This window comes from Amycolatopsis sp. NPDC104775 (genome assembly GCF_055583325.1).
In genome coordinates, this window is the sequence record NZ_JBVJOE010000018.1 from 1 (window position 1) to 49,727 (window position 49,727).

48 protein-coding genes are annotated in these 49,727 nt (G+C 70.2%); 23 read left to right on the forward strand and 25 right to left on the reverse strand.

Annotated features, from left to right (window positions below):
• Nucleotides 1-202: 202 nt before the first annotated feature.
• A complete protein-coding gene (locus ACZ63D_RS41030; protein WP_465359732.1) occupies nt 203-1,180 on the reverse strand; it encodes a LacI family DNA-binding transcriptional regulator in 978 nt (325 codons plus the stop codon).
• A gap of 92 nt (nt 1,181-1,272) precedes the next feature.
• On the opposite strand from ACZ63D_RS41030, the gene ACZ63D_RS41035 reads away from it, so the two are divergent.
• On the forward strand, nt 1,273-2,751 hold the full coding sequence (locus ACZ63D_RS41035; protein ID WP_465359733.1) for an FGGY-family carbohydrate kinase: 1,479 nt from the start codon (nt 1,273-1,275) through the stop codon (nt 2,749-2,751).
• Between the two features lies 1 nt (nt 2,752).
• Here ACZ63D_RS41035 and ACZ63D_RS41040 read toward each other — a convergent pair whose 3' ends face one another.
• Nucleotides 2,753-3,532, reverse strand: a complete 780-nt coding sequence (locus ACZ63D_RS41040; RefSeq protein ID WP_465359734.1) for a DUF6597 domain-containing transcriptional factor — start codon at nt 3,530-3,532, stop codon at nt 2,753-2,755.
• A 39-nt stretch (nt 3,533-3,571) separates the two neighbouring features.
• On the opposite strand from ACZ63D_RS41040, the gene ACZ63D_RS41045 reads away from it, so the two are divergent.
• From ACZ63D_RS41045 to ACZ63D_RS41055, 3 genes are all read left to right on the forward strand, one after another.
• Nucleotides 3,572-3,970: an NUDIX hydrolase gene (locus ACZ63D_RS41045; RefSeq protein ID WP_465359735.1), complete on the forward strand. Its 399-nt coding sequence runs from the start codon at nt 3,572-3,574 to the stop codon at nt 3,968-3,970.
• A gap of 198 nt (nt 3,971-4,168) precedes the next feature.
• Nucleotides 4,169-4,666 carry an MmpS family transport accessory protein gene (locus ACZ63D_RS41050; protein WP_465359736.1) on the forward strand — a complete coding sequence of 166 codons (498 nt, stop codon included), beginning with the start codon at nt 4,169-4,171 and terminating at the stop codon, nt 4,664-4,666.
• Between the two features lie 573 nt (nt 4,667-5,239).
• Entirely contained in the window at nt 5,240-6,010 is a 771-nt protein-coding gene (locus ACZ63D_RS41055) for an ABC transporter permease (RefSeq protein ID WP_465359737.1), read from the forward strand.
• Here the strand turns inward: ACZ63D_RS41055 and ACZ63D_RS41060 are convergent.
• Nucleotides 5,986-6,672: a histidine phosphatase family protein gene (locus ACZ63D_RS41060; protein ID WP_465359738.1), complete on the reverse strand. Its 687-nt coding sequence runs from the start codon at nt 6,670-6,672 to the stop codon at nt 5,986-5,988. The two genes, ACZ63D_RS41055 and ACZ63D_RS41060, sit on opposite strands and share 25 nt — an antisense overlap.
• 18 nt (nt 6,673-6,690) lie before the next feature.
• Nucleotides 6,691-8,568, reverse strand: coding sequence for a Na+/H+ antiporter (locus tag ACZ63D_RS41065; RefSeq protein ID WP_465359739.1), 1,878 nt, complete (start codon nt 8,566-8,568; stop codon nt 6,691-6,693).
• Nucleotides 8,569-8,628: 60 nt separating this feature from the next.
• Between ACZ63D_RS41065 and ACZ63D_RS41070 the strand changes: the two genes are divergently transcribed.
• Nucleotides 8,629-10,038, forward strand: a complete 1,410-nt coding sequence (locus ACZ63D_RS41070) for a carboxylesterase/lipase family protein (protein ID WP_465359740.1) — start codon at nt 8,629-8,631, stop codon at nt 10,036-10,038.
• A 27-nt stretch (nt 10,039-10,065) separates the two neighbouring features.
• Here ACZ63D_RS41070 and ACZ63D_RS41075 read toward each other — a convergent pair whose 3' ends face one another.
• From ACZ63D_RS41075 to rnhA, 4 genes are all read right to left on the reverse strand, one after another.
• Nucleotides 10,066-12,705: a glycoside hydrolase family 2 protein gene (locus ACZ63D_RS41075; RefSeq protein WP_465359785.1), complete on the reverse strand. Its 2,640-nt coding sequence runs from the start codon at nt 12,703-12,705 to the stop codon at nt 10,066-10,068.
• A 155-nt stretch (nt 12,706-12,860) separates the two neighbouring features.
• On the reverse strand, nt 12,861-13,235 hold the full coding sequence (locus tag ACZ63D_RS41080) for a YchJ family protein (protein ID WP_465359741.1): 375 nt from the start codon (nt 13,233-13,235) through the stop codon (nt 12,861-12,863).
• Nucleotides 13,232-13,585, reverse strand: coding sequence for a DUF1801 domain-containing protein (locus tag ACZ63D_RS41085; protein ID WP_465359742.1), 354 nt, complete (start codon nt 13,583-13,585; stop codon nt 13,232-13,234). Before ACZ63D_RS41085 ends, ACZ63D_RS41080 begins: the two co-directional genes overlap by 4 nt.
• 141 nt (nt 13,586-13,726) lie before the next feature.
• Complete coding sequence (gene rnhA, locus ACZ63D_RS41090; protein WP_037818141.1) at nt 13,727-14,206, reverse strand: ribonuclease HI; 480 nt, start codon at nt 14,204-14,206, stop codon at nt 13,727-13,729.
• A gap of 91 nt (nt 14,207-14,297) precedes the next feature.
• On the opposite strand from rnhA, the gene ACZ63D_RS41095 reads away from it, so the two are divergent.
• Nucleotides 14,298-15,083, forward strand: a complete 786-nt coding sequence (locus tag ACZ63D_RS41095) for a DUF1684 domain-containing protein (RefSeq protein ID WP_465359743.1) — start codon at nt 14,298-14,300, stop codon at nt 15,081-15,083.
• Between the two features lie 46 nt (nt 15,084-15,129).
• On the opposite strand, the gene ACZ63D_RS41100 is transcribed toward ACZ63D_RS41095, so the two are convergent.
• Nucleotides 15,130-15,783, reverse strand: a complete 654-nt coding sequence (locus ACZ63D_RS41100; RefSeq protein ID WP_465359744.1) for a histidine phosphatase family protein — start codon at nt 15,781-15,783, stop codon at nt 15,130-15,132.
• A gap of 159 nt (nt 15,784-15,942) precedes the next feature.
• Here ACZ63D_RS41100 and ACZ63D_RS41105 point away from each other — a divergent pair, with 159 nt between their 5' ends.
• On the forward strand, nt 15,943-17,061 hold the full coding sequence (locus ACZ63D_RS41105; RefSeq protein WP_465359745.1) for a hypothetical protein: 1,119 nt from the start codon (nt 15,943-15,945) through the stop codon (nt 17,059-17,061).
• 306 nt (nt 17,062-17,367) lie between these two features.
• On the opposite strand, the gene ACZ63D_RS41110 is transcribed toward ACZ63D_RS41105, so the two are convergent.
• Complete coding sequence (locus tag ACZ63D_RS41110; RefSeq protein ID WP_465359786.1) at nt 17,368-18,045, reverse strand: MBL fold metallo-hydrolase; 678 nt, start codon at nt 18,043-18,045, stop codon at nt 17,368-17,370.
• A 78-nt stretch (nt 18,046-18,123) separates the two neighbouring features.
• Between ACZ63D_RS41110 and ACZ63D_RS41115 the strand changes: the two genes are divergently transcribed.
• Nucleotides 18,124-18,954, forward strand: a complete 831-nt coding sequence (locus ACZ63D_RS41115) for a YwqG family protein (protein WP_465359746.1) — start codon at nt 18,124-18,126, stop codon at nt 18,952-18,954.
• A 4-nt stretch (nt 18,955-18,958) separates the two neighbouring features.
• Here the strand turns inward: ACZ63D_RS41115 and ACZ63D_RS41120 are convergent, their stop codons facing one another.
• Nucleotides 18,959-19,654 (reverse strand): RNase H family protein, encoded by a 696-nt coding sequence (locus ACZ63D_RS41120; RefSeq protein WP_465359747.1) that lies wholly within the window; start codon nt 19,652-19,654, stop codon nt 18,959-18,961.
• A 340-nt stretch (nt 19,655-19,994) separates the two neighbouring features.
• Between ACZ63D_RS41120 and uvrA the strand changes: the two genes are divergently transcribed.
• The gene (uvrA, locus tag ACZ63D_RS41125) at nt 19,995-22,856 is read left to right on the forward strand and encodes an excinuclease ABC subunit UvrA (RefSeq protein WP_465359748.1); all 2,862 of its coding nucleotides are present in this window, start codon (nt 19,995-19,997) and stop codon (nt 22,854-22,856) included.
• A gap of 85 nt (nt 22,857-22,941) precedes the next feature.
• Here the strand turns inward: uvrA and ACZ63D_RS41130 are convergent, their stop codons facing one another.
• A complete protein-coding gene (locus ACZ63D_RS41130) occupies nt 22,942-23,577 on the reverse strand; it encodes a fibronectin type III domain-containing protein (RefSeq protein ID WP_465359749.1) in 636 nt (211 codons plus the stop codon).
• A gap of 113 nt (nt 23,578-23,690) precedes the next feature.
• Between ACZ63D_RS41130 and ACZ63D_RS41135 the strand changes: the two genes are divergently transcribed.
• Complete coding sequence (locus ACZ63D_RS41135; RefSeq protein WP_465359750.1) at nt 23,691-24,155, forward strand: SRPBCC family protein; 465 nt, start codon at nt 23,691-23,693, stop codon at nt 24,153-24,155.
• Nucleotides 24,156-24,171: 16 nt separating this feature from the next.
• Here ACZ63D_RS41135 and ACZ63D_RS41140 read toward each other — a convergent pair whose 3' ends face one another.
• Entirely contained in the window at nt 24,172-25,608 is a 1,437-nt protein-coding gene (locus ACZ63D_RS41140) for an MFS transporter (protein ID WP_465359751.1), read from the reverse strand.
• A gap of 116 nt (nt 25,609-25,724) precedes the next feature.
• Between ACZ63D_RS41140 and ACZ63D_RS41145 the strand changes: the two genes are divergently transcribed.
• The gene (locus ACZ63D_RS41145) at nt 25,725-26,126 is read left to right on the forward strand and encodes a winged helix-turn-helix transcriptional regulator (RefSeq protein WP_465359752.1); all 402 of its coding nucleotides are present in this window, start codon (nt 25,725-25,727) and stop codon (nt 26,124-26,126) included.
• A 99-nt stretch (nt 26,127-26,225) separates the two neighbouring features.
• On the opposite strand, the gene ACZ63D_RS41150 is transcribed toward ACZ63D_RS41145, so the two are convergent.
• On the reverse strand, nt 26,226-27,569 hold the full coding sequence (locus ACZ63D_RS41150) for a cation:dicarboxylate symporter family transporter (protein ID WP_465359753.1): 1,344 nt from the start codon (nt 27,567-27,569) through the stop codon (nt 26,226-26,228).
• A 164-nt stretch (nt 27,570-27,733) separates the two neighbouring features.
• Between ACZ63D_RS41150 and ACZ63D_RS41155 the strand changes: the two genes are divergently transcribed.
• The 5 genes from ACZ63D_RS41155 to ACZ63D_RS41175 all read left to right on the forward strand — a co-directional run bounded on the left by ACZ63D_RS41155 (nt 27,734) and on the right by ACZ63D_RS41175 (nt 31,856).
• Nucleotides 27,734-29,338, forward strand: a complete 1,605-nt coding sequence (locus ACZ63D_RS41155) for a sensor histidine kinase (RefSeq protein WP_465359787.1) — start codon at nt 27,734-27,736, stop codon at nt 29,336-29,338.
• On the forward strand, nt 29,335-30,003 hold the full coding sequence (locus ACZ63D_RS41160) for a response regulator (protein WP_465359754.1): 669 nt from the start codon (nt 29,335-29,337) through the stop codon (nt 30,001-30,003). Before ACZ63D_RS41155 ends, ACZ63D_RS41160 begins: the two co-directional genes overlap by 4 nt.
• A gap of 100 nt (nt 30,004-30,103) precedes the next feature.
• Complete coding sequence (locus ACZ63D_RS41165; protein WP_465359755.1) at nt 30,104-30,871, forward strand: SDR family NAD(P)-dependent oxidoreductase; 768 nt, start codon at nt 30,104-30,106, stop codon at nt 30,869-30,871.
• A 35-nt stretch (nt 30,872-30,906) separates the two neighbouring features.
• On the forward strand, nt 30,907-31,212 hold the full coding sequence (locus ACZ63D_RS41170; protein WP_465359756.1) for a PadR family transcriptional regulator: 306 nt from the start codon (nt 30,907-30,909) through the stop codon (nt 31,210-31,212).
• A complete protein-coding gene (locus ACZ63D_RS41175) occupies nt 31,212-31,856 on the forward strand; it encodes a hypothetical protein (RefSeq protein ID WP_465359757.1) in 645 nt (214 codons plus the stop codon). Before ACZ63D_RS41170 ends, ACZ63D_RS41175 begins: the two co-directional genes overlap by 1 nt.
• An 18-nt stretch (nt 31,857-31,874) precedes the next feature.
• Here ACZ63D_RS41175 and ACZ63D_RS41180 read toward each other — a convergent pair whose 3' ends face one another.
• The 8 genes from ACZ63D_RS41180 to ACZ63D_RS41215 all read right to left on the reverse strand — a co-directional run bounded on the left by ACZ63D_RS41180 (nt 31,875) and on the right by ACZ63D_RS41215 (nt 41,837).
• A complete protein-coding gene (locus ACZ63D_RS41180) occupies nt 31,875-33,260 on the reverse strand; it encodes a beta-N-acetylhexosaminidase (protein ID WP_465359758.1) in 1,386 nt (461 codons plus the stop codon).
• Nucleotides 33,261-33,262: 2 nt separating this feature from the next.
• Entirely contained in the window at nt 33,263-34,117 is an 855-nt protein-coding gene (locus ACZ63D_RS41185) for a carbohydrate ABC transporter permease (protein ID WP_465359759.1), read from the reverse strand.
• On the reverse strand, nt 34,108-35,028 hold the full coding sequence (locus tag ACZ63D_RS41190) for a carbohydrate ABC transporter permease (protein WP_465359760.1): 921 nt from the start codon (nt 35,026-35,028) through the stop codon (nt 34,108-34,110). Before ACZ63D_RS41190 ends, ACZ63D_RS41185 begins: the two co-directional genes overlap by 10 nt.
• Nucleotides 35,029-35,031: 3 nt before the next feature.
• On the reverse strand, nt 35,032-36,315 hold the full coding sequence (locus tag ACZ63D_RS41195) for an extracellular solute-binding protein (RefSeq protein ID WP_465359761.1): 1,284 nt from the start codon (nt 36,313-36,315) through the stop codon (nt 35,032-35,034).
• Between the two features lie 75 nt (nt 36,316-36,390).
• Nucleotides 36,391-37,524: a lactonase family protein gene (locus tag ACZ63D_RS41200; RefSeq protein ID WP_465359762.1), complete on the reverse strand. Its 1,134-nt coding sequence runs from the start codon at nt 37,522-37,524 to the stop codon at nt 36,391-36,393.
• Between the two features lie 31 nt (nt 37,525-37,555).
• On the reverse strand, nt 37,556-38,947 hold the full coding sequence (locus ACZ63D_RS41205) for a GntP family permease (protein ID WP_465359763.1): 1,392 nt from the start codon (nt 38,945-38,947) through the stop codon (nt 37,556-37,558).
• Nucleotides 38,944-40,539: an N-acyl-D-amino-acid deacylase family protein gene (locus ACZ63D_RS41210; RefSeq protein WP_465359764.1), complete on the reverse strand. Its 1,596-nt coding sequence runs from the start codon at nt 40,537-40,539 to the stop codon at nt 38,944-38,946. The genes ACZ63D_RS41205 and ACZ63D_RS41210 overlap by 4 nt, the downstream gene beginning before the upstream one ends.
• Nucleotides 40,539-41,837: an amino acid deaminase gene (locus ACZ63D_RS41215; RefSeq protein WP_465359765.1), complete on the reverse strand. Its 1,299-nt coding sequence runs from the start codon at nt 41,835-41,837 to the stop codon at nt 40,539-40,541. Before ACZ63D_RS41215 ends, ACZ63D_RS41210 begins: the two co-directional genes overlap by 1 nt.
• Before the next feature lie 162 nt (nt 41,838-41,999).
• Between ACZ63D_RS41215 and ACZ63D_RS41220 the strand changes: the two genes are divergently transcribed.
• From ACZ63D_RS41220 to ACZ63D_RS41230, 3 genes are read left to right on the forward strand one after another with little or no spacing between them, the layout of a single operon-like run.
• Nucleotides 42,000-42,941 (forward strand): sugar kinase, encoded by a 942-nt coding sequence (locus ACZ63D_RS41220; protein WP_465359788.1) that lies wholly within the window; start codon nt 42,000-42,002, stop codon nt 42,939-42,941.
• A complete protein-coding gene (locus ACZ63D_RS41225; RefSeq protein WP_465359766.1) occupies nt 42,938-43,696 on the forward strand; it encodes an IclR family transcriptional regulator in 759 nt (252 codons plus the stop codon). The genes ACZ63D_RS41220 and ACZ63D_RS41225 overlap by 4 nt, the downstream gene beginning before the upstream one ends.
• Nucleotides 43,696-44,079, forward strand: coding sequence for a RidA family protein (locus tag ACZ63D_RS41230; protein ID WP_465359789.1), 384 nt, complete (start codon nt 43,696-43,698; stop codon nt 44,077-44,079). The genes ACZ63D_RS41225 and ACZ63D_RS41230 overlap by 1 nt, the downstream gene beginning before the upstream one ends.
• 36 nt (nt 44,080-44,115) lie before the next feature.
• On the opposite strand, the gene ACZ63D_RS41235 is transcribed toward ACZ63D_RS41230, so the two are convergent.
• The 3 genes from ACZ63D_RS41235 to ACZ63D_RS41245 form a co-directional block, all read right to left on the reverse strand.
• Nucleotides 44,116-45,114: a 1-aminocyclopropane-1-carboxylate deaminase gene (locus ACZ63D_RS41235; protein ID WP_465359767.1), complete on the reverse strand. Its 999-nt coding sequence runs from the start codon at nt 45,112-45,114 to the stop codon at nt 44,116-44,118.
• Nucleotides 45,111-45,752: a GntR family transcriptional regulator gene (locus tag ACZ63D_RS41240; RefSeq protein WP_465359768.1), complete on the reverse strand. Its 642-nt coding sequence runs from the start codon at nt 45,750-45,752 to the stop codon at nt 45,111-45,113. Before ACZ63D_RS41240 ends, ACZ63D_RS41235 begins: the two co-directional genes overlap by 4 nt.
• Before the next feature lie 646 nt (nt 45,753-46,398).
• Nucleotides 46,399-46,758, reverse strand: coding sequence for a DUF1844 domain-containing protein (locus tag ACZ63D_RS41245; protein ID WP_037818165.1), 360 nt, complete (start codon nt 46,756-46,758; stop codon nt 46,399-46,401).
• Nucleotides 46,759-47,041: 283 nt separating this feature from the next.
• Between ACZ63D_RS41245 and infC the strand changes: the two genes are divergently transcribed.
• The 4 genes from infC (at nt 47,042) to ACZ63D_RS41265 (ending at nt 49,110) form a co-directional block, all read left to right on the forward strand.
• Nucleotides 47,042-47,596, forward strand: coding sequence for a translation initiation factor IF-3 (infC, locus tag ACZ63D_RS41250; RefSeq protein ID WP_078561145.1), 555 nt, complete (start codon nt 47,042-47,044; stop codon nt 47,594-47,596).
• 80 nt (nt 47,597-47,676) lie between these two features.
• Complete coding sequence (rpmI, locus tag ACZ63D_RS41255) at nt 47,677-47,871, forward strand: 50S ribosomal protein L35 (RefSeq protein ID WP_465359769.1); 195 nt, start codon at nt 47,677-47,679, stop codon at nt 47,869-47,871.
• Between the two features lie 61 nt (nt 47,872-47,932).
• Nucleotides 47,933-48,310 (forward strand): 50S ribosomal protein L20, encoded by a 378-nt coding sequence (gene rplT / locus ACZ63D_RS41260; RefSeq protein WP_009079612.1) that lies wholly within the window; start codon nt 47,933-47,935, stop codon nt 48,308-48,310.
• Between the two features lie 11 nt (nt 48,311-48,321).
• On the forward strand, nt 48,322-49,110 hold the full coding sequence (locus ACZ63D_RS41265; protein WP_465359790.1) for a TrmH family RNA methyltransferase: 789 nt from the start codon (nt 48,322-48,324) through the stop codon (nt 49,108-49,110).
• Nucleotides 49,111-49,727 lie beyond the last annotated feature (617 nt).

Below are 49,727 nucleotides of genomic sequence, written 5' to 3' on the forward strand. Positions count from 1 at the left end.
CTGTTTTTTTCCCCTCCTTGTTGGTCTCCCTTTCTCTCTTCTTCTAGGGGGGGGGGGGGGGGGGGGGGGGGGTGGCCTCCCCTTTCCCCCCCCCCCCCCCCCCCCCCCCCCCCCCCCCACGTCGTTTCCCTCGCCGTTCGCCTGCCACCGCGGACGCGTTCACCGCGCGAGTTTGCCCGGGACGCTGCTGCTGAACGGTCGGTCAGCGGTGCGAGCTCTGCCGTTCGATCAGCTGCGCGTCCAAGGTCTTGGTGACCGGTTCGCGGGTGCTGTCGGCGATGCGGGCGAGCAGCAGTTGCGCGGCGACCCGGCCGATTTCGTACGCGGGCTGCGCCACGACGGTCAGCGGCGGATCGATCAACGTCGTCCACGGCGCGTCGTCGAACGAGACGATGCCGATGTCGCGCCCGGACCGCAGGTTCCGCTCCGCGAGCGCCTCCAGGACCCCGATCGCCATCGTGCTGTTGGCGATCAGCAGCGCGTCCGGCGGCTCCGGCTGGTCCAGCAGGTCCCCGGCGGCGCGGCGCGCGCCTTCCGCGCGGTACTCGGCGCGGCGGAAGACCGCGTTCTCCTCGCCGACCGCGTCGAAGTAGCCGGACAGCCGGTCGTCGGCGGTACGCACGCCGGACGGACCGGTCAGGCACGCCACCCGCCGGTAGCCGTTCGCGACGAGGTGCCGGGCCGCCTGCCGGGCGGCGCGGCGGGTGTCGACGAGCACCTGGTCGCCGTCGGTGCCGGGCAGCGGCCGGTCGACCGCGACCACCGGCGTGCCGAGCCGGCGCAGGCGCGTGACGTTCGTGGCCGGCCCGGTGGGGGACAGCAGCACGCCCGCGACGCGTTCCTGCAGCGCGACGTCGAGGTACCGGCGTTCCTTGTCCTCGTTCTCGTCGGAATTGCAGAGCACGACCGAATACCCCGACACCTGCGCGAGATCCTCGACCCCGCGCGCGATCGAGGTGAAGAACGGGTTCTCGACGTCGGAGATGATCAGCGCGAGCACCGCGGTTTCCTGGCGGCGCAGGTTCCGGGCCAGTCCGTTCGGGTGATAGCCGAGCTCCTCGGCGGCCTCGAGCACGCGGGCGGCCAGCTCGGGATCCACGGTGGACTTGCCGTTCAGGGTCCGCGACACCGTGGCGGTCGAGACGCCCGCCCTGGCGGCGACGTCGCTGATCGTGGCCACCGTGCCTCCTCGTCCTGGCTTCCTTGACACTCCGGTGACCGCAGAATACCGTCCCGGTAATCGTTTACCGTCCGATTGCCGGGGGTGCTGGGATGCGACCGGGCCCGTTGCTCGGCATCGACATCGGCACGTCCAGTTCGAAAGGCGTCCTCGTAGGTGCGGACGGCACTGTACTGGCGCGCGCCGCCCGCCCGCACAGCACCTCCCGCCCGCGGCCTGGCTGGTTCGAGCACGACGCCGAAACCGTGTGGTGGGCCGGGTTCACCCAGCTGGTGCGCGATTTGCTGGCCGGCGGCGAGAAACCGGCCGGGCTCGCGGTGAGCGGCATCGGCCCGGTTCTGCTGCCCGCCGACGCCGACGGCCGCCCGCTGCGCCCGGCGATCCTGTACGGCGTCGACACCCGGGCCGGCGCGGAAATCGCCGAGCTGACCGCCGAACTCGGCGAAGAGTCCATTGTGGAGCGCTGCGGCAGCGCGCTGTCGAGCCAGGCGGTCGGTCCGAAGTGGCGGTGGCTGTACCGGCACGAGCCGGAGGTCGCCGGGCGGGCCCGGCAGTTCCTGATGGCGAGCTCCTACCTCGTGCGGCGGCTGACCGGCGAATACGTGCTCGACCACCATTCGGCCAGCCAGTGCGACCCGATGTACGACCTCCGCGCGGGCGAGTGGGCGCAGGACTGGGCCGCGCTCGTCGCGCCGGGGATCGATCTGCCGCGGCTCGCCTGGCCGACCGAGGTCGCTGGCACGGTCACCGCTCAGGCCGCCGCCGAGACCGGATTGCCGGCCGGACTGCCGGTCACCTGCGGCACGATCGACGCGTGGGCCGAAGCGACCAGCGCGGGCGTGCGCGACCCCGGCGACACGATGGTCATGTACGGCACCACGATGTTCCTCGTCCAGGCCGCCGCCGAGGCCCGGCCGGTGCCCGGTTTGTGGGCGACGCGCGGGGTTTTCCCGGGCAGTTATTCGCTGGCCGCGGGAATGGCGACGTCCGGCGCGATCACCGACTGGCTGCGGGAGCTCTTCGACGGTGATTTCGCCGAACTGGTCTCTTCGGCCGGGGCGGTTCCGGCCGGAAGCCGCGGATTGCTGATGCTGCCGTACTTCGCGGGCGAACGGACTCCGGTGCCGGACCCGCTGGCGCGCGGGGTGATCGCCGGGCTGACCACCTCGCACGGCCGGGCCGAGCTGTACCGCGCGGCGCTGGAGGGCACGGCTTACGGCGTGCGGCACAACCTCTCCGCGATGGGCTCGCCCGCGCGCCGGCTGGTCGCGGTCGGCGGCGGCACGCAGGGGCGGGTGTGGACCGGGATCGTCAGCGACGTGACCCGGACGCCGCAGCATCTTCCGACGGAAACGGTGGGCGCGTGCTTCGGCGACGCGTATCTGGCGGCGGTGGCGATCGGGCTGGAGCCGGACATCGACGCGTGGAACCCAGTGGCCGAGGTGATCCAGCCGGACCCGGCGCGGGCGGATCGGTACGACGAGTTCTACGCGCACTACCGGGCGTTGTATCCGGCGACGGTGGAGACCGCGCATTTCCTTGCGCGGCAACAGGATTCGGCGGCCGAGTGAGTCATCGGGCGAAGTAAGCGCCCGGGGTGAGGCCGGTGAGAGCCCGGCATTCGCGGGTGAGGTGCGGCTGATCGGCATACCCCGCCGCGACGGCCAGTTCGGCGAGGGTCGCGGCGGTGGGCGCCAGGGCGATGGCTCGCTGGAGGCGCAGGATTCGCCGGTAGGTGGCCGGTCCGTAGCCGACCGCGAGGGTGAACAACCGGCGCGCCTGCCGTTCGCTCCGGCCGGTTCCCGCTGGATGCCGCGCGGATTGTGCCCGATGCGGTGCGGGTCGAGCGCGCAGGTCCGCTGGAAGTCCCGCGGTACCTGGGTGCGCCGGTCGATCGTGCGCGGCCCAAGCGGCCTCGGCGGCGAGCCGCGCCAGCATCCGCTCCACCACGGGGTCCACGACCGGATCCGCGACCGCCGCCCGTTCCGCCACGAGGCCGGCCATCGCGTCGCCGAGATCGCGGCCGCTGAGGATTTCGTCGGCGAGGCTCGCGCCGCGGCGGTTCCCCAGGTCCGCCAGCGGGACCCGGCTGTCGCGCAGTTCGTCCGCGCCCACGCCGAGCAGCGCGGCTGCCGCTCCCGGCCGGAAGCGCAGGCCGCGCACCCGGGCGCCGGGCGGGAAGACCGACGTCCACGCCTTCGTGTCCGGCCCGGCCACGAAGACCTGGCCGGCGTCGGCGACGAGATCCACGCAGCCGTCCGGGACGATCCGCTTCGGGCCGGGCTCGGCCGACTCCCAGCGGCAGCGCACGAGGCGCCGCAGCGAGTCCGGCGGCGGGCTTTCCGAGTACACCCCGCGATCATGCCCCGCGGGTACGACAAAATGGCGGCCATGACCCCGATCGACGCCCTGGCCTGGGTCCACGTGCGGGACCGGCGGCTGCTGTCCGTCCGCACCACCGGCAAGGAAAAGTTCTATCTCCCCGGCGGCAAGCGCGAACCCGGCGAGGGCGACGTCGAGGGCCTGTGCCGGGAGATCCGCGAGGAACTGGGCGTCACGCTCGACCCGCTGAGCTTCCGGTTCTTCGCGCTGCTCGACGAGCAGGCCGACGGATTCGCCGACGGCCGCCGCGTCCGGATGACCTGCTACACCGCCGACCACACCGGCGAACCGGAGCCGTCGGCCGAGATCGCCGAGGCCGCCTGGCTGCGCGCCGCGGACGCCGCCGCCTGCCCGCCCGCCGGCCAGCGCGTGCTGCGGATGCTGGCCGAGGCCGGGCTCGTCGACTGATCACCCAGGGCTAGCGGGGGAGTGCGCGAGCGTTATCTGCATCGTGCGTGGTGATCGCGCTCACGTGCGAGCCCCGGCTACCCCCGTAAGGGTGAAATGAAGCCAATTTTCTCAGGTTGGCTAACGCCGCGTAACGGTCTGGCGAAGAACCAGACGTCGCACTCGCGGGAAGTGCGCTCGAGAAGAGAAGTCCTCTCCATGGGTGTTCCTGGCGCGACCCGGCCCACGGCGGTTCGGGGGGATACGGGCAGGCTGCGGCCGCTCGGAAGCGCGGTGGTCGTGGTCGGCGTCATCGCCGTCGCGGTCACTGTCGCGTGGTACGTCATGCCGAAAGCGACTCCGGGCCGGCCCGCTCCGGCCGCGTCGGTGCCGTCAGGGCCGCCGGTGTCCTCGGTGACCGTCGAACCGGCGAGCGCGCGCGAGGTGACCCGCACGGTCGTCTACGAACTGACCGGCGGGGACGTCGCGCGCAACCTCACCTACGTCGCGACCGGCGGCGACCTCGAGCAGCAGGCCGAGGTGCGGCTGCCCTGGTCGGTGACGGTGCAGCGCAAGGCTCCCTCCGAGCAGCCGGTGTTCAGCAGCCTGGTCGCGCAGAGCACCGGGGACCTGCTGTGCCGGATCCGGGTGGACGGGCACGTGGTCGCCGAGAAATCGGTGGCGGGGGAGGGGCGGCAGCTCAGCTGCAGCGCCTGACTCCCGCGCTCGCGGGCTTCGCTTCGCAGAAGTCCGCGAGGTTCCCCTCACGGAGCTCAGCCCACCGGGCGGGTGCGTCGGCGGAGAAGAACCCGTGCACTCGCGTGCTGGAGCCCGCCACGGTGGCGGGTGCGCGGCTAGGGGCGCCGCCGCTTCCGCGCCGCGCTCTGATGCGGCTGCGCGGCACTGCGGCTGGAGTGCTGGGCAGCCGGGTGGCCCCTGACGGACCTCAGCCTCACCGGTCGGGCGCGTCGGCAGAGAAACCCCCTGCCCTGTTGGTCGTGCACTCGCGTGCTGGAGCGCGCCACGGTGGCGGGTGCGCGGCTAGGGGCGCCGCCGTCTCCGCGCTGCCGCTTCCGCCGCCTCCGCGCCGCGCTCTGATGCGGCTGCGCGGCACTCCGGCTGGTGTGCTGGGCAGCCGGGTTGTTGCCCCTGACGGACCTCAGCCCCACCGGCCGGGCGCGTCGGCAGAGAAACCCCCTGCCCTGTCGGCCGCGCACTCGCGTGCTGCGCCACGGTGGCGAGTGCACGGCGAGGGGGCGCGGCAGCCTGGCCTGCGGCAGGATCACCGCCGTGAACGGTGCGATCGGAGTCGGGCCAGCGCTGATCGCCGTGCTCGCGGTGCTGGCGCTCGCGGGCGCGGCCGTCGTCCGGTTCGGGCAGCTCGGGCAGGGCCGGGCGGTGCTCGTCGCGGCCGTCCGCGCGGTCGCGCAGCTCGCGCTCGTCTCGCTGGTCATCACGGCCGTCCTGCGTTCGGGCTGGCTGACCGGCCTGTTCGTGGTCGCGATGTTTTCCGTCGCCGCCGCGACCTCCGCCAGCCGGATCGGGGCGCCGCGGCGGATCGGGTGGGTCGCGCTGTCGCTGGCGTCCGGCGTGATTCCGGTGCTGGGGCTGGTGCTGGGTTCCGGGGTCGTCCCGGCGAAGCCGATCTCCGTTGTGCCAGTTGCGGGGATCGTGATCGGCGGTTCGATGACCGCGACCTCGCAGGCGGCCCGTCGTGCCCTCGACGAGCTCAAGCAACGCCATGGCGAGTACGAAGCCGCGCTCGCGCTGGGATTTCTGCCGCGGCACGCCGCGCTGGAGATCTGCCGTCCGTCGGCGGGACACGCGCTGATCCCGGCGCTCGATCAGACCCGGACGGTCGGGCTGGTGACGTTGCCGGGCGCGTACGTCGGCGTCCTGCTCGGCGGCGCGAGCCCGCTGCAGGCCGGGACGACGCAAATACTGGTGCTGCTTGGGCTGCTGGCCGCGGAGGCGATCGCGGTGCTGGTGACGGTGCAGCTCGTCGCGGCGGGATTCCTCCGCCGCGACGAGCGGGCTCAGCCGAGCGGGGCCGCCAGGTGAGAGCGGTCGTTGAAGCCGCGGATCAGCCAGTTCTCGCCGTGCACGACGAGATGCGAGATCGATCCGTTGTCCGCGCCCAGGAACGCGAACCGCTCCAGTGCGCGGCTCGCCTGCGCGAAGACCTCGCCGATCACGCCGCCGTGGGTGAACACCGCGACTCGCTGGTCCGGGTGCGCGGCGGCGATGCGCGTGAGCGCGGCCCGGATCCGGAGGCCGAACGCTTCGTCGGATTCCGCGCCGGGCAGAACGTCCCATCGCTGCTGCTCCCACAGCTTCTGCGCGAGCGGATGCCCTTCCGCGGTGTGCTTGCGGAATAGCCCGTTTTCCCATTCGCCGAGGTGGATCTCGCGCAGATCCGGCTCGACGGCCGGGGTGAGGCCGAGCTTCTCCGCCAGCGGCGCCGCGGTCTGTGCGGTGCGCCGCAAGGTGGTCACGTACAGCGCTTCGATGCGTTCGGACGCCAGCCGTTCGCCTACGCGCACGGCGTGGTCGCGGCCTTCCGGCGCGAGGTCCGGGTCGGCTTGGCCGTCGACGAGATCGAACGGCTCGCTGAGCCGTTGCGGCATCGATTCCCCGTGGCGCACCAAGAAAATCTCGGTGGCGCCCGAGGGCGGGCTGAAACGGTGCTGGCGGTACTCGACTTCCTGTTCGGGCGTGCTCATGCCCCGACCCTAACCGGTTCAGCCAAGCTGTTTGTCCACGAAGCACCATCGCCACGTCTCGCCCGGCTCGAAGCTGCGCATCACCGGGTGCAGCGTTTCGTGGAAGTGCTGCGTGGCGTGCTTGCCCGGCGACGAATCGCAGCAGGCGACGTGCCCGCATTTGAGGCACATCCGCAGGTGCACCCACGTCATCCCGGCTTCGACGCATTCGGCGCAGGAGTCCCGGGAGCTGGGCTCCTTGTCCGGCCATTCGTGGTTGAGGTGCTTGCACGACCCGGCCGTGGCGGCGGGGGTGCTGAGTTCGCGTTCGGCCACCGGGGGTTCCTCCTCGTCACGGTCGAGCATGGATTCTTCGATGTCGAGCCGGGCCAGCACCCGCCGCAGCACGGCGTCGTCGGCGGTGCCGCGGTCGCGCGCCTTCAAGAACACTTCGCGTTCGGCTTCCAGCAGTTGCACGCGCAGCCGACGGTAGGCGTCGCTGGGGGTTTCGGCGAGCGTGCTTTGCCGGCCGAGCTGTTCCCACGCGGCGTTGGACCGGCCGTGCAGCCGGTCGCGCAGCCGCTCGATCACCTCGGGCGGATCTTCCGGACGGCGCAGTTCTTCGAGTTTCGAGAGCGCGGCCCGGGTCATGTCGTGCAGCACGGCGGCTTCCTGCAGCGCGTCCTCCGCCGGGTCCGGCCGGGGCAGCCGCAACCGACGGATCAGCGGCGGCAGCGTAGTGCCCTGCACCACGAGCGTCCCGGCCACCACGACGACCGCGGCCAGCACGAGCACCGCGCGCTGCGGCGTGTCCGCGGGCAGCACGAACGCCGCGGCGAGGGTGACCACGCCGCGCATCCCGGCCCAGGCGATCACCGCCGAATAACGCCACGGCCACACCTTGCCGCGTTCCAGGCCCAGGGTGTTCAGGAGGCGTTTCACCACGCCGATCCCGACCATCCAGAGCATCCGGGTGAGGATCGTCGCGGCGAGCACCGCGGCGCAGATCCCGACGAGCTGCCACAGCGACAGCCCGCTCTTGCCGACTTCGTGCAGGATTCCCCGCACCTGCAGGCCGATCAGCAGGAAGACCATGTTCTCCAGCAGGAACTGGACGGTCTCCCAGTTGAGCCTGCTGGCCAGCCGGGACGGCCCGGACTGGATCCGCGGCGTCTGGTGTCCCTGGATCAGCCCGGTGACGACCACCGCCAGCACGCCGGAGCCGTGCACCGCTTCGGCGAGCAGGTACGCCGCGAAGGGGACCGCGAACGACAGAGCGGTGTCGGTGATCGTGTCTTCCAGCTTCGCGCGCACGTACGTCACGATCAGCCCGACGACGAAACCCACGACGATCCCGCCGACGGCCGCGAGCAGGAAGTCGAGACCGACCTGCCACAGGCTGACCGCTCCGGCGATCGCCGCGATCGCGGTCCGCAGGGCGACGAGCGCGGCGGCGTCGTTGAAGAGGCTTTCCCCCTCCAGCAGCCGGACCAGCTTGCGCGGCATCCCGACCCGCCGCGCGACCACGCTGGCCGCCACCGCGTCCGGCGGCGCGACGACCGCGCCCAGCGCGATCCCGGCCGCCAGCGGCAATCCCGGCACGACCAGCCAGGCGACCAGCCCGACGCCGAAGGCGGTGAACACCACCAGCCCGACCGACAGCAGCGCGATCGGCCCGCGCAGCTTGCGGAACGCGATCAGCGACGTCTGGATCGACGCCGAGTACAGCAACGGCGGCAGCAGTCCGATGAGGACGATCTCCGGGTCCAGTTCGTACTGCGGCACCCCAGGGACGAACGAGACCGCGACGCCGACCGCGACCAGGCACAGCGGCGCGGACCAGTCCATCCGGCGCGCGACGACGGTCACCAGGAGCACCGTCAGGACCAGCGCCACCAATTCCGCTGCGATTTCCACCGGACAATCATCACCCGCGGCCCCGGAGCACGCGCGGGGGCCGCCGTTAGGCTGCCGTTCGTGACGACGGTGGAGACGCGGGCCGGTGCGGTCCGCGGCGAGGTTCGGGACGGCGCGGGGGTTTTCCTGGGGGTGCCGTTCGCGGAACCGCCGGTGGGGGAGCTGCGGTTCCGGCCGCCGGTGCCAGTGGCGTCCTGGACCGGGGTGCGCGACGCGACGGAGTTCGCCGGCAAATCCCCGCAGCCCGACGTGACCGGGAAGCGCTTCGTCGGCGACGAGGACTGCCTGTATGTCAACGTGTACGCGCCCGAAGCGCCCGGCTTGTACCCGGTGCTGGTGTGGATCCACGGTGGCGGCGGAGTGATCGGTGCGCCGCATCAGTTCGACGCCTCCGCGTACGCCCGCCACGGCGTGGTCGTCGTGACCGTCGGGTACCGGCTCGGAGTGCTCGGCTTGCTCCGGTTGCCCGGGGTTTCCGAGGGGAATCTCTCGCTGCGAGACCAAGTGCTGGCGCTGGAATGGGTCCGCGACAACGTGGCCGCTTTCGGTGGCGACCCGCGGCGCGTCACGCTCGCCGGGCAGTCCAACGGCGGCCGGACGGTCGGAACCTTGCTGGCGGTTCCGGGGGCGCGCGGGCTGTTCAGCCAGGCGATCGTGCAGAGCGGCACCGGCGTCGGTTCCGTCGTGCACACTCCGGCCGAGGCGGAGGACGTCGGCGAGGCGGTGCTGGAGGAGCTGGAAGGCGCCGATCTGTCCGCACTGCCGGTCACGGAGATTTTGACCGCGCAGCAACGGGTGACCGCTCAGCTCGGCACCATGGTGCCGTACCGGGTCGTGGTCGGCGGGGAGCTTCTGCCGCGGCGGCCCGGTGAAGCGGTCGCGGACGGCGCGGCGAGGGAGATCCGGATCCTCACCGGCACGACGGCGGACGAGCAGGATCTGTTCTCCTGGCTGCAAACCGGCGGCGCGAAACTGCTCGGCACCGGCTCGACGATGCTCGAACCGGACGTCATCGCGCGGATGACCGAGGCGTACCGGGAGCTGCTGCCGGATTGGCCGGAAGACCAGCTGGCGAACCGCGTCCGGACGGCGGGGGACTGGTGGCTGCCGTCGATCCGGCTCGCCGAATCCCAGCACGCGGCGGGCGGCACGGCCTGGATGTACCGGCTGGACTGGCGGATCGCGCCGCGCGGGAAGGGCCTCGGCGCGGCGCACGGGGTGGACCTGCCGTTCGTGTTCGACGACGTCCACAACCCGAACTGGCGATTCCTGTTCGCCATCGCCCGCCCCGATCCGGAGCGGCTGCGGGCGATGGCGAAGGAGATGTTCGCAACGTGGGTCCGGTTCGTGGCGACCGGCGATCCGGGGTGGGCGGCGTATGAGCCGCAGGGCCGGGTGACGCGGGTGTTCGACGACGTCAGCACGACGGTGTCCGATCCGGACGCGGAGCAGCGGCGGTTGTGGGACTAGCGGGCCGGACCCGCTAGTCCCACCTGCTCAGCCGCGGACGGTTTGCGTGCCGGTGTTCCAGCCCGCGACCCGCACCGACGGAGCCGAACCGTGCAGGTCGGCCGTGCGGTAGGTGGCGGTGAGCGTCACCGATTCGCCCGGCCACAGGCTGACCTGGTTGTCCGACCAGGACACCGGCAGCACCGGCGTGCCCGTGCTGTCCACCATGTGCGTGTCCACCATGAACGCCGGGGTCTTGCCCGACGAGGTGTTGGTGAGCTTCACCGTGGTGACCGTGGTGCCGTCCGGACCCGGTGCGGAAGTCGCCGTGGCGCCCACCTTCGCCGCGCCCAGCTTCGACAGCCCGGACAGGTCGGCGTACGACGACGTCGGCGTGTAGTACCAGTCCGACTTGCTCCAGTTGAGCTTGTCGTCCTTGGTGGACAGCCAGTACACGTTCCGGCTGACCTCCTTGCCCGCCGAGTCCGTGAGCACCAGCTTCGCCAGGTAAGTGGACGAAAGCCCGCTCACCGAACCGATGTCGAGCGCCTTCGCGTGCGCGCCGCCGCCGTTGACCGACAGGTCCGTCTTGGTCTTCGAGAACTTCTTCGTGCCGTCGGTGTTGTACAGCTCGACGCTGGCGGTCAGCCCGGACGCCTTCTTCGTGGTGGAGTTGACCACCTCAGCCGACTTGGTGTCGTAGGAGTACTGGATGTGCAGCGGCTCGTTCGCCTTCTTGGCGCCGAAGTAGGAGCCGTTCTGGTCGAGGTAGGCGTCGAACAGCTGCCAGTGCAGCGACGTCCAGCCGCTGTTGAGCATCCAGTAGATGAGCCCGGTCGAGGGGTCCTTCGAATCGGTGAAGTTGCGGGAGTGCGATTCGAACTCCGCGCGGACGTTCTCGTACTGCGCCAGCTGCGCCTTGCGGACGAAATCGTCCAGGCTGGCCGGCTTGCCGTAGCGGCCGGCCAGCGCGTCGCCGAAGAGCTTCAGGTTGGCGAAGGTCTCCGACTCGGAGCGGTGGTACTGCGGCGCGGCCGGGTTCTTCCAGAGCGTTTCCAGCTCGGCGGGCGTCATCATCCGCTTGAGCGTGTCCATCGTCGGGATGTCCGGCCCGGCGCTGGTCTCGGAGTTGAAGTTCCACGCGCCGCCCGCGTCCTTGTGCGCCTTGTCGTACCAGTAGTTCGGCGGGACGTAGTCGTACGGGCCGTTCATCTTCATCCCGGACGGGCCGAGCTTCGGCGACGCCTTGGCCGAGGCCGCGGAGATCACCGCGGCGGGCCAGTCCGCCGCGGACAACGCGTCCAGGTAGCCCTTTTCGATCCGCGCGTCGGGCGCGAAGTCGCTGCCGATGTGGAAGGACAGCACGCTCGGGTGGTCGCGCAGCCGCTCGGCCTCGGCGGTCATCGACGCCTTGGCGACCGGGTAGTCCGCCTCGGTCCACGGCTCGCCCTTCTCGTCGCCGTTGACCTGGCCTTCCCACTTGTCGCAGCATTCCCAGCCGGGCATGGTCAGCACGCCCATCCGGTCCGCGAGGTCGAAGAACGCGTCGGGTTCGATGTGGCCCTCGAGCCGGACGGTGTTGAGGCCGAGGTTCTTGACGTAGGCGAGCTTGTCCGCCGCCCGGCCCGCGTCCCAGCGCAGCAGCAGGTCGGGGGACCAGCCGCCGCCCTTGATCATCAGCGGCTTGCCGTTGACGACGTACTGCCGCCCGCCGCTGGAGTTGAGCGGGGCCTTGACGTCGCGGATGCCGAAGCTGGAGTGGCTCGCGTCGGACGTGGTCCCGCTGACGCTCGCGGTGAGGTCCAGCTGCTGCATCGGCTGCCCGCCCATGCCGGCGGGCCACCACACCTGCGGCTTGTCGACGCCGATCACCGGGAAGGCGACCGTCTTCTTTTCGTGCGCGGCGAGGGGAACGTCCTGGCTCACCGGCTTGCCCGCGACGGTGCCGGACACCGTGGCGCGCACCGGCGCGTCGGAGTCGTTGCGGACGTCGGCCTTAGCGGTGAGGTCGGCGTGGTCGAGCGCGGGCACGTTCAGCTTCGTGACCACGTGCGCGCCGCGGAGCGCGACCGGCCCGCTGTGCCGCACGACGATCTCGCGCGCGAGCCCCATGTTCTGGTCCGGCGGGGTCTGCGCCCAGTCGATCCAGCCCATCGACAGGTCGTTGTTCGGGTCGTTCGGGTAGACCTTGAACGCGACGCTGTTGACGCCCTCGTGCACCTGCTTGGTCACGTCGAGGTCGTGCCGGGTGTAGGGGCCGTTGACCTCGTCCTTGGTGGCGACCCGGGTGCCGTTGACCCAGACGTCGGCCTTGGACAGCACGCCGCTGACGTCGAGGTAGGTGCGCTGGGACGGGTCGGCGACCTTGATGTCGGCCCGGTACCACCACGGGACCTTGAAGTCCGCGGTCGGCACGTTCTTCATGTTCGTGGAGTAGAACGGGTCGGAGTAGCGGCCGTTGGCGAGCAGCCCGGCGTACACCGTCGACTGCGAGCCGACCGGGTACCAGCCCTTCGCGTCGAAGCCGGGCTTCGACACCGAGGCGTCATCGGCCACCTTGGCCGAGGACTGGATCAGATAGCCGGGAATGGCGGCCTGGCCGGGTTCCGGCCCGGCCGAAGCGGCCCCGGCGACTCCGGGGATCAGCGCGGCGGTCAGGGCGGCGACTGCTAACAGCCGTCCGGGCATTCTTGGCCGGCGTGGGGTCACGAGCGGTCCTCCTCGGGCTCCTGGCGGCGGCGATTGTTAGTAAAGCTCCTTAACGATTGCCGGTGATGGTAGCCGCCCGGAGCGTCCGGGAACAGGGCTCGCCGGGGTCTTTTCGCCCGATTTTCCCCTGGCGGTCAGAGCGCGTCGACGTAGTACCAGCGGCCGTCCTCGCGGACGAAGCGGCTGTTCTCGTGCTGCGACTCGTCGTGGCCGCGGTGACGGTAGTGCGCGCGGAACTCGACGGTGCCTTCGTTCTGCAGCAGTGAGCCGCCGGTCTGGCCGAGGATCTCCAGCCGTGTCCACTTCTGGGCGGGGTCGAGCCGCAGCCGCTTCGGGCGGGTGTCCGGATGCCAGGTGTCGAGCAGGTAACCGGGCTCCCCGACGGCGAAGGCGCAGTAGCGGGACCGCATCAGCCGCTCGGCCGTCGGGGCGTGCTGGTCGCCTCGGTGGAACCGGCCGCAGCAGTCGGCGTAGGGCTCGGGGAGTCCGCAGGGGCAGGGTTTCGTCACGCCGCTGATTCTGTCTCCAGTGCGAGAGCCTGCCGCACCCAGGCGGCGATCTGTTGGGCGTCGACATCCCCGGCGCTGCGCAGCTTCACGTGCGCCATCTCGCGGGCGCTCGGTTCGAGGCCGCCGCCGTTGATCAGCTGACCGCGCCAGAACGCGAGCGTCACGTACGAGCCGTACGCCTTCGCGAGGCAGACCGGGTTTTTGCCCGCTTTCCAGGTGGGCGCGCCGTGGTAGAGCGCGGCAGGTGCTGGCATCGCGTCGTCGAGCACGGGCAGGAGGGCGGCGTAGATCTCGCGGAGCGGTTCGGGCTGGGCGGCGACGTATTCGGCGATGGTCGTGAACTTCGGCATGGCTTGGTCCTCTCGGCTTTTGATGCTGCCGAGCTTGCCTTCCGATGGTTCTTCTTGTCAAGAAGAATTTTCTTGTCGGTGGGCTCGTCTGGACGCCCGATTTGCCGATCCGGTACCGCTTGTCCCGCGCGCGGTTTCCCCTCAGCCGCGGGCTCGGCGCACCCCGGCCGCGGCGGCCTCCTGCGATCCCTTGACCGCGAGCTTGTCCGCGCGCTCGTTCTCCGGAAGCCCGGCGTGGCCCTTGACCCACAGCCACTCGACCTCGTGCTGCTGGCAGGCGGTGTCGAGGCGCTGCCAGAGGTCGGCGTTCTTGACCGGCTGCTTCGCCTGCGTCTGCCAGCCGTTCTTCTTCCAGCGCGGCATCCACTGCAGGATGCCGTTGCGAACGTACGTGCTGTCGGTGTAGATCCGCACCACGGACGCACGGGTGAGGCTCTCCAGCGCGCGGATCGGAGCCATCAGCTCCATGCGGTTGTTGGTCGTGACGGTGTCCTCGGCTCCGTACAGCTCGCGCTCGTGCTTGCCGTAGCGCAGCAGCGCGCCCCAGCCGCCCGGCCCGGGATTGCCGCTGCACGCGCCGTCGGTGTAGATCTCCACCGCTTGTTCCGTCTGCTCCGCCACCCGGGCGACCCTACCGTTTCGCATGCTGGGACCCGGAATGCCCTGCCGGGCCCGGCGTTGTGCCCGGCACACGAACGGAAGGGGCCCGGACATGGCAGTGGAGTTCGCGCAGGCGTGGCAGGACTGGAAGGCGGAGCGGGAAAAGACGCTGGCCGATCCGTACGGCTGGCTGGCGCTGGTGTCTCTCGACTGGCTCGAGGATTCGCCGCGGACCTATCCCGGCCTGCCTGGCCGCTGGTGGCAGGACGCGGAGGCCGCCTACGTCGATCCGGACGGCGGGGAGCTGCGGCACGAAGGTGTTTTGCTGACCGATGTCCACCGTTTCGAGCTGGTGAACAGCGGCCCGGGCACCCGGGTGACCGCGGGCGCGGTGGAAATCGAGATCGCCCGCCGGTCGGGTTACTTGATCCGCGTGCACGACCCGAAAGCCCCGGTGCTGCGCGACTTCCACGGCGTCCCCGCCTACGACCCCGACCCGGCGTGGGTCCTGACCGGTCGTTTCGAACCGTTCGACGAACCGCGTCCGACGACGGTGGGTGCGGTGGTGGAAGGACTGTCGCATGTGTACACCGCGCCTGGACGAGTTGTCTTCGAGCGTGACGGGGCGGAGCACACGCTCACCGCGTTCAACGGGAAGACTGGCGGGTACAGCATTCTCTTCACCGACGCGACCAGCGGCGTGACCACGTATGCCGCGAACCGTTCCCTGCCGGTCGCCGAGGCCGCCGCCGACGGAACGGTGACGTTGGACTTCAACCGGGCGGTGAATCTGCCGTGCGCGTTCACGGATTTCGCCACCTGCCCGTTGCCGCCGGAGGGGAATCACCTGCCGTTCGCGGTGGAGGCGGGGGAGAAGATTCCTTACGAGCGGCAGTGAGGTTGGGGTCCGCGTGCCCGGTCGCCGCCGGGCACGCGGGCTGGCGTCACTGGATCGGCTCGGCGCTGTCCCCGGCCAGCAGCAGTTGCGGCACCTGAGCGAGGGTCCAGCCGGATCCGGCCGGAGCGAGGACCCACACCAGGTCGAAGCGGTCGTCCGGCCACTTCTTCGGCGCGGTCGCACCGAACGCGGCGGCCAGTGCCGGGATTTCCTCGTGCTGCCAGCTGATCAGCGTCGGCTCGGCGCGGCGCGAGACCTCGGCGGCGAGCTGGGATTCGCTGCCTTTCGCATAGGTCGTGGTCAGCTTCGTGCCGAGCCGTTCGGCCAGCGGCGTGGCGGTTTCGCGCGGGCGAGTGCCCTCGCCGCCGTCCCCGCCCGCGGCGTAGACGGCCGTCGGACGGGCCAGCCCGTCGCGGAGCGCGCCGGCCGCGGGGGCGAACAGTTCGACGAGCGCGTCGGCCCGGGTCCAGCCGCGGACGGTCAGCGAATGCGAGTCGGCGTCGCCGTTCACGTCGATGCCCTGCGGTCCGCTCGATCCGGCGGGTTTCTCGCCGTGCCGGATGATCATCACCCGCGCGCCCGGCGCCGGTGCGGCGGCGGCCCGGGAGCCCTGACTCGCCGCGCAGCCGGCGATGAAGAGCGCCGCACTGCCCGCCGCGCCGCCGAGCAGCGTCCGCCGCGACCACACCTGACCTGTCATGCCGTCTCCCGACTCCGAGTTGACTTTGCTGTGTCGTACCGGGTACCGCGCCATGCGGCAATGCTCCGGGCGCGACGACGGCCGAATTCCCGTCGCGGGGCTGGGGATTTTCCGTATCATCCCGGTCGACCGGGACGAATCGCACGGAAAGCAGGGCGGATGACAGCGGTGCACGGCGAGTTGACGCTCCGGCTCGTCCCGGCCGGATTCCTGGCCCCCGGCGCCGCCGGGCCCGAGTTCGCGCCCGGCCTGTACGCGGTGGTGACGTTCGAGGTGCCGCCGGGCACGGACGTGGACGGGGAGTACCTGACCCGTTCGATCGACGATTCCCTGGGCACCCCGCTGGAACAAGCGGAACGGAACCTCGCCGCCCTGCCGGTCGAACGGCACGAAATCGTGCACGTCCCCGACGGCGGCGCGTTTCATCTGCTCGCCGGCGAATCCGGGTCCATCGCCAGCCAGGTGCTCGTTTTCGACCAGCTGTACCGGAAACTGACCGGAAAGGACGTGCCGCCCGACGGCTTGGTGTGTGCCATTCCCACGGACCGGCATTTGCTGTTCTTCCCGCAGGCGGAGGGGTCGCTCGGTACGCTGACCGGGGTGGCCGCACGCGCGGCCGAACTGTACGTCGAAGGCTCGCGCGTGCTGTCGCCGCACGTTTACCTGTGGCGCGCCGGGGAAATGACCCAGTTGACCGTCCAGCAGGGCGACGAGATCCGCTTCCGTTCGTCGGCCGAGGTAGCCGCCGACGCGGAGGAGGGCCCGCTCGCCGACGACCCGTCGGTGCCGCAGGAACCGCACAATTTCGTGTTCGTGACCCGCGTGCTGGGAACGGCCGCCCTGGATTACGGCCCCCTCCTGCTTTCCGGGATGCGGGAAGGTAACCAGACCCCCAATGAATTCCTGGCGAAAGGCTGGGCGGACATCGGCGCCTACCTGTCGGCCGAGCATCGCCGCCCGCTGGACGTCCCGCACGGCCGGCTGACGGAAATCGCCGGGCACGAACTGCTCCTGGTCGCCTTCGCGGGCGCGATCGAACCCGCCGAGTCCTATTTCGCGGCGATCGTGCTCCCCGCCGGCTCGTCCGTCTGCCGCTTCTTCACGCTGGCTAACGAGGGCAGGGGCACCGGGCGGACGGCATTGCTGGGGGAGTGGCTGGCGAGCGGGTACGTGCCCCGGCGGGAGGGCGTGCCGGTAGACGAGAGGGCTTTCCTGCTGGAACTCGAGGACATGCTGGCCCCGCCGAAACGCCGGGGGTTGTTCCGCCGCCGACGGTGATCGGCCGGACTGGGGACAGGCGAGATTCCCGCTGAGCCGAGGGCAGCGCGAAGTCGGTCCGGCACCCGTTCCGCCTCAACGAGGCTGACTGTGGTCGAGACGCTTAAGGCCATTGCGGCATAAGCGTTTCCACTGTGCTCGATGCTGAGCTCAGCTTTCGGGCCGAGTTGCCCGAGTTCGACCAGTGGCATCTTTTTCGCCGTCGTGGACTCGCGTGGTCGCAGCCCATGCTTCGCAGTTGCCTGGGCGAGCGCCGCGCCGATCTTTAGCAGATCGGCGCCGCGCGCTTCCCCTGCTCGGTACAGCTCACCAGCCGCGTTCGCGCCACTCCGCCAGATGCGGCCGCTGCTCGCCCAGCGTCGAGTCGTCCCCGTGCCCCGGATAGAACCACGTGTCGTCCGGCAGTTCGCCGAAGATCCGCGTCTCCACGTCGTTCAGCAGCGACGTGAAGTTCTCCGGCGACGAAGTCTTCCCCACCCCGCCCGGGAACAGCGAATCGCCGGTGAACAAGTGCGGGTGGCCGGAAGGATCCCGGTACAGCAGCGCGATCGACCCGGGCGTGTGGCCGCGCAGGTGGATCACCTCCAGCGTCACCGCGCCGACCTTCAGCGTGTCTCCGTGTTCGACCAGGAAGTCCGGGGGCACCGGGAGCGGGTCCGCGTCCAGCGGGTGCGCCGCGGTGTTCGCGCCGTTCGCTCCGGCGACCGCGCCCAGCGCTTGCCAGTGGTCCTGGTGCTGGTGGGTCGTCACGACGGTGCGCAGCGCGGGCCGGTCGGGGCCGTGGCCGATCAGGTCGGAGATGCGTTCCGGGTCGTTGGCCGCGTCGATCAGGAGGGCTTCGTTTTCCTGGCGGCAGACGAGCAGGTACGCGTTGTTGTCCATCGGGCCAACGGAGAGCTTGGTGATGGTGAGTCCGTCCAGCGTCCGGCGGGCGGCGTCGCCGCCCGGTTCGACGTGCCCGGTGTAAGTGTCGGCGATGTTCACGAGGCCCCACGGTAGCCGGATCACCCGCGCGGCGGCCACGCGGCCGTTTTTGTCGGTGCCTGCTGTCAAGATCTTCCCATGACCTCTTGGATCGACCCGCTCGCCAAACTGGCGCGCGAGAACCTGCCGCCGGACGTGGCCGAGGCGTGGGAAACCCTGTTCCGGCCCGCGGTGCGGCTCACCACCGCCGGGAACGGCGCGCGCGTCGGCTGTCTCGGCGGGAACCCCGCGCTGCCGGCCGACGGGGAATGGCCGGTGTGGCGGGACGAGCTGCCGATGAACTTCGTCGCCTCGATCGACTGCGCGGCGCTGCCCCGGGTGCCGGGCGGGATCGAGCTGCCCGCGTCGGGTTCGCTGCTGTTCTTCTACTGCGACGACTGGTTCGAGGCGGAGGGGCCGGTCGATCTGACCGCGCTTGGCGGGGTCGTGGTCGTCCCGGCCGGCGCCGAGACCGCCGAACGGGCCGCGCCGGAGGGGGTCGAGGTTTATCCGCGGCTGGAGGTGTTCGCGGAGATCACGGGCACTTTCCCGAACTCCCAGCAGGAGGTGCTGCGCCGCACGCTCGCCCGCGACGGGCTCCCGCTCTCCGATCCGGACAACTGGTCAGAGCAGTTCTACGACCTGCTCCGGGAGTCGTCGGCCGCGCCGTATCACCAGATCGGGGGTTGTTCCTGGCCGGTCCAGGGGCCGCCGGAGGACGAGGTCGCCGCGGCGGTCCTGCCGGAGGAAGCGTCCGAATCGGACCTCGCCGACGAGGCGCTGCGCTGGGTCCTGCTCGCGCAGATCGACAGCGACGGCGACGCGGGCCTGAACTGGGGCGACGTGGGCGTCCTGTACTGGCTGATCCGCGAGGACGACCTCGCCGCCGGCCGGTTCGACCGGGCCCGGTGCGTCATGCAGTCCGGGTGACGGGTCAGCCGCGCCGATGCCGGTTCAGCCATTCCGTCGTGCAGCAGTGCTCGCACGGTTCGAGTTCGCCCGGGATCACCGACGCCCAGGCGATCCGGACGATCTCGTGCGTATCGCGGCCCATCCGCTCCTGCCGCTGCTGGCCCCTGCGCAGCCAGTAGCAATCCGCGTCGTTGTGGTAGGCGCTGCCGCCCGCCGTGCGATAGCCGGTCGGCAGGACGCCCGTGTCGAGCTGGCGGCAGTCGGCGCAGTAGGCCTTGGTCATGCCGTGGCGGCATTCGTCGTCTTCCGGCGTCGCGGGCGGCCGTCCGCTGGGGCGGGCCGCCGTCGCGAGGCCGGCCAGTTCGGCGAGCTGGGCGCGGGCCGCCGGGTCCTCGGCCGCCCGCCAGGTGACCTGGTGGCGGGCGGCGCTCGTGCGGAGCCGGGGAAGAAGGTCGTCCGGACCCTGGCCCTCCAGCGCGGCGCGCAGATGCTCGCTGTCGCTGTAGAGGTGCACGCGGACCGGCCTTTTCAAGCTTTCGAGCGCTTCGATCGCGGCCGTCAGCGCCATCCGCTCGGCAGTCGTGTCCGCCGCCCCGCCGGTGAGGGTTTTCCGATGCTCGCCGTAGGCCAGCAACACAGACCAGCCGCCCGGTCCCGGGTTGCCGCCGCCTCGCCCCGCCGCGTAGATCCGCACTGCTCCGGCTTCGTCGCTCGCCACCCCCCGAACGTATCGGCCGCGCGCCCCGCGCCGCGGAAAACCCGCCGGAACGCCCTGCCGCGCGCCGGTTCCCGGGGGCCGTGCACCCGGGCCGGGCAGCCTTCGCCGACCTGTATCGTGGAACCGGGCCAGCCCGCGCATCCGCTCTGCCGCGCGGGGCCTCCGACAGCGTCCGGCGACCCCGCCGCGGGCCGCTTCCCCCGGCCCCCGGAGAGCGGAAAAGCCCAGGCAGAACACGTGCGGTCCGGTTTTTGTCGGTGGTCGTCCCTACCCTGGGCACGTCCGCCGGCACCGGATCTCCCGGCGGGCCACCGAGCAGAACGACGGAAGGAACGAAGGCGTGGCTGATCGCCTCGTTGTTCGCGGAGCGCGCGAGCACAACCTCCGCGGCGTGGATCTCGATCTGCCCCGCGACAGCATGATCGTGTTCACCGGCCTGTCCGGGTCGGGCAAGTCGAGCCTGGCCTTCGACACGATCTTCGCCGAGGGGCAGCGGCGGTACGTGGAGTCGCTGTCGGCGTACGCGCGGCAGTTCCTCGGCCAGATGGACAAGCCGGACGTCGACTTCATCGAGGGCCTCTCGCCCGCGGTGTCGATCGACCAGAAGTCGACCTCGCGCAACCCGCGGTCGACCGTCGGCACGATCACCGAGGTCTACGACTACCTGCGGCTGCTCTACGCCCGCGCGGGCAAGGCGCACTGCCCGAAATGCGGGGAGGCGATCAGCAAGCAGACGCCGCAGCAGATCGTCGACCAGGTGCTGGAGATGCCCGAGGGCACCAAGTTCCAGGTGCTCGCGCCGGTCGTGCGCGGGCGCAAGGGCGAGTACCTCGACCTGTTCCAGAACCTGCAGCAGCAGGGCTACGCGCGCGTGGTCGTCGACGGCACGGTGCACCCGCTCACCGACCCGCCGAAGCTCAAGAAGCAGGAAAAGCACCAGATCGGCGTGGTGATCGACCGGCTCACGGTCAAGACCAGCTCGCGGCAGCGGCTCACCGACTCGGTGGAGACGGCGCTGCGGCTGGCCGACGGCCTGGTCGAACTCGACTTCGTCGACCTGGACGAGAACGACCCGCACCGCGTGCGCGGCTTCTCCGAGAACCTGGCCTGCCCCAACGGCCACCCGCTGGCGATCGAGGACCTCGAACCGCGGTCGTTCTCGTTCAACTCGCCCTACGGAGCCTGCCCCGAGTGCACCGGCATCGGCATCCGCAAGGAGGTCGACCCGGAGCTGGTGGTGCCCGACGACGAGCTGTCGCTCGCCGAGGGAGCCATCGCGCCCTGGGCGGGCGGGCAGAGCGCGGACTACTTCCTGCGGCTGCTGGAATCGCTGTCGGAGGCGGTCGGGTTCCGCATGGACACGCCGTGGCGGCGGCTGCCCGCCCGGGTGCAGAAGGCGGTGCTGCACGGCGTCGACGAGCAGGTGCACGTCCGCTACCGCAACCGGTACGGCAGGCAGCGCTCGTACTACGCGGCCTTCGAGGGCGTCATCCCGTTCCTGGAGCGGCGCCTCGAACAGACCGACTCGGAGTACATGCGCGAGCGGTACGAGGGCTACATGCGCGAGGTGCCGTGCCCGGCCTGCCAGGGCACCCGGCTCAAGCCGGAGATCCTCGCGGTCACCCTGGAACACGCGACGCAGGGCGACCGGTCGATCGCCGAGGTCTGCGCGCTGTCCATCGCGGAGGCTTCGGCGTTCCTCGACGAGCTGGTCCTCGGCCCGCGCGAGGCGATGATCGCGGGCGCGGTGCTGAAGGAAATCCAGGCGCGGCTGCGCTTCCTGCTCGACGTCGGCCTCAACTACCTGTCGCTCGACCGCGCGTCCGGCACCCTGTCCGGCGGCGAGGCGCAGCGCATCCGGCTGGCGACGCAGATCGGCTCCGGCCTGGTGGGCGTGCTGTACGTGCTGGACGAGCCGTCGATCGGCCTGCACCAGCGCGACAACCACCGGCTGATCGAGACGCTCACCCGGCTGCGCAACCTCGGCAACACGCTGATCGTGGTCGAGCACGACGAGGACACCATCCGCGCCAGCGACTGGGTGGTCGACATCGGCCCGGGCGCGGGCGAGCACGGCGGGCACATCGTGCACAGCGGCCCGTACAAGAAGATCCTCAAGAACAAGGAATCGATCACCGGGGCCTACCTGTCCGGGCGGCGGCGGATCGAGGTGCCGGCGATCCGGCGGCCGGTCGACAAGAAGCGGCAGCTGACCGTGGTCGGCGCGCGCGAGCACAACCTGCGCGGCATCGACGTGTCGTTCCCGCTCGGCTGCCTCGTGTCGATCACCGGCGTGTCCGGGTCCGGCAAATCGACGCTGGTGAACGACATCCTCGCGCAGGTGCTGGCGAACAAGCTCAACGGCGCGCGCCAGGTCCCGGGCCGCCACACCCGGGTCAACGGCCTCGGCCACGTCGACAAGCTGGTGCGCGTCGACCAGTCGCCGATCGGCCGCACGCCGCGGTCCAACCCGGCCACCTACACCGGCGTGTGGGACCACGTGCGCAAGCTGTTCGCGGCCACCACCGAGGCGAAGGTCCGCGGCTACCAGCAGGGCCGCTTCTCGTTCAACGTCAAGGGCGGCCGCTGCGAGGCGTGCGCGGGCGACGGCACGATCAAGATCGAGATGAACTTCCTGCCGGACGTCTACGTCCCGTGCGAGGTGTGCAAGGGCGCCCGGTACAACCGGGAAACGCTCGAGGTGCACTACAAGGGCAAGACGGTGTCCGACGTGCTGGACATGCCGATCGAGGAGGCGGCCGAGTTCTTCGAGCCGATCAAGGCGATCCACCGGCACCTGCAGACCCTCGTCGACGTCGGCCTCGGCTACGTCCGGCTGGGCCAGCCCGCCCCGACCCTGTCCGGCGGCGAGGCGCAGCGCGTGAAGCTGGCGAGCGAACTGCAGAAGCGCTCCACCGGCAAGACCGTTTACATCCTCGACGAGCCGACCACCGGCCTGCACTTCGAGGACATCAGCAAGCTGATCGGCGTGATCAACGGCCTGGTGGACAAGGGCAACACGGTGATCGTGATCGAGCACAACCTCGACGTGATCAAGACGTCCGACTGGATCGTGGACATGGGCCCGGAAGGCGGCTCCGGCGGCGGCACGGTGATCGCCGAGGGCACGCCTGAGCAGGTGGCGGCCACGGAGGGAAGCTACACCGGCGAATTCCTCGCGCAGGTGCTGAACCCGGCCTGATCCGCGGCCAGCTCGCGAGGACCGGAGCCAAGAAGAGCCGCTCGGCATCCAGCGCCGGGCGGCTTTTCGCTGTCCGGCGGAAAAGTCAGTCCTTTCCGGTCGTGCGCTCGACGACGGGGGAGAGCGGCCCGTAAGACAAGGTGCGGACCCGGAAAGCCGAGCCCTGTTCGCCGGGCAGGAGTGACAGCGCGCAGTGCGTCGCGTTGGGGTCGGTCACCTCGACGGGAACGAAGTCCGGCGCGCCGGGGCGGCGGATCTCCAGCAGGAAACCGGCTTCGTCGGGCGAGCGGTCGGTCCAGGCGAACTGCAAGCTCTGATCGGGGGCGGGGGTCGCGACGAGGTTGGCTGGGGCTCCGGTCGCCGGAGGCGCGGCGGTACCGGATTGGGAAACCTCGCCCGCCGTGACGGTCGCCGAAACCGGGCCAGTGAACGAGCGGACCCGGTAGTAGAACGGCGTTTCCGGGATCAGGTTCGGGTGGGTGTACGAAGTCTGGCCGGGCGGCAGGTACTGCAGCGCGGTCCACGGGCCGTCGGCGGCGTTGGCGTATTCGAGAAGGTAGCCCGCCGCGGCCGGGTCGGCGGGCCAGTGCAGGACGACGTTCGTGGGCGAGGTGAGGGTCGCGGTGAAGGCAGGCGCGGCGGCTGGCGGCGGCGAGGTGTCGCAGCCGACTAGCGTCGCGACCAGTGCCGCGGCGAGGGCAATTCGGGCGATGATTGGCACGGCGGGCCTCCACGACAGTTCAGGCGGCGGCGTACCCAAGGGGTGGCCAGCCTAGGAAACGGCGGCCAAGATCGACAAGCACGCGTTCCGCTGATCGGGAGAGAGGGGCGGCTGTGGCCTTCGAGAACAAACGCGGCGCCGAGTATTCGTTCCGGAGCGAGTGGTGGCTGCCGACCCTGCCGGGGCGGGTGTTCGACGCGATCGTCGACCTGGAGTCGTATCCGCGGTGGTGGCCGGACGTCCGGTCGGTGCGCCAGGTGGACGACGACACCGCCCAGATCGTCTGCCGGTCGCGGCTGCCGTACCGGATCGTCATCGCGATGCGCCGGGAGCAGCAGGACGCGGCGGGGCTGCGGGTCCGCGTCCGGTTGAGCGGGGATCTCGACGGGGTCCTCGCGGGGGCGATCCACGCCGAGGGCGACGGTTCCCGGCTGGAGATCACGCAGCACGTCCAGGTGCGGAAACCGTTGCTGCGCAGGCTGGACGTGGTCGCGCGGCCGTTCTTCCGCGCCAATCACGCGTGGATGATGCGGCGGGGACGCCACGGCCTGGCCGGTTACCTCGCGGCATCGAGGTAACCGGCCAGGCGCCGTGCTAGCGGGCGACCGGTTCGGGGGCGGCGGCAGGAACCGCGGCGGGGCGGCGACCCAGCAGCACCGCGGCGAGAATCGCGGCGAGAACGGTCAATCCGGCGCTGAATCCGTAAGCCACCCGGAATCCCGACGCCAGCGCCTCCTTCTCCGAGGCACCTCCGCTCAGCACCTCGGCGGTCCGGGTCGCGGCGGCGGTGGCCAGCACCGCGGTTCCCAGCGCGCCGCCGACCTGCTGGGTCGTGGTGATCAACCCGGACGTCACGCCGGAGTCGGCGGGGGTCGCGCCGGACATCGCCAAGCCCATCAGCGCCGGGATCGCCATTCCCGCCCCCGCTCCCATCAGGATCAGCGACGGCAGCACGTGCGCCGCGTAACCGCCGTCGGTCCCGACTTGGGTCAGATAAAGGAAAGCGACCGACGTCGTCAGCAAACCGGCGACCAGGACCGCGCGCGGGGAGAAGCGGGTGTTCAGCCAGTCGGCGAGGCCGAGCGAGAAAGCGGCGATCACGATCGGCGTCGGGACAAAGGCGAAACCTGTGGTGAGCGCGTCGAAACCGAGGACCTGCTGCAGGTACAGCGCGGTGACGAACTGGAACCCCAGGAACCCGGCGACCATCACGACCATGGTCAGGTTCGCCCCGCTGATGGCGCGCACCCGGAGCAACCGCAGCGGCAGCAAGGGGGTTCGCGCCCGAGCCTGGCGCAGCAGGAACAGCAGGAGCAGGACGACGGCCGCGGCGAGGGTCGCGATCGTCAGGAAAGTCCAGCCCGCGTCGCCTGCCCGCACGATGCCCAGCACCAGCAGCATCACCCCGGCCGTAACCAGGAGCGCGCCGAGCACATCGATGCCGGTGCGGAAACCGAGGCCGCGATCGGAGGCCACGACCAGCGGGGTCAGCACGAGAGTCGCGATGCCGATGGGCAGGTTGATGTAGAACGTCCAGTGCCAGTCGAGGCCCTGGGTGAGCGCGCCGCCCGCGACCAGGCCGATCGAAGCGCCCGCGGCTTGGGTGAAGCTGTACACGCCGATCGCGCGGACGCGGGCGCGCGGCTCGGGATAGAGCGTCACGATCATTCCCAGCACGACGGCGGACGTCAGGGCGCCGCCGACACCTTGGACGAACCGGGCGACCACCAGCGTGGCGGCGTTTGGCGAAAGGCCGGCGGCCAGCGAAGCGGCGGTGAACACGACGACGCCGACGAGGAACACGCGCCGCCGGCCGGCCAGGTCGCCGAGGCGGCCGGACAGCAGGAGCAGGCCGCCGAACGCGACGAGATAGGCGTTGACCACCCAGGCGAGCCCGGGCGCGCTGAACCCGAGGTCGGTCTTGATCACCGGCAGGGCCACCGCGACGATCGAGCTGTCGAGCACCACCATCAGCGAGGCGGCGGACAGCACGGCGAGCGCCGCGCCGCGACGCCGAGCGGTTTCGGGCATGACAAGGTCCTCCAGAACCAGCACAGGGAAGAGTTTCCGCTGGTCGAAGCCAGGGCATCTCTTGTTACAGTGCCCATCATGTGTGACCATGGAGCACGGCGGAAGGAGGCACTTTCATGTCCCAGGGGAACATCGCTGTGACCGGCGAGGCCACGGACTTCGACCCGGCGAAATTCGCGGTGTGCACGGTCATGGAGGTCGTGAACCGGATCAGCGGGAAATGGGTGATCGGCATCCTGCTGGAGGCGACCCGCGGTCCGGTGCGGTTCACCGAACTCGAACGCTCGGTGCAGGGGATCAGCCGCCGCATGCTCACGCTCACCCTGCGGAACCTGGAACGCGACGGCCTGCTGACGCGCACGGTCTACCCGACGGTGCCGCCGCGGGTCGAGTACGAGGCGACCGAGATGGCGCGCGAACTGTACGACTCGCTGTCCGGGCTGGTCGACTGGGCGGAACGGCACCGCGAGGCGATCGCGGTTTCGCGGCAGGGCTACGACGGCCGCACTGCCTGCTGAACTGGAAAGCACCGCTGCCGTGCGCACGGGGGACGCGCACGGCAGCGGTGCCGGAACAGTCCGCACCCGGAGGGAAGGGGGCCGGGCGCGGACTGGGCCTCAGGCGTTCGCCGGGACGGGCTGAGCGGGTTCGGCCGGTTTGTCGTCGAGCAGGGTCGCTTCGTCGAACGGCGCCTGGCCGGCGAACACCTGCCGCGAGCGGTCGCGGTCGAATTCCTTCATCCACGATCCGATGAGGACGGTCGCGACCGCGTTGCCGGCGAAGTTCGTCAGCGCCCGCGCCTCGGACATGAACCGGTCGATGCCGAGGATGAACCCGACGCCGTCGACGAGTTCCGGCCGGTGCGACTGCAGGCCGCTGGCCAGCGTCGCGATGCCGGCGCCGCTGACGCCCGCCGCGCCCTTCGACGCGATGATCATGAACAGCAGCAACGTGATCTGCTCGCCGAGCGCGAGCGGCTGGTCCTGCGCGGTGGCGATGAACAGCGTCGCCATCGTCAGGTAGATCGCGGTGCCGTCGAGGTTGAACGAGTAGCCGGTGGGCACCGTGATGCCGACGACCGGCTTGCTCACGCCGAGGTGCTCCATCTTCGCGATCAGCCGCGGCAGCGCGGATTCCGAAGAGGACGTCGACAGGATCAGCAGGAATTCGCGGCCGAGGTAGCGCAGCAGGCTGAAGATGTTGACCCGCGCGCCGAGCCACAGCACCGCGCCGAGCACGCCGAACACGAACACCAGGCAGGTCAGGTAGAAGCCGAGCATGATCACCAGCAGGCTGCGCAGCGCGCCCCAGCCGGTCGCGCCGACCACCGCGGCGATCGCGCCGAACGCGCCCACCGGGGCGGCCCACATGATCATCGACAGGATGCGGAACACGAGCCGCTGGATGTGCTCGATGCCGCGCAGGATCGGCTCGCCGCGCTTGCCGAGCTTCTGCAGCGCGAACCCGGCCAGCAGCGCCACGAGCAGCGTCTGCAGCACCTGGCCTTCGGTGAACGCGGACACGAACGTCTTCGGGATGATGCCGAGCAGGAAGTCGACCCCGCCCTCGCCCTTGGCCTGCTGGTGCACCTTCGACACGTCGGCCGGGTTGAGGTGCAGGCCGCTGCCCGGGTGCAGCAGGTTGCCGACGACGAGCCCGATCGCGAGCGCGAACGTCGACATCACGATGAAGTACACCAGCGCGGTGACGCCGACCTTGCCGACCTTCGCCGCCTTCGCGACCGAGCCGATGCCCAGCACGATGGTGCAGAAGATGATCGGCGAGATCATCATCTTGATCAGGTTGACGAAGCCGGTGCCCAGCGGGGCGAGGCTCTTGCCGACGGACGGCCAGAGCAGCCCGACCGCGACGCCCAGCACTACTGCGGCGATCACGGCCAGGTAAAGATAACGCGTGCGGTCGCGCTTGGGCGCGGCCGTTTCGGGGGTCGGTGTCGGCACCGTTGCCTCCAGCTCGGTGGGGGGAACGCGGGTCACTATGCGGGGCGTTATGACCGGCGTCACCGTTGTGTTCATTGAGTTCGCGGCGGAACAGTCCGGTGTGGACTTCGCCGGACGCCCTGGCCGGAGTGCTGCCGGACCCGCGCGTGTGCTGGTATGAGCGGGTGCCCCCGACACCTCGGATCCGGACGAGCCGCTGGAGCCTGGCCCGTCAGCTGCTGGTGCTGCAGCTGGCGATCCTGCTCGTGCTGGTCTCCGGCGGGATCACTATCGCCTATCTCGACGCCCGGCGCACGACGACCGACCGGGCCGGGGAGCAGTCGCTCGCGGTGGCCCGGTCGATCGCCGACGCGCCGGACGTCGCGCGGGCGGCCGTCGCCGCGGACCCGACCGCGACGCTGCAGCCGTACGCGCAGCGGGTGCTCGCGGACACGCGCGTGGACTTCGTGACGATCATGTCGCCGCGAGGAATCCGTTACACCCACCCGAATCCGGCGTTGATCGGCCAGCGGTTCCTCGGGCACATCGAAGCCGCGCAGCGGGGCGGCGTGGTGTCGGAGACCTACACCGGTTCGCTCGGTCCGTCGGTGCGCGTGGTGGTGCCGGTGTTCGATGCGAGCCACCGCGTGGTCGCACTGGTCGCGGTCGGAATCACGATCGCGGCGATCTCGGCCGAGCTGCAGGAGCGCGTGTGGCCGTTGCTCGGCGTCGCGGCGGCGGTACTGCTGGTGGGCGCCTGCGGGGGCTGGTTGGTGAGCGCGCGGTTGAAACGGCAGACGCGCGGGATCGCCCCGGCTGAGCTGAGCAATCTGTTCGAATATCACGAAGCTGTGCTGCATTCGGTTCGCGAGGGCGTGCTGCTGGTCGACCGCGACGGCCGGGTGGGGCTGTGCAACGACGGCGCCCGCACGCTGCTCGGGCTGAGCGGCGATCCGGTCGGGCAGTCGCTCGCGGACCTGGGGTTGTCGCCCGAGCTGGCGGCGGCGTTCACCGCGCCGGAAAACCGCACCGAGGAACTGCATCTGACGGATTCGCGGGTGCTGGTCGTGAGCACGACGCTCGTCAGCTCTGGCGGTCGGGCGCAGGGCACCGTCGTGATTCTGCGCGACCACACCGAACTCCAGACGCTCACCGGCGAGCTGACCACCGCGCGCAGCCTCGCCGAAGCGTTGCGGTCGCAGGCGCACGAGGCCGCGAACCGGCTGCACACAGTCGTGTCGCTGGTGGAGCTGGGCCGCCCCGAGGACGCCGTGGAGTTCGCGACCGCGGAACTCGCGCTGGCGCAGGAACTCACCGACCGCGTGATGAGCGCGGTCGCCGAACCAGTGCTGGCCGCGTTGCTGCTCGGCAAGGCCGCGGAGGCGAGCGAACGCGGCGTGGAGCTGACCATCACGCCGGACACGATGATCGACGACCTCGGCCCCGGCGTGGCCGGACGGGATCTGGTGACGATCCTCGGCAACCTGATCGACAACGGGATCGACGCGGTGGTAAGGGAATCCGTCGCGCGCCCGGCGGTCGTGGTCACCGCACGGTCCGAAGAGGACGGTCTGCTGCTGCGCGTCGCGGACAACGGCCCCGGGGTGCCGGAGGAAGCGGTGGGGGAGATGTTCCGCCGGGGCTGGTCGACGAAGGCCGGCGACGAGCACGGTCTCGGGCTGGCCTTGGTCGTGCAGGCGGTCCGGCGCTACGGCGGCACCATCGACGTCGGACGCGACGGCGGCGCGGTGTTCACCGTACGGTTGCCGAGGCAGGAGGTGCCGGCGTGATCCGGGTGCTGGTGGTGGAGGACGAGCCGGTAGCGGCCGAGGCGCACCGGCTGTACGTCGAGCGGCTGCCGGGATTCGCCGTCGCCGGGGTGGTGCATTCCGGCGGCGAGGCGCTGCGGTTCTGCGAACGCGAACCGGTGGACCTGGTCCTGCTGGATTTCTACCTTCCGGATACGCACGGCCTCGCGGTGTGCCGGTCGCTCCGCGCGGCCGGGCTCCCGATCGACGTCATCGCGGTGACGTCCGCGCGCGATCTCGCGCTGGTCAAGGCAGCGGTCTCGGTCGGGGTCGTGCAATACCTGCTGAAACCGTTCACATTCGCCTCGCTGCGGGACAAGCTGGAGCGCTACGCGTCGTTCCGCGAAGCGTCCGGCGAGGTCACCGGGCAGGCGGAGATCGATCGCGCGCTCGGTGCTCTGCGCACCACCGAGGCCGCGCCGCTGCCGAAAGGCATGAGCGCGGAGACGCTGGACGCGATCACCGACGCGCTCGCCGGGGCCGGCGAAGGACTGTCCGCCGGTGGCGCGGCCAGCGCGATCGGGGCGTCTCGGGTCACTGCGCGGCGGTACCTGGAGTACTTGGCGGACAACGGATTGGCGCAGCGCGAGCCGCGATACGGGCAGGTCGGGCGGCCGGAGGTGTGGTACCGGCTGAAGCCTGGCTGACCGAACCCTGACCCGACCCGTCAGCGCTTCGTGCGCCCGCGGTAAGCGGACACCCCGAAAGTGTGGACATCGAAGTTCACACCACTCAGGGGAGCAAGAGATGACGCAGAAGATCGCTCTGGTCACCGGCGGCGGCAAGGGCATCGGCCGGGCCATCGCGACGCGGTTGGCGCACGACGGCGCGCTGGTCGCGGTGCACTACGGCAGCGACGAGGCTGCGGTCAAGGAGACTGTCGCGGCGATTGAGGCAAACGGCGGCCAGGCGTTCGCGGTGCAGGCGACGCTCGGCGTCGATGGGGACGCGGCGACACTGGTCGACCGTCTCGCAGCGGAGTTGCGCGAACGCACCGGCGAAGTCGCGCTCGACATCCTGGTCAACAACGCGGCCACCGGTGCCGGTTCGATCACGACGGCGACGCCGGAAGACTTCGACCGGGTGTTCGCGGTGAACGTGAAGGCGCCGTTCTTCTTGGTGCAGAAGCTGTTGCCGGTGCTGCGAGACGGCGGCCGGATCGTCAACATCTCGTCCGCGGACACGCGGATCGCGCTGCCGTTCGAGCTGGCCTACAGCATGACGAAGGGCGCGCTCGACGTGTTCACCCGCAGCCTGGCGCAGGAACTCGGCCAGCGGGGGATCACGGTGAACGGCGTCGCCCCCGGCCCGACGCCGACCGACCGTACCGCGCACATGTTCGCCGACGAACGGATGCGCGCGGGAACGGCGGGTGCGTCCGCGCTCCGGCGGATCGCCGAACCGGCCGACATCGCGGACGTGGTCGCGTTTCTGGCTTCGGCGGACTCGCGGTGGGTCACCGGGCAGGTCGTCGACGCGACCGGCGGGACCTTCCTGGGGCCGGGTGTCGGCTAGTTGAGGGCTTGCGCGACATAGGTCATACTTGGCCGATGCGCGTAACCCACGCCCTGGTGCAGCTGGCCGCCGCGCTCATGGCCGCCCCCGAGGACCGGCACTGGGGCTACCGGCTGTCGCGGGCTTCCGGGGTCCGCTCCGGCGCGATGTACCCCCGGCTGACCCAGATGCTCGCCGAGGGCTGGCTGGAAGACGGGTGGGAATCGGTCGAGGAGGCCGGCGGCAGGCCGCCTCGCCGGTACTACACGCTGACCGGGAAAGGGAAGGCCGAGCTGGGCGCACTGCTCGAACGGGCGGCCGCCGACGAGAGGTTCCGCGGCGTCCGGCTGGGGTGGGCCTGATGGACGAGCTGGCCGGGCACGTCGCGACCTGGGGCGCCGGCACGCTCGTCCTGACCGCCCTGGTCTTCGGGTTCTTCCCGGTCTTCGCGGTGAACCTGCTGGCCAGGGTCTATCCGAAGGGGCATCCGCGGCGGGCGGAGCTGGTCGCCGAACTGCACGACGTGCCGCGGCGCGAACGGCTGATCTGGGTCGCCGAGCAGGTCGCCACGGTCTTGTTCGACGGCGTGCCGGAGCGGGTGCGGGCCCGTCGGCAGCAGCAGCGCGACGCTTCCGCCGAACGGGAGTTCCAGGACCTGACGGCGCCCGAGCAGATGGAACGGCTGCGGATCCTGGTCGCGAGGCTCCGCAGTTTCGGCAGCGACGACCTCATGTCGGAGGAAATCGTCGGCATCACTGCCGGAAGGACGTGGTTCTCGGACGACGCCTCGGGATTCTCCGGGGAAATCGTCCAGGTCCACGTGCGAGCCCATCGACGGCCGGGCTTCGAGCCTTCGCCGGAGTGGCCGAAGATCGGGATGGTTCCCGCGCGATCGCCTGTCCGCGGAGCGTGCGCGGGGTCGTGGTACCGGCCCGCCTACAGCCCCCGGCTGCTGCACCGCGCTCCGCGTCCGGCCGCATTCGTGAAGCCGGGCGGCTCTGCCTGAAACAGAGCCGCCCGGGAATCAGCGGGGCCGACCCGGCGCGTCCGGCCGGGCCTGCCACGGATGCGGCCCGTCGAGCGGCCGGTATTCCACGCCGAGCGCGTCCAGCCGCGGCAGGTGGTGGTCTCGCAGCCGGGGCAGGAATTCGGCGTAATCGCGCGGACCGCTGCTCCACGCGACCTCGGCGAATGCCGACAGCCGCGGGAAAGCCGCGTAATCCGTCCGCCGCACGGTGTCCAGGTGCTCGGACCACAGCTGCGCCTGGACTCCGCGCACCTGCGGCCCGGACTCGGGCTCGAAACCGTAGAAATGTTCGAGATCCTGCAGATAGCCGACCGGGATCGGTTCGTCCGGGTGATCGCTTTGCCGGTGGTCGAGGTACACGCCGTCCTCGGGGCAGAGCACCACTTCGTGCCCGCCCTTCACCGCCAGCGAAGCCCGTTCGCGGTCCTGCCACACGCCGATCACCATCGCGGGCAGGTCGCCGCCGTCGAGGACCTCGTCCCAGCCCATCGGCGTGCGGCCGCGGGCGACGAGGTGGTCGGCGATCGCCCGGACGAACCGGTGGTGCGCCTCGGTGACGCCGGGCACCTCGTCGCCGCCGAGTGCGATCACCGGAGAGGGGAAGATGTCCAGCACGTGGTCGAACACCGCGCGGAAGAAGTCCAAAGTGGACTCAGATGGGTTCAGCAGCGACGTGCTGATGCCCCAGGAAGTCCAGACCTCCCAAGGAGTGTCGGTGACCGGGCCGAGTTCCGGGTACGCGGTGATGGCGGCTCGCGCGTGGCCGGGAATGTCCACTTCGGGCACCACGGTGACCGATCGGGCGGCGGCGTAGGCGACGATCTCGCGCAGATCGTCCACAGTGTAGTAACCGCCGTGCGGACGGCCGTCGCGTTCCGGGCCGTCGTGCCTGCCGACCATCGAGGATTTCCGCCAGCCGCCGACGGACGTGAGCCGGGGGAATTCCGGCGTTTCGATCCGCCAGCCCTGGTCGTCGGTGAGGTGCAGGTTCAGCACGTTCAGCTTGTGCGCGGCCAGCAGGTCGACGAACCGCAGCACCTCGGCCTTCGTCCGGAAATGCCGGGACACGTCGTAAAGACAGCCGCGCCAGGCGAAGCGCGGATGATCGGTGATCGTCCCGCACGGCAATTCGACTGGTCCATTGTGGATCGAAGCCGCCCGGAACGCGTCCGGACCGGCCAGTTGGCGCAGGGTTTGCCTGCCGTAGAACTCGCCCGCGGCGTCGGCCGCTTCGAGCGTGACGCCGTCCGGCGCGATCGTGAGCCGGTAGCCCTCGGCAGGAAGATCCGCAGTCCGCACTTCGACCGGGGCGGGCCACGGGCAGGTGCCGGGCGCCGCTTCCGCGGAGACCGGGCGGGGGAGGAGGGTGTCGAAACCGGACATGGTCATCCCTTCACGGCCCCGGCCGTCCCGCCGACGAGCCTCCGCTGCACTAGCACGAAAAACACCAGCACCGGAATCGTCATCAGGGTGGACGAGGCCATCACGGCGCCCCAGTCGGTGTCCTCCGGCTTGAAGAACACCAGGATCGCCTGCGGCAGAGTCTGGTTCTCGGTCTTGGAGATGATGAACGTCTTGGCGAACAGGAAGTCGTTCCACGCGTGGATGAACGCGAGCACGCTCACCGCCACGAGCCCGGGCGCGACGAGCGGGAACAGGATCTGCCAGGTGAACCGCATCCGCGACGCACCGTCCAAAGTGGCCGCTTCCTCCAGTTCGGCGGGCACCGCGGCGACGAATCCGCGCAGCATCCAGATCGCGAACGGCAGGCTGAACGCGAGGTGCACCAGCACGAGCGAGCCCAGTTCGTTGAGCCCGAACGCCGGAACCGTGCCGCCGACCGAGCGCATCAGGAAGAACAGCGGGATGGTCAGTGCTTCCACCGGCACCATCTGCGCCACCAGCAGCATCACCAGCAGCACCCCGCGGCCGCGGAACCGGAAGCGCGTGAGCGCCACCGCGGAAAGGAACGACAGCAGCAAGGACAGCACCACCACGACAACCGCGACCATGAGGCTGTTGAGGAAATACCGGCCGAACCCGGAAACCGTAAGCACGCGCTGGAAACTGTCCAGTGACGGCGCGAACGTCCACGGTTTCGGATGCGCCGACTGGATTTCCCCGGCCGGTTTGAACGCCGAGAGCACCATCCAGTACAGCGGGAACGCGACGATCCCGGCGATCACCACGGTGACGATTTCGGCCACGAGCCGCGCGGGGCGGCGGATCTTCACAGCCATGCGGCACTCCGGCGCTGGGACCGGACGTACAGCCCGGTGATCGACAGCAGCAGCAAGGTCATCACGACCCCGATCGCCGAGCCGAGCCCGTACTCCTGCCCGGCGAACGCCTGCTGGTAGGCGTAGACGTTCAGGATCAGGTTCCGCCCGGCGATGCCGCCGCCGTTGGTCATCACGTAGATCTGGGTGAACACCTTGAAGTCCCAGATGATCGACTGCACGGTCGCGATGGTCAGCAGCGGCCGGACCGCGGGCAGGACCACCGACCACGAGGTGCGCCAGACCGACGCGCCGTCGAGCGCCGCGGCCTCCAGCGTCTCCTTCGGCACCCCGCTGATCCCGGCGTACATGGTCACCATCACGAACGGGAACGAGCACCAGATCACCTCGGCGGCGACCAGCCCGAACGTGCCGAAGGTGCCGAACGTCCAGGAATGGTGCTCCATCCCGCTGAACCCGATGCCCGAGAGCACCTCGTTGACCAGGCCGAAATCGGTGTCGAAGAGGAACAGCCAGACGTACGAGCCGGCGATCGCCGGGGTCGCCCACGCGCCCAGCGCCGCCAGGAACAGCAGCGTGCGCGGGAACGAGCGGACCCGGCTCGCCAGCACCGCCAGAGCGGTGCCGACGACCAGGCTGCCGATGACGCAGGCGGCGGCGAAGCCGACCGTCTTGCCGAGCACCGTCCAGAACTGGACGTCGGCGAGCAGGCTGACGTAGTTGTCGAGGCCGAGGAACACCAGCGGGGCCGCGCCCGCCGCCTGCGGCTGGCCGTAGTCGTACAGCGAGATGACGACCAGCTGATAGATCGGGTACACCAGCAGCGCGCCGAGAAGAATCCCGGCGGGCAGCAGGTACAGAAGGGCTGCGCGGCCGTCGCGGCGGACGGTCGCGGAACGCACTGCGGCCACCGGTCAGCCGAAGTTCTTGTTCATCGCCGCGGCGGCGTCGGCCAGCGCGGCGTTGGCGTCCTTGCCGCCGGTGGCGATCTGCTGCACGGCGGTGGGCAGGACGTTCTGGCTGTCGATCTTGGACCACGCCGGGGTGCTCGGGACGAATTTCGTGCCCGCGGCGAGGGTGTCCACAAAGGCCTTGAGCGTCGGGTCGCTGGCGGCGAGCTTCTTCTGCACCGACGCGAGGGTGGGCAGGTTGCCCATCGCCGCGTACATCTTCTCCTGGTACTTGATTCCGGCCAGCAGTTCGGCGAACTGCACCGCGAGACCGTGGCGCTGGCTCGCGCCGAACACGCCGAGCAGGTTGCCGCCGGCGAACGCGGGGGCGATCGAATTCGGGGTGGCTCCGGGCAGCGGCATGATCGCGTACTTGCCCTTGACCGCGCCCTTTTCGACGGCCTTGCGGTTGAAGTCGCCGCCGATCACCATTCCGGCCTTGCCACCGGCGAACGCGGTGACGCTCTGCGTGCCGGTGAGGTTGGCGCACGCGGCGGGCGGGCAGATGTCGTCCTTGATCAGGTTCGCGTACGCGGTGACGCCCGCCTTGGACTGCGGCGAGTCCACAGTGGACGTCCACTTGCCATTGTCCTGTTTGGCCAGTTCGCCGCCGTTGGCCCAGAGGAACGGCAGCATCGCGTAGGTGTACTTGCCGCCGGTGGCGATGCCGTACAGATCCGGCTTCTTCGCTCGGATCTGCCGCGCGGTTTCCGTCAGTTCGGCCAGTGTCGTCGGCGGCTTGAGGCCGAGTTCGGCGAAGACGTCGGTGCGGTAGTACAACGCGCGAATGCCGGTGTACCACGGAATGCCGTAGATCTTGCCGTCTGCCTTCGCGGTGTCCAAGACGGACGGGAGCAGGTCTTTGCCGTCGGACCAGTTCGAGATGTCCTTGGTGAGATCGGACAGCGCGCCGGTCCGCGCGTAGCTGGCGACGTCGGTGTTGCCGAACTCGGCGACGTCGGGGGCATTGGACGGGTCGTTGAACGCGCCGGAGAACTTGTCCGCGCGGCCTTCGACCGGAACCCATTGCACGTCGACTTTCACCCCGGCGTGCTGGGCCTCGAACTCGGTGATCGCTTCCTTGACCGCGGCCTCCTTCGGCGCGCGGTTCGCTTCGTCGAACAGCCAGACCCGGAGGGTGCCGTCGGTCTGGTTCCCGCCGGAGGCGGCCGGGCCGGATTGAGTGGGCGCGCACGCGGCGAGCAACGCCAGCGTGGCGACAGCGGGCAGGACAGAGCGCAGCTTCATCGGTGACTCCTGTCGCGGGGACCGGTCGGAGACCGGAAAAGACGGGGCTGTGCGGCGTGACAGCCCCGGTTTTTCTCAGACGAAGAAGACGGAGTTGACGTTCGGGACGGCCAGGGAACCCGCGGGCTTGCCCGGCAGACCGGTGGCCGGGTCGCGCGGCAGCCAGGCGACGGCGCCGGAGCGCTGGTTGGAGACGTAGAACCACTTCTCGTCCGGGTCCAGCGCGAGGTGCCGCGGCCAGATGCCGCCGGACGGCACTGAGGACGCCAGGGTGAGCCCGGCTCCGCCGTCGGACACGGTGAAGGTGGCGATGGTGTTGGGGCCGCGCACGGTGGCGTAGACGAACTTCCCGTCGCGCGACACGGTGATCTCGCCCGGGAACAGCTCGCCGGTGCTGCCCGGCGGAACCGCGGGCACCACGGCGATCGGCTTGAACGCGCCGCTCGCGGAATCCCAGCTGGCGACGGTGATCTCCGGCCGCAGTTCCTGCGCCACGTAAGCGAATTTTCCGTTCGGGTGGAACGCGAGGTGCCGCGGCCCGGCACCGGCCGGAAGGGTGATCTGCTTGTGCGGCTTCAGCTTTCCCTTGCCGGTGTCGAACGCGTAGACGTACACCGAGTCGGTGCCGAGGTCGACCGCGAGCACCCACTTGCCGGACGGATCGGTGACCACCTGGTGCGCGTGCGGCTCTTTGCCTTGGTGCTGCTGCAGATCGGTGGCCGCGCCGAGCTTGCCGCCGGACTTGATCGGCAGCACCACGACGCTGCCGGAGTCGTAATTGGCGGCCAGCACGTACTTCTGGCTCGGGTGCACCGAAAGGTGCGTGGGCGAGCCGCCCTGCGAGGACGTCGACCCGAGCAGCTTCGGCCGGGTCGGGTCGGAGATGTCCAGCGCGGACACCGTGCCGGTCTCCGCGCCCTCGTTTTCGTTGGTGACGTACAGGATCCGGCCGTCGCGCGTGCGATCGAACCAGGAGACGTCGGTCAGCTTTCCCACGGTGCGCACCGGCGTGAGCGCGGGGCTTCCCGCCGCTCGCTGGGTGACATCCAGCCCGTGGCCCGCTGGCGAGGAGTTGGTGTAGCTGCCGACGTACACCGTCGTGGCCGCGCGCTGCCGGGGCGCTGCCGCGGCGAGCTGTGCGCCCGCCACGGCGGCGGCTCCGGCCGCGCCGACTGCTCCGACGAACGTGCGGCGGGAAATCTCGGTCATCGAATACCCCCGGAACGTGTGCCGATGTGGTTCAGACCAATGCCATCACCAATGCTGCCACACCGAAACCGCTCAGGGAAAGGATTGTTTCCAAAGCGGTCCAGGTTTTCAGCGTCTGGGTCACGGTGAGCCCGAAGTAGCGCGAAACGATCCAGAATCCGCCGTCGTTCACGTGCGAGGCGATGATCGACCCGGCCGAGATCGCGACCACCAGAAGAGCCAATTGTGCTTGCGAATAATGCAGTTCCAGCACCGTGGGCGCGACGATCCCGCTCGTGGTCACGATCGCGACGGTCGCGGAACCCTGGGCGATGCGCATGCCGCAGCTGATGATGTAGGCCGCCAGCAGCACCGGAAGCCCGGCGTCGCCGAGAGAACCGGCCACTGCCTTGCCGATCCCGGTAGCGGAGAGAACCGCGCCGAAGAACGAACCCGCGCCGACCACGAGAAGGATCATCGCGACCGGGCGCAGCGCGTTCGCCGAAAGCTGGGCCAGATCCGCGCCGCTCATCCCGCGCCGGCGGCCGAGCAGCCAGGACGCGAGCAAGGTCGCGATGGTCAGCGCGATGGCCGGGGTGCCGAGGAACGCCGCGACACCCGCTCCGGTGGACCCCTTGGGCAGCAGGATGCTGCCGAACGTGCCGACGAGGATCAGCACCAGCGGCACCGCGATGATCCCGCTGACCAGCTTGAGCGACGGCGCGGGGCCTTCCTGCTCGCCGTCTTCCCCGGCGAGCTTCGCGAAGTCCTCGGCCAGCGGTAGGTCGACGCGTTTGCCGATCCAGGTCGAGTACAGGATGCCGCCGATGAACCAGGCCGGGATGCCGCAGACCGCGCCCATCAGGATCAGCCAGCCGAGGTCGACGTGCAGCAGCCCGGCCGCGGCGACCGGTCCCGGGTGCGGCGGGATGAAGGCGTGCGTGATGGAAAGCCCGGCCAGCAACGGCATCGCGTACAGCACGATCGAGCGGCCGCCCTGTTTCGCCGCGGCGTAAACCAGCGGTGCGAGCACGAAAATGCCGATGTCGAAGAACACCGGGATGCCGAAGATGAGCCCGGAAAGACCCATCGCGAGCGGAGCGCGTTTCTCGCCGAAAGTCCGCAGCAAAGCCGAGGTGAGCACGCGCGCGCCGCCGGATTTCTCCAGGATCGAGCCGAGCAGCGTGCCCAGGCCGATGATCGCGGCGATATGCCCGAGAATGCTGCCGAAGCCCTTCTCCAGCAGCGAATCCGACGTTTTCTGCGCGGTGCCGACGAGAGTGCCGACCGGCACGCCCGCGGCCAGCGCGGTGAGCAGGCCGACCACGATCAAGGCGATGAACGGTTCGACCTTCACCTTGATGATGAGGAAAAGCAGCACCGCGATGGACACCGCGGCCAGGGTGAGCAGACCGGCCGTGCTGGTCTGCAGCCAGTGAATCATCGTCGACTCCGGGGATGGCGAAGGGAATGCCCGGCGAGCGCGCCGGTGGGGGACCCGTCTTCGAGGGCGGCGACGCCGTTGACGAAGACGTAGGGGAGGCCCGCGGCGGGCTGCCGCGGATTGTCGAACGTCGCGGTGTCGGCGACCGTGTCCGGGTCGAAGAGCACCAGGTCGGCCGCATAACCGGGGCGGACAAGGCCCCGGTCGGACAGCCCCAGCCGCCGTGCCGCGCGCCCGGTGAGGTGCGCGACGCAGTCGGCCAGTTCGAGAACGCCCAGTTCGCGGACGTAACGGGCGAGATACCGCGGGAAGGTTCCCCACGCGCGGGGATGCGGCCGTGCGCCGACGAGCAGGCCATCCGAGCCGCCGGTGTGCGTGCGGTGCCGCATGATGGCCTGCACGTTTTCCTCGTGCCCCACGTGCATGAGGCAGGACGTGCCGAGCTTTTCGCCGATCAGCGTGTCGAAATACAGGTCGGCCGGAGCTTTCCCGTTTTTGCGGGCGGACGCGAGGACACTGTGCCCCACCAAGTCGGCGTTTTCCGCAAGGCGCACGCCGTTGATCTCGATGGCGTCCCAGTCGATCGGCACGCCGTGCGCACCGTCCGAACCGGACTCTTCGATCTCCGCCCGGATCCGTTCGCGAGTGTCCGGATCGGACAGTCGCACGAGGGTCGGTTCCAGCCCGCCTTCGGTGGCCCAGCTCGGCAGCAGGGCGGAAAGGTAGGTCGCACCAGGCAGATACGGGTAAGTGTCGAGGGTGATGTCGCAGCCCTCGTCGAGCGCGTCGTCCAGCAGCCGCAACAGATCCGGGGCTTTGCCCTTGTTGACGGAGAAGTTCATCGTCGCGTGCGCGAGATGCAGCGGACAGCCGGAGCGACGGGAGACGTCGACCATCTCCGCGAACGCCTCCAGCGCGCCCGCGCCGTAGCTGCGATGGTGCGGGCTGTAGTAGCCGCCGCGTTCGCCGACCACGCGGCACAGCTCGACCAGTTCCTCGGTGGTCGCGTACATCCCGGGCGTGTAGGTCAGCCCGGACGACAGGCCGAACGCGCCTTCTTCCAAGCCGGTCGCGACTAGTTCCTGCATCCGGGCCAGCTCGGCGTCCGTGGCGGGCCGGTCTTCCCAGCCCACCACGAGCATCCGGACCGTGCCCTGCGGGACCAGGTACGCGGCGTTCGTCGCGATGCCCTGGTCGAGGCGGTCGAGGTAGTCGCCGACCGAGCGCCAGTTCCAGTCGAAGCCCGCCGGGTCGTCGTTCCATCCGGCGAGCTGCTGGCGCAGGTTCGCGAGCACCTCGTCGTTCACCGGCGCGTAGGACAGGCCGTCCTGCCCCAGCACCTCGGTGGTCACGCCCTGGCTGATTTTCGCCAGATGCTCCGGATTGGCGAGCAGTTGCAGGTCGGAATGCGAGTGCATGTCGATGAAACCGGGGGAGACGACCAGCCCGGTCGCGTCGAGCACGCGCGGAGCGGTCAGCTCGCCCGGCGCGGCGACGTCGGCGATGCGGTCGCCGGTGATGCCGACGTCGCGGATTTCCAGCGGGGCCCCGGTTCCGTCGGCGACGCGGGCGCCGCGGATCACCAGATCCATCAGAACCACGTCCGCACGAAATCGATCACCGTCTCGCCGTCGCTGTCCACGACCGGCAGCAACGACCACTTGTCGAACGTCGTGCACGGATGCGAAAGGCCGAGTCGAATCCAGTCACCGACCTCGACCGGCGATCCCTCCGGCAATTCGAGGAACGCGTGCTGGTCGTTCAGCTTCGGGACGCGGTGCCCGGTCAGTTCGGTGACCACGCCGTTCTTGCGCAGCAGTTGCGGTTCCGGCATGCCTTCGTCGTACGGCAGGTCACGCTTGCCCGCGGTGAGCAGCGCCAGCTCCGGCGTCGGCTTCGACGTGACCTGCGCCCACGCGTGCAGCGCGGGACGGAAGCCGTCGACGCCAGCGATGCGCGGGTGTTCGCCGAGCGGCGAGATTTCGCGGTAGAAACCGTCGTCGTGCGTCAGGTACGCGCCGCTGCGCAGGATCGGGACCACTTCGAGCCCGTCCGGCCACGGCTTGGTCAGTTCGTCCACGACGCGGTCGAAGTACGCGCTGCCGCCCGCAGTGACGTAGACCGGCCCGTCGGCGAGCAAACCCCTCTCCGCGAACGCAATCGCTGAGTCACGGAGACTGTCCACATAGGAACTGATCTTCGCCAGCGCCGCTTCGTCGGTGTGATGCGAAAGCGCGCCCTCGTACCCGCCAGTGCCCCGCAGCCGCAGCACTGGGCTCTTCGCCGCAGCCTCGGCCACGGCAAGCGCGGTCGCCGCGTCACGGACACCGGTGCGTCCGCCTTCACCACCCAGTTCGACCAGTACGTCGACCGGCCGTTCGGCGCCGGCGAGCGCTTCGGTCATCAGCTCGACGCTGCGCACCGAGTCGACCCAGCAGACGAACTCGAACTCCGGATCGGCCGCCAGCTCGCCGGCCAGCCAGCGCAGCGCGGACGGGTCCACGAGCTGGTTCGCCAGCAGGATCCGCGACACGCCGAACGCGCGGTAGATCCGCACGTGCCCGGCGTTCGCCGCGGTGATGCCCCACGAGCCGTGCTCCAGCTGCCGGGCGAACAGCTCCGGCGCCATCGTCGTCTTTCCGTGCGGCGCCAGTGCGATGCCCCGCTCGGCGCACCAGCGGGCCATGGTGGCGAGGTTGTGCTCCAGCGCGTCCGCGTCGATCACCACGAACGGACCGAAGAAGCCGTCGTCGAAGAGCTTCGCGCGGCGGGCCGCGGCTTCGTCGAGAGTGAGCCCGGACAGGGCCGGGGGGAGGGCGCGGAAGCGCCAGTCGATCCGTTCGCCGCGCCCGGCTCGGACGGCGGCGGTGAGAGCGGCGTTGCTGTTCATCTGGGACCTCGGTTGCGTATCTTGCAACGGACGTTGCGCAAAATGCGTTGCCTAGGTGTAGCATCCGGGTGGCCACAGGTCAACGGGGAAGGAACGTCAGTGACCAGCAGTCCGACAGCGTCGCCCGGAGTGCCTCCTGAAGTGCTCTGCATCGGCGAGTCGATGGCGTTGTTCGTGCCCGCCGAACCCGGCCCGCCGGACGAGGTGCGCACCTGGCTGCGCACCATCGGCGGAGCGGAGTCGAACGTCGCGTGCCACCTGCCCGCGCTCGGCGTGCGCAGCGGCTGGGTCAGCGCGGTCGGCGACGACCCGTTCGGCCGCGCGCTCGTCCGCGAGATCGCCTCGGCGGGGGTGGACGTGCGCGGAGTCGTGACCGACCCGGCCCGCCCGACCGGCCTGTACGTCAAGGAAAGCGGCGCGGGCGGCAGTCCGGTCCGCTACTACCGCTCGGGTTCCGCCGCGTCCGCGATGGGGCCGGAACTGGTGTCCCGGCTGGACTTCTCCGGGGTTCGCGTGCTGCACCTCTCCGGGATCACGCCCGCGCTTTCGGACAGCTGCCTCGCGCTCGTGCGCGCACTGCTCGACCGGCCGCGCGGCGACCTGCTCGTGTCGTTCGACGTCAACCACCGCCCCGCGTTGTGGACCGGGCGCGACCAGTCCGTGCTCGCCGAACTGGCCGGGAAGGCCGATCTGGTGCTGACCGGCGACGACGAGGCGGAACGCGTGTGGGGCACCGGCGACCCGGTGCGGTTGCGCGCTCTTCTGCCCGGGCCGCGCACGCTCGTGGTCAAGCACGGGGAGCGCGGCGCGACGCTCGTGGAAGGCACGGCCGAACCGCTGTTCTCTCCCGCCTTGCGGGTCGATGTCGTCGAGCCAGTCGGCGCCGGGGACGCTTTCGCCGCCGGATTCCTGGCCGCGACTCTGCGCGGAGCCGATCCGCTGACCAGGCTCCGGCGCGGCCACCTGCAAGCCGCGGCGACGCTGTTGACTCAAGACGACGTCGGCGTGCCGCTGGCCGAGGCCGTCGTGACGCAGCTGGTGCAGGCGGACGCCGACAGCTGGGGTTCGGTCCGGCTCACCGGAGAGGGAGTGGTGGCCACGTGAGCCAAAGCCTCGACCGCGCACTGACGCTGCTGAGCGGCCTCGCCCGCGGCGGCAAGACGCTCGACGAGCTGGCCGAAGAGATCGGCGTGCACAAGACGACGGTGTTGCGGCTGCTGCGCACCCTCGAAACGCACCACTTCGTGCGCCGCGAGGGCACCCGCCACTACCGGCTCGGCAGCGCGCTTTTCGACCTCGCCAACCAGGCATTGGAGGACCGCGACGTCCGGCGCAGCTCGCACGACGCGCTGGCCGCGCTGAACTCGCGCACCGGGCACACCGTGCACCTGGCGTCCTATGAGGACGGTGAGGTGGTGTACATCGACAAGTTCGAGGGACACCACGCGGTCCGGATGTACTCGCGGGTCGGCAAACGCGCGCCACTGCACTGCACCGCGGTCGGCAAGGTGCTCGTCGCGGCGATGCCGAGGGCGAAACGCGAGGAAATCGCCCGCTCGATCGACTACGTCGTGCTCACTGCCAATACGATCACCACGCCCGAGGCGTATCTGGCCGAACTGGACCAGGTCGCTGAGCGCGGGTACGCGGTGGACAACGCCGAGCACGAGGACTTCATCCACTGCGTTGCCGCGCCGGTGCGCGGCGCGGGCGGCGAGGTGCTCGCCGCCGCGTCGATGTCGGTGCCGAAGGTGCTGCTGGACTACGAAGGGCTGCTGGCGCTCGTTCCCGAGCTGCTGGCCGCCGCCGAGGAAGCTTCCGTCCACAGTGGATGGACGGGGAACGGAAAGGGGCAATGATGGGCAAGACGGCGATCACCAGCGAGAACGCGCCGAAGCCGCCGGCGAACTTCTCGCAGGCCGTCCGCAAGGGGAACATCCTGCAGATCGCCGGCTCGGTCGCGTTCGACCCGGCCACCGGCGAGATCGTCGGCGACAACGTGGCCAGCCAGACCCGGCAGGTGTTCAAGAACCTCACCGCGCTGCTCGAAGAAGCGGGCTCGAGCTTCGCGGACGCGGTGATGGTGCGCGTGTACCTCACCGACACCAGCCACTTCGCCGCGTTCAACGAGGTCTACAACGAGCTGATCGGCGAGGCTCCGCACGCGGCCCGCACCACGGTGTACGTCGGGCTGCCCGCCGGGCTCCTGGTCGAGATCGACGTGCTCGCCGTCCTGGACTGAGCCGCACGGGCGCCCGGCCGCGGCCGGGCGCCCGGTTCAGCCGAGCACGCTCGTGTACGCGTTGATCGCGGGCTGCCCGCCGAGATGCGCGTACAGCACGTTCGAATCCTTCGGGATTTCCCCGGTGCGCACGAGATCGATCAGCCCGGCCATCGATTTGCCCTCGTACACCGGGTCGGTGATCATGCCTTCCAGCCGCGCGGCAGCGTGGATCGCATCGAGCGTCCGCTTGTCCGGAATCCCGTAAACGCCCGCGTGATAACGCTCGTCGAGTTCTGTTTCCTCGACTGGTCCGGCCTCGATCAGTTCCGCAGTGCTCTTCGCGATCCGGCCGATCTGCTCGCGCGTCTCCCCGGGCTTCGCCGACGCGTCGATCCCCAGGAGCCGCCGCGGCTTTCCGCTCGCCGCCACTCCGGCCATCATCCCCGCCTGCGTGCTGCCGGTGACCGAACACACCACGACAGTGTCGAAGAAAACGCCGAGTTCGCGTTCCTGCTCTTCCAGCTCCAGCACCCAGTTCGCGAAACCGAGCCCGCCGAGCCGGTGATCCGACGCTCCGGCCGGGATCGCATACGGCGTGCCGCCGTTCTCTTCGACCTCTGCCAGCGCTCGCTCCCAGCTCTCCTTGAAGCCGATGCCGAACCCGGCGTCGACGAGCCGGACGTCCGCGCCGAGGATTCGCGACAGCTGGATGTTGCCGACCTTGTCGTGCAGCGGATCGTTCCAGTCGACCCAGCTTTCCTGCACCAGCACGGCTTTCATCCCGGCCCGCGCCGCCGCGGCCGCCACCTGCCGGGTGTGGTTCGACTGGACCCCGCCGATCGAGACGAGCGTGTCCGCGCCCTTGGCGAGCGCCTCGGCGACGAGGTACTCCAGTTTGCGTGTTTTGTTGCCGCCGTAGGCGAGGCCGGAGTTGAGGTCCTCGCGCTTGGCCCAGACGGCCGCGCCGCCGAGGTGCTCGGTCAGCCGCTCCAGCCGGTGCACCGGCGAAGGCCCGACGAGCAACGGGAAACGGGGGAAATCGGCCAGGCTCACGCGTCCTCCAGGAGAGCTTCGAGGTCGGTCCAAATCGTTGAGGTGAGCTGCGCGGCGGTCGTTTCGTCGCCGCTTTCCAGAGCGGCGATGAGTTCTTCGTGCCGGGTGACCGAACGGTGCGCGGGCAGTGAGCTGAACCGCGCGTATTCGAGACGGCGCAGCAACGGCGTGTACCGGTCGAGCGTCGCCGCGACCGCCCGGTTGCCGCACGCGCGCACGGGAATGTCGTGCAGTTCGTCGTCCGCCTCGATCGCCTTGCCGACTTCTCCCTCGGCCACCGCTTCGCGGAACCGCTCGTTGGCCTCCCGCATGTCCGCGATCTGCCGCGGCCCGAGCCGGGCTTCGCGCACGGCCAGCTCATGCAACGCCCGGACGAGCCGCACCGCGTCGCGCACGTCGTCGGCCACGAACTCGGCGACCCTCGTGTAACTCTGCGGCTTCGACACGACCAGCCGGTCCTCGGCCAGCCGCAGCAACGCCTGCCGGACCGGAGCGCGGGAAAGCCCGAGCTGCTCGGCGAGGTCGGCGTCGCGCAGGGGAGTGCCCGGCGGGAGGCTGCCGTCGATGATGGCGTGCCGGATGCGCTCGTACGCCTCGTCGCGCAGCAGCGGCCGGGAGACCTTGGGGAGTGCACTCACATCTAACATGTTAGATGCCGGGAAGCGGTGCGGGCAATGGTCCGGAATGACGGGACCCGGCTGGGGACAGGTTGGGATCCGGCCGGGACGGGTTTGAACCGGGGCTGTGTCGGGTCGTCAGCTGCGTGGGGTCGCGCCGCCCGCTGCGGTCACATGTTCGTGCCGTCCCGCTGTGGTCGGCATGTTCGTGCCGCGTTGCCTGCGGTCGGCGTGTGGGTGCGGTGCTGGATCCGGCGTGCTTGCGTCGGGTGGAGGCGTGCGGTGCCGCAGCCGCAGGGGCGCTCGGTCGCGCTGCTGCGACCTGCATGTTCCTGCGGCTTGGTTCGCGCTGCGGTCGGCGGAGCCGTTCGGCGTGGAGTCGCGTTGCGGTTGACCTGTTCGTGCGGCGCGGCGTCGTGTTGTCTTGGAGTCGGCACGTTCGCGTCGAGTGAGGCCGCGCTGCGGGGCGCGGGGTGTGAAGTCGCGGCTCTGCTGTCGTCGGATAGCCGCCCGGTGTAGTTCTGCGGCTCTGATGCCACCTCCGTGTTCGCCCGGCGTGGCCGTCGTGCTCCGGCATCGCGCCCTGCCCTTAGGCCGGAAACGGAGAAGACCCGCCCGGCGATGCCGTGAGGCGGGTCTTCGTGCGTCTCTTCCGCGAGCTTCCGGCTCAGTAAACCGGCCCGGTGTACTTCTCGCCCGGCCCCTGGCCCGGCGGGTCCGGCACGACCGACGCCTCGCGGAACGCCTTCTGCAGCGACTGCAAGCCGTCGCGCAGGGGACCGGCGTGCAGGCCGAGGTACTCCGCGGAGGCGGTCACGAGCCCGGCGAGGGCGGTGATGAGGCGGCGCGCCTCGTCGAGGTCGCGGTGCGGCGAGTTCTCCGGGTCGGCGTCGGCCAGGCCGAGGCGTTCGGCTCCCGCGGACAGCAGCATCACCGCGGCGCGGCTGATGACCTCGACGCTGGGGATCTCCTCGAGCCCGCGGTCGTCGGGGGAATACGGGGGCGGTGGGGATGGTTGTTCAGGCACGTCTGGTACCCTTCCATGTGCGACCAGCTCCCGAGCGATCGGGGGCGGCAAGTGGAGCCCCGCTCCCACCCGCGTCATCGCCTGAGATGTCCGGGTCCGGTCTCGCCGAAGTGGTGCACTGCCGTGCAGGCAGCGTACTGCGGAGGCGAAGCGTTCGGCTTTCCGGCCGGACGCGATCGGAGACAGAGCGGGCCCCGTGCACCGGCAGCAGCCGGAGGCGGGGCCTGAGTCATGTGGGCACCAGGTCGAAACGAGAAAACATCACTCGGACCAAGGAGGCCCCATCAGCTCCGAGACACGCATCAACGACCGCATCCGGGTGCCGGAGGTCCGGCTCGTCGGCCCCAACGGCGAGCAGGTCGGCATCGTCCGGATCGAGGATGCGCTGCGGCTTGCACAGGAGGCGGATCTCGACCTCGTCGAGGTGGCCCCGCAGGCCCGCCCGCCCGTGGCCAAGCTCATGGACTTCGGCAAGTTCAAGTACGAGAGCGCGCAGAAAGCCCGCGACTCCCGGCGCAACCAGCATCTGACCGTCATCAAGGAACAGAAGCTGCGGCCGAAGATCGACCAGCACGACTACGAGACCAAGAAGGGTCACGTGTCGCGGTTCCTGGCGGCGGGCAACAAGGTCAAGGTCACGATCATGTTCCGCGGTCGCGAGCAGTCCCGGCCGGAGCTCGGTTTCCGGCTCCTGCAGAAGCTCGCCGACGACGTCACCGAGCTCGGCTTCGTGGAATCGTCGCCGAAGCAGGACGGACGCAACATGATCATGGTGCTGGCCCCGCACAAGAACGTGAAGCCGAAGGCCGCCAAGGCCGAACCGGCTCCCGAGGCGTAGCGCGCCACGGCGCCGACCAGCACAGTCAGCGGCACACCGGGTTCTCCGGTGTGCCGCCGCACGGAAGAGGACGAACAACCATGCCGAAGATGAAGACGCACAAGGGCACGTCGAAGCGGGTCCGCATCACCGGTTCGGGCAAGCTGCGTCGCCAGAAGGCCGGCCGCCGCCACCTGATGGAGAAGAAGTCCAACCGCCTCACCCGCCGGCTCGAGGGCACCACCGACGTCGCCAAGAACGACGTCGGCCGCGTGAACCGCCTGCTCGGCCGCTGAGGCCCGCACCCTTTCCCGACCACCCCGGGGTCTTCGCCCCCTAATTCGACAGGATGGACCAGTGGCACGCGTCAAGCGGGCGGTCAACGCCCAGAAGAAGCGTCGCGCGACTCTCGAACTGGCCAGCGGTTACCGCGGCCAGCGTTCGCGGCTGTACCGCAAGGCCAAGGAGCAGACGCTCCACTCGCTCAACTACGCCTACCGCGACCGCCGCGCGCGCAAGGGTGACTTCCGCCAGCTGTGGATCACCCGCATCAACGCGGCCGCTCGCGCCAACGGCGTCACCTACAACCGGTTCATCCAGGGCCTGAAGGCCGCCGGTGTCGAGGTGGACCGCAAGATCCTCGCGGACCTCGCGGTCAACGACGCGGCCGCCTTCACCGCGCTCGCCGAGCTCGCCAAGGCGAACGTCACGACCGGCGAAGCGAAGTCGGCCTGACCAGCAGCGGCATTTCCCGGCCCGGGGCGGCTCCGTTCACCGAACGGACCCCCCGGGTCGTTGCCGCGCGCAAACTGACCCGGCGCGCGGAACGAGAAAAAACCGGCCGCTTCCTGGCCGAAGGGGTCAACGCGGTCACGTCGGCTCTGGCGCATGGCACGGTCGACGAACTCTTCGTGACCGAACGCGCCGCCACCGCACACCCCGATCTGGTCGCCGCCGCCCCCCGCGTGTCGTTGATCACCGACCGCGCGGCCGAGGGCTTGTCGGAAACCGTGACGCCGCAAGGAATCATCGCGGTCTGCTCGCTGGTCGACCGTCCACTGGAGACAGTCCTGGCCGCCGCCCGCTTGGTGGTGGTCCTGGTCGACGTCGCCGAACCCGGCAACGCGGGCACCGTGATCCGCGTAGCCGACGCCGCCGGTGCTGACGCGGTGATCCTGGCCGGCGATACCGTCGACCCGCACAACGGAAAGAGCGTCCGCGCCGCCGCGGGATCGACGTTCCACGTCCCGCTGGCCCGCGCCCGCGACATCCCTTCCGTCCTCACGGCGCTGCGCTCAGCTGGCCTCCGCACGCTCGCCGCGCACGGCTACGCCTCGACCTCGCTGGAGACTGTCCACTTTGGAGATCCCGTGGCGTGGATCTTCGGCAACGAGGCGCACGGCCTGCCCGAGGACGTCCTCTCTGCGGTCGACGAAGCGGTCCGGATCCCGTTGTACGGCAAGGCGGAAAGCCTCAACCTCGCCACTGCCGCCGCGGTCTGTGTCTATACCGCGGCGATGGCCGCGCACCGCTGACCGCGCGGGATTTCCGGCGCGTTCAGCGGATCGGCACCCGGTGTTTTTGACCGCCCGCCGCCTCTGTTCCCAGCGGCCGTGATCTCGCGATGCGGCGCGCTGCTGTGTCACGTTTCTGCCGTTCTGCTTCGGCCGCCGTGCCGCGATCCGCTCACCGGGTGCCTCGCCAGTTCCCGGTAGTTGCTGGCTGCCCGCGAGCAACCGGCCGGTGTGGCACCTCGCCATATCGCGAGTGGTTCCCGCACGGCTTCCCCGTCGTCGCGTTGCCAAGCACGGGCTGTTTCGTCACGCGAATGCCGCAGTGCGGGATGCCTTGCTGCCTCTCCGGTGGTTCCCGTGCGGCTTCCCTGTCGTCGCGTTGCCAAGCACGGGCTGTTTCGTCACGCGAATGCCGCAGTGCGGGATGCCTTGTTGTCTCTCCGGTGGTTCCCGTGCGGCTGCCTGTCGTCGCGTTGCCAAGCATGTGCTGTTTCGCCCTGGTGTGCCGCAGTGCCGAATGCCTTGTTGTCTCTCCGGCGGTGCCGTGCGGCTGCCTGTCGTCGCGTTGCCAAGCATGTGCTGTTTCGCCCTGGTGTGCCGCAGTGCCGAATGCCTTGTTGTCTCTCCGGCGGTGCCGC

Coding starts and splice junctions, on each gene's coding strand:
- ACZ63D_RS41035 (WP_465359733.1), top strand. CDS start 1,273: ATGCGACCGGGCCCGTTGCTCGGCATCGACATCGGCACGTCCAGTTCG.
- ACZ63D_RS41045 (WP_465359735.1), top strand. CDS start 3,572: ATGACCCCGATCGACGCCCTGGCCTGGGTCCACGTGCGGGACCGGCGG.
- ACZ63D_RS41050 (WP_465359736.1), top strand. CDS start 4,169: ATGGGTGTTCCTGGCGCGACCCGGCCCACGGCGGTTCGGGGGGATACG.
- ACZ63D_RS41060 (WP_465359738.1), bottom strand. CDS start 6,672: ATGAGCACGCCCGAACAGGAAGTCGAGTACCGCCAGCACCGTTTCAGC.
- ACZ63D_RS41075 (WP_465359785.1), bottom strand. CDS start 12,705: ATGCCCGGACGGCTGTTAGCAGTCGCCGCCCTGACCGCCGCGCTGATC.
- ACZ63D_RS41085 (WP_465359742.1), bottom strand. CDS start 13,585: ATGCCGAAGTTCACGACCATCGCCGAATACGTCGCCGCCCAGCCCGAA.
- ACZ63D_RS41095 (WP_465359743.1), top strand. CDS start 14,298: ATGGCAGTGGAGTTCGCGCAGGCGTGGCAGGACTGGAAGGCGGAGCGG.
- ACZ63D_RS41100 (WP_465359744.1), bottom strand. CDS start 15,783: ATGACAGGTCAGGTGTGGTCGCGGCGGACGCTGCTCGGCGGCGCGGCG.
- ACZ63D_RS41105 (WP_465359745.1), top strand. CDS start 15,943: ATGACAGCGGTGCACGGCGAGTTGACGCTCCGGCTCGTCCCGGCCGGA.
- ACZ63D_RS41115 (WP_465359746.1), top strand. CDS start 18,124: ATGACCTCTTGGATCGACCCGCTCGCCAAACTGGCGCGCGAGAACCTG.
- ACZ63D_RS41140 (WP_465359751.1), bottom strand. CDS start 25,608: ATGCCCGAAACCGCTCGGCGTCGCGGCGCGGCGCTCGCCGTGCTGTCC.
- ACZ63D_RS41145 (WP_465359752.1), top strand. CDS start 25,725: ATGTCCCAGGGGAACATCGCTGTGACCGGCGAGGCCACGGACTTCGAC.
- ACZ63D_RS41165 (WP_465359755.1), top strand. CDS start 30,104: ATGACGCAGAAGATCGCTCTGGTCACCGGCGGCGGCAAGGGCATCGGC.
- ACZ63D_RS41170 (WP_465359756.1), top strand. CDS start 30,907: ATGCGCGTAACCCACGCCCTGGTGCAGCTGGCCGCCGCGCTCATGGCC.
- ACZ63D_RS41175 (WP_465359757.1), top strand. CDS start 31,212: ATGGACGAGCTGGCCGGGCACGTCGCGACCTGGGGCGCCGGCACGCTC.
- ACZ63D_RS41180 (WP_465359758.1), bottom strand. CDS start 33,260: ATGTCCGGTTTCGACACCCTCCTCCCCCGCCCGGTCTCCGCGGAAGCG.
- ACZ63D_RS41185 (WP_465359759.1), bottom strand. CDS start 34,117: ATGGCTGTGAAGATCCGCCGCCCCGCGCGGCTCGTGGCCGAAATCGTC.
- ACZ63D_RS41195 (WP_465359761.1), bottom strand. CDS start 36,315: ATGAAGCTGCGCTCTGTCCTGCCCGCTGTCGCCACGCTGGCGTTGCTC.
- ACZ63D_RS41200 (WP_465359762.1), bottom strand. CDS start 37,524: ATGACCGAGATTTCCCGCCGCACGTTCGTCGGAGCAGTCGGCGCGGCC.
- ACZ63D_RS41205 (WP_465359763.1), bottom strand. CDS start 38,947: ATGATTCACTGGCTGCAGACCAGCACGGCCGGTCTGCTCACCCTGGCC.
- ACZ63D_RS41210 (WP_465359764.1), bottom strand. CDS start 40,539: ATGGATCTGGTGATCCGCGGCGCCCGCGTCGCCGACGGAACCGGGGCC.
- ACZ63D_RS41215 (WP_465359765.1), bottom strand. CDS start 41,837: ATGAACAGCAACGCCGCTCTCACCGCCGCCGTCCGAGCCGGGCGCGGC.
- ACZ63D_RS41220 (WP_465359788.1), top strand. CDS start 42,000: ATGGCGTTGTTCGTGCCCGCCGAACCCGGCCCGCCGGACGAGGTGCGC.
- ACZ63D_RS41230 (WP_465359789.1), top strand. CDS start 43,696: ATGGGCAAGACGGCGATCACCAGCGAGAACGCGCCGAAGCCGCCGGCG.
- rpmI (WP_465359769.1), top strand. CDS start 47,677: ATGCCGAAGATGAAGACGCACAAGGGCACGTCGAAGCGGGTCCGCATC.